This is a genomic window from Pseudomonas gebzensis, assembly GCF_034427815.1.
GTDB lineage: Bacteria > Pseudomonadota > Gammaproteobacteria > Pseudomonadales > Pseudomonadaceae > Aquipseudomonas.
In genome coordinates, this window is sequence record NZ_JAXQNS010000010.1 from 57,672 (window position 1) to 114,597 (window position 56,926).

Annotated in this window: 50 protein-coding genes and 1 tRNA gene (1 of these 51 running past the window's edge); 28 read left to right on the forward strand and 23 right to left on the reverse strand. The window is 63.7% G+C overall.

Annotated features, from left to right (window positions below):
- Positions 1-37: 37 nt before the first annotated feature.
- Positions 38-1,552, reverse strand: a complete 1,515-nt coding sequence (locus SJI00_RS18215) for a nucleobase:cation symporter-2 family protein (protein ID WP_322463074.1) — start codon at positions 1,550-1,552, stop codon at positions 38-40.
- A 262-nt stretch (positions 1,553-1,814) separates the two neighbouring features.
- Positions 1,815-2,180 (reverse strand): PilZ domain-containing protein, encoded by a 366-nt coding sequence (locus SJI00_RS18220; RefSeq protein ID WP_322463075.1) that lies wholly within the window; start codon positions 2,178-2,180, stop codon positions 1,815-1,817.
- Between the two features lie 168 nt (positions 2,181-2,348).
- Here SJI00_RS18220 and SJI00_RS18225 point away from each other — a divergent pair, with 168 nt between their 5' ends.
- The 3 genes from SJI00_RS18225 (at position 2,349) to yjiA (ending at position 5,748) form a co-directional block, all read left to right on the forward strand.
- Complete coding sequence (locus SJI00_RS18225) at positions 2,349-4,415, forward strand: carbon starvation CstA family protein (protein ID WP_322463076.1); 2,067 nt, start codon at positions 2,349-2,351, stop codon at positions 4,413-4,415.
- An 18-nt stretch (positions 4,416-4,433) separates the two neighbouring features.
- The gene (locus SJI00_RS18230; protein WP_296265425.1) at positions 4,434-4,631 is read left to right on the forward strand and encodes a YbdD/YjiX family protein; all 198 of its coding nucleotides are present in this window, start codon (positions 4,434-4,436) and stop codon (positions 4,629-4,631) included.
- Positions 4,632-4,761: 130 nt separating this feature from the next.
- Positions 4,762-5,748 (forward strand): GTPase, encoded by a 987-nt coding sequence (yjiA, locus tag SJI00_RS18235; RefSeq protein WP_322463077.1) that lies wholly within the window; start codon positions 4,762-4,764, stop codon positions 5,746-5,748.
- An 84-nt stretch (positions 5,749-5,832) separates the two neighbouring features.
- On the opposite strand, the gene glyA is transcribed toward yjiA, so the two are convergent.
- On the reverse strand, positions 5,833-7,086 hold the full coding sequence (gene glyA, locus SJI00_RS18240) for a serine hydroxymethyltransferase (RefSeq protein WP_322463078.1): 1,254 nt from the start codon (positions 7,084-7,086) through the stop codon (positions 5,833-5,835).
- Positions 7,087-7,220: 134 nt separating this feature from the next.
- Positions 7,221-11,048, reverse strand: coding sequence for a sensor domain-containing protein (locus tag SJI00_RS18245; protein ID WP_322463079.1), 3,828 nt, complete (start codon positions 11,046-11,048; stop codon positions 7,221-7,223).
- 309 nt (positions 11,049-11,357) lie between these two features.
- On the opposite strand from SJI00_RS18245, the gene SJI00_RS18250 reads away from it, so the two are divergent.
- The 3 genes from SJI00_RS18250 (at position 11,358) to gdhA (ending at position 15,162) form a co-directional block, all read left to right on the forward strand.
- Positions 11,358-11,753: a hypothetical protein gene (locus SJI00_RS18250; protein WP_322463080.1), complete on the forward strand. Its 396-nt coding sequence runs from the start codon at positions 11,358-11,360 to the stop codon at positions 11,751-11,753.
- Positions 11,754-11,911: 158 nt separating this feature from the next.
- On the forward strand, positions 11,912-13,579 hold the full coding sequence (ettA, locus tag SJI00_RS18255; protein WP_322463193.1) for an energy-dependent translational throttle protein EttA: 1,668 nt from the start codon (positions 11,912-11,914) through the stop codon (positions 13,577-13,579).
- 242 nt (positions 13,580-13,821) lie between these two features.
- The gene (gdhA, locus tag SJI00_RS18260) at positions 13,822-15,162 is read left to right on the forward strand and encodes an NADP-specific glutamate dehydrogenase (RefSeq protein ID WP_322463081.1); all 1,341 of its coding nucleotides are present in this window, start codon (positions 13,822-13,824) and stop codon (positions 15,160-15,162) included.
- Positions 15,163-15,534: 372 nt separating this feature from the next.
- Here gdhA and SJI00_RS18265 read toward each other — a convergent pair whose 3' ends face one another.
- From SJI00_RS18265 to SJI00_RS18280, 4 genes are all read right to left on the reverse strand, one after another.
- The gene (locus SJI00_RS18265; protein ID WP_322463082.1) at positions 15,535-16,026 is read right to left on the reverse strand and encodes a GreA/GreB family elongation factor; all 492 of its coding nucleotides are present in this window, start codon (positions 16,024-16,026) and stop codon (positions 15,535-15,537) included.
- A gap of 67 nt (positions 16,027-16,093) precedes the next feature.
- On the reverse strand, positions 16,094-16,450 hold the full coding sequence (locus SJI00_RS18270; RefSeq protein ID WP_322463083.1) for a hypothetical protein: 357 nt from the start codon (positions 16,448-16,450) through the stop codon (positions 16,094-16,096).
- A 214-nt stretch (positions 16,451-16,664) separates the two neighbouring features.
- The gene (locus tag SJI00_RS18275; protein WP_322463084.1) at positions 16,665-18,518 is read right to left on the reverse strand and encodes an Lnb N-terminal periplasmic domain-containing protein; all 1,854 of its coding nucleotides are present in this window, start codon (positions 18,516-18,518) and stop codon (positions 16,665-16,667) included.
- Between the two features lie 77 nt (positions 18,519-18,595).
- A complete protein-coding gene (locus SJI00_RS18280) occupies positions 18,596-19,084 on the reverse strand; it encodes a DUF3015 domain-containing protein (protein WP_312970075.1) in 489 nt (162 codons plus the stop codon).
- 239 nt (positions 19,085-19,323) lie between these two features.
- On the opposite strand from SJI00_RS18280, the gene SJI00_RS18285 reads away from it, so the two are divergent.
- The 5 genes from SJI00_RS18285 (at position 19,324) to bamJ (ending at position 23,996) form a co-directional block, all read left to right on the forward strand.
- Positions 19,324-21,762, forward strand: a complete 2,439-nt coding sequence (locus SJI00_RS18285) for a Lon protease family protein (protein WP_322463085.1) — start codon at positions 19,324-19,326, stop codon at positions 21,760-21,762.
- Between the two features lie 165 nt (positions 21,763-21,927).
- Positions 21,928-22,266: a PA4575 family protein gene (locus SJI00_RS18290; RefSeq protein WP_322463086.1), complete on the forward strand. Its 339-nt coding sequence runs from the start codon at positions 21,928-21,930 to the stop codon at positions 22,264-22,266.
- A gap of 126 nt (positions 22,267-22,392) precedes the next feature.
- Positions 22,393-22,881: a TIGR00645 family protein gene (locus SJI00_RS18295; RefSeq protein ID WP_312970067.1), complete on the forward strand. Its 489-nt coding sequence runs from the start codon at positions 22,393-22,395 to the stop codon at positions 22,879-22,881.
- A 104-nt stretch (positions 22,882-22,985) separates the two neighbouring features.
- Positions 22,986-23,291, forward strand: coding sequence for a DUF6482 family protein (locus SJI00_RS18300; protein WP_322463087.1), 306 nt, complete (start codon positions 22,986-22,988; stop codon positions 23,289-23,291).
- Between the two features lie 87 nt (positions 23,292-23,378).
- Positions 23,379-23,996, forward strand: a complete 618-nt coding sequence (gene bamJ, locus SJI00_RS18305) for a BamJ family beta-barrel-assembly machinery protein (RefSeq protein WP_322463088.1) — start codon at positions 23,379-23,381, stop codon at positions 23,994-23,996.
- Between the two features lie 46 nt (positions 23,997-24,042).
- Here bamJ and SJI00_RS18310 read toward each other — a convergent pair whose 3' ends face one another.
- From SJI00_RS18310 to SJI00_RS18320, 3 genes are all read right to left on the reverse strand, one after another.
- Positions 24,043-24,291, reverse strand: a complete 249-nt coding sequence (locus SJI00_RS18310; RefSeq protein WP_312970059.1) for a PA4570 family protein — start codon at positions 24,289-24,291, stop codon at positions 24,043-24,045.
- A 150-nt stretch (positions 24,292-24,441) separates the two neighbouring features.
- On the reverse strand, positions 24,442-24,783 hold the full coding sequence (locus tag SJI00_RS18315) for a zinc ribbon domain-containing protein YjdM (protein ID WP_322463089.1): 342 nt from the start codon (positions 24,781-24,783) through the stop codon (positions 24,442-24,444).
- A gap of 116 nt (positions 24,784-24,899) precedes the next feature.
- Entirely contained in the window at positions 24,900-25,868 is a 969-nt protein-coding gene (locus tag SJI00_RS18320; protein WP_322463090.1) for a polyprenyl synthetase family protein, read from the reverse strand.
- A 245-nt stretch (positions 25,869-26,113) separates the two neighbouring features.
- On the opposite strand from SJI00_RS18320, the gene rplU reads away from it, so the two are divergent.
- The 5 genes from rplU to SJI00_RS18345 all read left to right on the forward strand — a co-directional run bounded on the left by rplU (position 26,114) and on the right by SJI00_RS18345 (position 29,832).
- Positions 26,114-26,428 carry a 50S ribosomal protein L21 gene (rplU, locus tag SJI00_RS18325; RefSeq protein WP_322463091.1) on the forward strand — a complete coding sequence of 105 codons (315 nt, stop codon included), beginning with the start codon at positions 26,114-26,116 and terminating at the stop codon, positions 26,426-26,428.
- 38 nt (positions 26,429-26,466) lie between these two features.
- The gene (gene rpmA, locus SJI00_RS18330; protein ID WP_322463092.1) at positions 26,467-26,724 is read left to right on the forward strand and encodes a 50S ribosomal protein L27; all 258 of its coding nucleotides are present in this window, start codon (positions 26,467-26,469) and stop codon (positions 26,722-26,724) included.
- Positions 26,725-26,912: 188 nt separating this feature from the next.
- Positions 26,913-28,139, forward strand: coding sequence for an Obg family GTPase CgtA (gene cgtA, locus SJI00_RS18335; protein WP_322463093.1), 1,227 nt, complete (start codon positions 26,913-26,915; stop codon positions 28,137-28,139).
- A 108-nt stretch (positions 28,140-28,247) separates the two neighbouring features.
- The gene (proB, locus tag SJI00_RS18340; protein ID WP_322463094.1) at positions 28,248-29,366 is read left to right on the forward strand and encodes a glutamate 5-kinase; all 1,119 of its coding nucleotides are present in this window, start codon (positions 28,248-28,250) and stop codon (positions 29,364-29,366) included.
- A 22-nt stretch (positions 29,367-29,388) separates the two neighbouring features.
- Positions 29,389-29,832, forward strand: coding sequence for a CreA family protein (locus tag SJI00_RS18345; RefSeq protein ID WP_322463194.1), 444 nt, complete (start codon positions 29,389-29,391; stop codon positions 29,830-29,832).
- Positions 29,833-29,983: 151 nt separating this feature from the next.
- On the opposite strand, the gene mksF is transcribed toward SJI00_RS18345, so the two are convergent.
- Genes mksF through mksB form a run of 3 tightly spaced genes read right to left on the reverse strand, consistent with a single transcriptional unit; the run spans position 29,984 to position 34,723 of the window.
- On the reverse strand, positions 29,984-32,791 hold the full coding sequence (mksF, locus tag SJI00_RS18350; protein ID WP_322463095.1) for an Mks condensin complex protein MksF: 2,808 nt from the start codon (positions 32,789-32,791) through the stop codon (positions 29,984-29,986).
- Positions 32,788-33,456 (reverse strand): Mks condensin complex protein MksE, encoded by a 669-nt coding sequence (gene mksE / locus SJI00_RS18355; protein WP_322463096.1) that lies wholly within the window; start codon positions 33,454-33,456, stop codon positions 32,788-32,790. Before mksE ends, mksF begins: the two co-directional genes overlap by 4 nt.
- A complete protein-coding gene (mksB, locus tag SJI00_RS18360) occupies positions 33,446-34,723 on the reverse strand; it encodes an Mks condensin complex protein MksB (protein ID WP_322463097.1) in 1,278 nt (425 codons plus the stop codon). The genes mksE and mksB overlap by 11 nt, the downstream gene beginning before the upstream one ends.
- A 193-nt stretch (positions 34,724-34,916) precedes the next feature.
- Here mksB and SJI00_RS18365 point away from each other — a divergent pair, with 193 nt between their 5' ends.
- The 4 genes from SJI00_RS18365 (at position 34,917) to SJI00_RS18380 (ending at position 37,696) form a co-directional block, all read left to right on the forward strand.
- Positions 34,917-35,720, forward strand: coding sequence for an energy transducer TonB (locus tag SJI00_RS18365; RefSeq protein ID WP_322463098.1), 804 nt, complete (start codon positions 34,917-34,919; stop codon positions 35,718-35,720).
- The gene (rimI, locus tag SJI00_RS18370; RefSeq protein WP_322463099.1) at positions 35,717-36,172 is read left to right on the forward strand and encodes a ribosomal protein S18-alanine N-acetyltransferase; all 456 of its coding nucleotides are present in this window, start codon (positions 35,717-35,719) and stop codon (positions 36,170-36,172) included. Before SJI00_RS18365 ends, rimI begins: the two co-directional genes overlap by 4 nt.
- Positions 36,173-36,275: 103 nt before the next feature.
- On the forward strand, positions 36,276-36,977 hold the full coding sequence (locus tag SJI00_RS18375; protein WP_322463100.1) for a DUF3053 domain-containing protein: 702 nt from the start codon (positions 36,276-36,278) through the stop codon (positions 36,975-36,977).
- Between the two features lie 176 nt (positions 36,978-37,153).
- On the forward strand, positions 37,154-37,696 hold the full coding sequence (locus SJI00_RS18380) for a D-Ala-D-Ala carboxypeptidase family metallohydrolase (protein ID WP_322463101.1): 543 nt from the start codon (positions 37,154-37,156) through the stop codon (positions 37,694-37,696).
- Between the two features lie 262 nt (positions 37,697-37,958).
- On the opposite strand, the gene SJI00_RS18385 is transcribed toward SJI00_RS18380, so the two are convergent.
- From SJI00_RS18385 to SJI00_RS18395, 3 genes are all read right to left on the reverse strand, one after another.
- Positions 37,959-38,393, reverse strand: coding sequence for a DUF2628 domain-containing protein (locus SJI00_RS18385; RefSeq protein ID WP_322463102.1), 435 nt, complete (start codon positions 38,391-38,393; stop codon positions 37,959-37,961).
- A 765-nt stretch (positions 38,394-39,158) separates the two neighbouring features.
- Positions 39,159-39,235: transfer RNA gene (locus SJI00_RS18390), tRNA-Met, on the reverse strand.
- A gap of 94 nt (positions 39,236-39,329) precedes the next feature.
- A complete protein-coding gene (locus SJI00_RS18395; RefSeq protein WP_416221068.1) occupies positions 39,330-40,259 on the reverse strand; it encodes a FecR family protein in 930 nt (309 codons plus the stop codon).
- 195 nt (positions 40,260-40,454) lie between these two features.
- Here SJI00_RS18395 and SJI00_RS18400 point away from each other — a divergent pair, with 195 nt between their 5' ends.
- Positions 40,455-41,669, forward strand: a complete 1,215-nt coding sequence (locus tag SJI00_RS18400; RefSeq protein ID WP_322463104.1) for an MFS transporter — start codon at positions 40,455-40,457, stop codon at positions 41,667-41,669.
- 757 nt (positions 41,670-42,426) lie between these two features.
- The gene (locus SJI00_RS18405; RefSeq protein ID WP_322463105.1) at positions 42,427-43,584 is read left to right on the forward strand and encodes an MFS transporter; all 1,158 of its coding nucleotides are present in this window, start codon (positions 42,427-42,429) and stop codon (positions 43,582-43,584) included.
- A gap of 110 nt (positions 43,585-43,694) precedes the next feature.
- Here the strand turns inward: SJI00_RS18405 and SJI00_RS18410 are convergent, their stop codons facing one another.
- The 5 genes from SJI00_RS18410 to SJI00_RS18430 all read right to left on the reverse strand — a co-directional run bounded on the left by SJI00_RS18410 (position 43,695) and on the right by SJI00_RS18430 (position 50,261).
- Entirely contained in the window at positions 43,695-46,169 is a 2,475-nt protein-coding gene (locus SJI00_RS18410) for a TonB-dependent siderophore receptor (RefSeq protein ID WP_322463106.1), read from the reverse strand.
- Positions 46,170-46,262: 93 nt separating this feature from the next.
- Positions 46,263-47,225 carry a DUF4880 domain-containing protein gene (locus SJI00_RS18415; RefSeq protein WP_322463107.1) on the reverse strand — a complete coding sequence of 321 codons (963 nt, stop codon included), beginning with the start codon at positions 47,223-47,225 and terminating at the stop codon, positions 46,263-46,265.
- Positions 47,212-47,727 carry a sigma-70 family RNA polymerase sigma factor gene (locus SJI00_RS18420; RefSeq protein ID WP_322463108.1) on the reverse strand — a complete coding sequence of 172 codons (516 nt, stop codon included), beginning with the start codon at positions 47,725-47,727 and terminating at the stop codon, positions 47,212-47,214. Before SJI00_RS18420 ends, SJI00_RS18415 begins: the two co-directional genes overlap by 14 nt.
- Positions 47,728-47,902: 175 nt before the next feature.
- Positions 47,903-49,144 (reverse strand): TIGR03862 family flavoprotein, encoded by a 1,242-nt coding sequence (locus tag SJI00_RS18425; protein ID WP_322463109.1) that lies wholly within the window; start codon positions 49,142-49,144, stop codon positions 47,903-47,905.
- A 202-nt stretch (positions 49,145-49,346) separates the two neighbouring features.
- Positions 49,347-50,261: a histone deacetylase family protein gene (locus SJI00_RS18430; RefSeq protein ID WP_322463110.1), complete on the reverse strand. Its 915-nt coding sequence runs from the start codon at positions 50,259-50,261 to the stop codon at positions 49,347-49,349.
- Positions 50,262-50,385: 124 nt separating this feature from the next.
- On the opposite strand from SJI00_RS18430, the gene SJI00_RS18435 reads away from it, so the two are divergent.
- From SJI00_RS18435 to SJI00_RS18460, 6 genes are all read left to right on the forward strand, one after another.
- Positions 50,386-50,955 carry a GNAT family N-acetyltransferase gene (locus SJI00_RS18435; RefSeq protein ID WP_322463111.1) on the forward strand — a complete coding sequence of 190 codons (570 nt, stop codon included), beginning with the start codon at positions 50,386-50,388 and terminating at the stop codon, positions 50,953-50,955.
- Positions 50,956-51,045: 90 nt separating this feature from the next.
- Complete coding sequence (tesB, locus tag SJI00_RS18440) at positions 51,046-51,915, forward strand: acyl-CoA thioesterase II (RefSeq protein WP_322463112.1); 870 nt, start codon at positions 51,046-51,048, stop codon at positions 51,913-51,915.
- Complete coding sequence (locus SJI00_RS18445; protein WP_322463113.1) at positions 51,912-52,502, forward strand: HAD family hydrolase; 591 nt, start codon at positions 51,912-51,914, stop codon at positions 52,500-52,502. Before tesB ends, SJI00_RS18445 begins: the two co-directional genes overlap by 4 nt.
- Before the next feature lie 603 nt (positions 52,503-53,105).
- Positions 53,106-54,218: an ABC transporter substrate-binding protein gene (locus SJI00_RS18450; protein WP_322463114.1), complete on the forward strand. Its 1,113-nt coding sequence runs from the start codon at positions 53,106-53,108 to the stop codon at positions 54,216-54,218.
- Positions 54,215-55,276, forward strand: coding sequence for a FecCD family ABC transporter permease (locus SJI00_RS18455; RefSeq protein WP_322463115.1), 1,062 nt, complete (start codon positions 54,215-54,217; stop codon positions 55,274-55,276). Before SJI00_RS18450 ends, SJI00_RS18455 begins: the two co-directional genes overlap by 4 nt.
- Positions 55,273-56,034, forward strand: coding sequence for an ABC transporter ATP-binding protein (locus SJI00_RS18460; RefSeq protein WP_322463116.1), 762 nt, complete (start codon positions 55,273-55,275; stop codon positions 56,032-56,034). The genes SJI00_RS18455 and SJI00_RS18460 overlap by 4 nt, the downstream gene beginning before the upstream one ends.
- Positions 56,035-56,329: 295 nt before the next feature.
- Here the strand turns inward: SJI00_RS18460 and SJI00_RS18465 are convergent, their stop codons facing one another.
- A protein-coding gene (locus SJI00_RS18465; RefSeq protein WP_322463117.1) for a leucine-rich repeat domain-containing protein crosses the window boundary here: on the reverse strand, positions 56,330-56,926 show its 3' portion. The gene runs 429 nt beyond the window's last position; only the last 597 of its 1,026 coding nucleotides appear in the window; the start codon falls outside the window, past its right edge; it ends in the stop codon at positions 56,330-56,332.

A 56,926-nucleotide genomic window follows, 5' to 3' on the forward strand; every position in this document is an offset into this window, starting at 1 on the left:
ACGATGCGCGTCGGTGCCCCTGCACCTTCACGGTCAATCAATGCTCGGCCATGGCCTGACGCCGCCGTTTGGACGGCTCGTGGTCGTCCTCCTGCAACGGCACCTCATGCCCTTGGGCATCGTAAAGGTGCCCATCCTTGAAGTAGTCGCCATCACGCAGCGCCGAAATATCGGCGTAGTGAATGGTCCGCTCATAGCCCGCAGCAAACACGGAAGGGTGCTCGGGGTTGCCGGTCTTGAAGTGGTTGAACAGCAGGTTCAGCCCAATCGCCATGATCGCCGCCGAGCTGATCCCGGAGTGGAAAATGGTTTCGAACCAGCTGGGGAAGTGGTGATAGAAGGTCGGCGCGGCGATGGGGATCATGCCGAAGCCTAGCGAGGCGGCAACGATGATCAGGTTGACGTTGTGCTGGTAGCTGACCTTCGACAACGTGCGGATGCCGCTGGCCGCCACCGTGCCGAACAGTACGATGCCGGCGCCGCCCAGTACCGGGGTCGGCACGGCGGCGATCACACGGCCCATGACCGGCAGCAGGCCAAGCACCACCAGGATGACCCCGCCGGTGGCCACCACGTAGCGGCTTTTCACCCCGGTCACCGCCACCAGCCCGACGTTCTGGGCGAACGCGCTCTGCGTGAACGAGCCGAAGATGGGCGCCAGGATGCTCGACACCATGTCGGCCCGCAGGCCATTGCCCAGGCGCTTGGAGTCGACCTTGGTGCCGATGATGTCGCCTACGGCAAGGATGTCGGCCGAGGTTTCGACGAGTGTGACCATGATCACGATGCACATCGACAGGATGGCTGCGACGTGAAAGGTGGGCATGCCGAAGTGCAAGGGCGTCGGCATCGCCAGCAGCGGGCCCTGGCTGACCTGGCTGAAGTCAGCCATGCCCAGCGCCCAGGCAATCAGTGTGCCGATCACCATGGCCAGCAGGATCGACAGCCGCGACAGCGTGCCGCTGCCGATCTTGCTCAGCAGCAACACGATCGCGAAGGTCAGTGCGGCCAGACCGATGTTGGCGACGCTGCCAAAATCGGCGGCGGCGCTGTTGCCACCCATCACCCAACGCGCGGCAACCGGCATCAGGGTCAGGCCGATGGTGGTGATGACAATGCCGGTCACCAGTGGCGGAAAGAACTGGGTAATGCGCGAAAACACCGGGGTGATCAGCAAACCGATCAGCGACGCCGCCATCACCGCACCCAGCACCGCTGGCATGCCACCGCCGCCCTGCGTACCCAGGATCGCGCCCATGGTCGCCACGCCGGCGAACGAGACCCCTTGCACCAACGGCAACTGACAGCCGAAAAAGGGCAGGCCAAGGGTCTGCAGCAGGGTCGCCAGGCCGCCTGCGAACAGCGAGGCGGCGATCAACAGGCCGATGTCCGCTGGCGCCATGCCGGCAGCTTGGCCAAGGATCAACGGCACCGCGACGATGCCGCCGTACATGGTCAGCACGTGCTGTAGGCCGTAGGCCAGATTGGCGCCCAGGCCGAGGTTTTCATCCTCGGGCCGGGCGGATGAGGAGGTGCTAGGGGACATGGTCATGGAGCAGGCTCTCTCGAATTATTGTTGTGTGGCACTACCGGTATGAATCGTACCTAAGGAGTCATATCGATTGTATACAATAATTTTGATGTGAGCCGTTTAACCCGTGTTTAAGCCCCATTTGAGTGTGGATCGGCGCCTTGTAAAGCGCCTGTATAGCCGGTTCTAGAGCGGTGTATACAGTAATTCAGGAATTCTCAATAAACCTGTCTAATCAGACAGAAAACGTGCTTTGAATTTTTCCTTAGCGCGCAAATAGATCTTAAATATCGATCAATTCCCGCAGTTCGCGCTGCATTTCTGTCTCGTCCGCCAGATTCAATTGCATCAGGCGGTGCAGGTGGCTCAGCGATTCGAGGTCGGTGGTGGTCCAGCTGAAACCCAGGCGGTTGTCCTCTTCATGGCGCAGCTCCACGTGCAGACGCACCTGTGTGTGCGGATCCAGGTGCACGGTGGCTTCCAGCGGTTGCGCAAGATCGGCATCCCAGGACATGGGCCGCTCTACCAGCAATCCTTTGAGCGACAGGTCAAGCAGCGTAGCCGGCCAGGACCCTTGCCCTTGATGCAGTTCGGTCTTGGCATCGAACGGGATGCGTTGAAAGCGTCGGCGCGTGGGTGAACCGCTCATGATGAAATCCTCGGTAATACATCGGATGGAAGAGGCACACAGTGGCAGGTCGAAACCGGCCGATCGGGCTGCAGAGGCTCTAGACCAAAGCAGATGTGGCAATGCGCAAGCACTCGCCCTAGACTCGGTGAGCGGCGTTATTCCAATAATCCAGCTGGAAGTAAAACCATGAACAACAATAATAGCCTGCTCCGCCACGTCCCGTGGTTGGCACTGGCAGTGTTAGGAGCCTGTGCGCTGGGTGTGGTTGCCTTGCGTCGGGGCGAAGCAGTCAATGCCTTGTGGATCGTGGTCGCTGCGGTGGCCTTGTACCTGGTTGCCTACCGTTACTACAGCCTGTTCATCGCCACCAAGGTGATGCAGCTCGACCCGCGTCGCGCGACCCCCGCGGTGCTCAACAACGATGGTCTGGACTACGTGCCGACCAACAAGCACATCCTCTTCGGCCATCATTTTGCCGCCATTGCCGGCGCAGGGCCCCTGGTCGGTCCGGTACTGGCCGCGCAGATGGGGTACCTGCCCGGTACGCTCTGGCTGATCGCCGGCGTGGTGCTGGCCGGTGCGGTGCAGGACTTCATGGTGCTGTTCCTCTCGACCCGCCGTAACGGCCGCTCGCTGGGCGACATGGTCCGCGAGGAGATGGGCCGCATCCCCGGCACCATTGCGCTGTTCGGTTGCTTCCTGATCATGATCATCATCCTTGCGGTGCTGGCGCTGATCGTGGTCAAGGCCCTGGCCGAGAGCCCGTGGGGCATGTTCACGGTGATGGCGACCATCCCGATCGCGATGTTCATGGGCATCTACATGCGCTACATCCGCCCGGGCCGCATTGGCGAAATCTCGCTCATCGGCGTGGTGCTGTTGCTGCTGTCGATCTGGGTCGGTGGCCTGGTGGCGGCCGATCCGGTCTGGGGCCCGGCGTTCACCTTCACCGGCGTGCAGATCACCTGGATGCTGGTGGGCTACGGCTTCGTCGCTGCCGTACTGCCGGTCTGGCTGGTGCTGGCGCCACGCGATTACCTCTCCACCTTCCTCAAGATCGGCACCATTCTGGCCTTGGCCATCGGCATCCTGATCCTTGCGCCTGAGCTGAAAATGCCCGCGCTGACCCAGTTCACCGACGGTACCGGCCCGGTTTGGAAGGGCGCGCTGTTCCCCTTCCTGTTCATCACCATTGCTTGCGGCGCGGTGTCGGGCTTCCATGCGCTGATCTCCTCGGGCACCACGCCCAAGTTGCTGGATAACGAAGTCAACGCACGTTACATCGGCTACGGCGGCATGCTGATGGAATCGTTCGTGGCCATCATGGCCATGGTCGCTGCCTCGGTCATCGAACCCGGTGTGTACTTCGCCATGAACAGCCCGGCGGCGATCGTGGGCAGCGATGTGGTCTCGGTCGCGCAAACGGTCAGCAGCTGGGGCTTTCTGATCACCCCGGAGCAGCTCGAAGCCGTCGCTCGCGACATCGGCGAACACACCGTACTGGCACGTGCCGGCGGTGCGCCAACGCTGGCCGTCGGTATCGCGCAGATCCTGCACCAGGTGCTGCCAGGCGAAAACACCATGGCGTTCTGGTACCACTTCGCGATCCTGTTCGAAGCACTGTTCATCCTCACGGCAGTGGATGCTGGCACCCGTGCCGGGCGCTTCATGCTGCAAGACCTGCTCGGCAGCTTCGTACCCGCGCTCAAACGCACCGAGTCGTGGGTCGCCAACATGATCGCCACCGCAGGTTGCGTGGCGCTCTGGGGTTACCTGCTGTACCAGGGCGTGATCGACCCGCTGGGCGGCATCAACACCTTGTGGCCGCTGTTCGGCATATCCAACCAGATGCTGGCCGGTATTGCGCTGATGCTCGGTACCGTGGTGCTGGTGAAGATGAAGCGTCAGCAGTACGTGTGGGTCACGCTGCTGCCGGCGATCTGGCTGCTGATCTGCACCACCACCGCAAGCTTCATCAAACTGTTCGATGCCAACCCCGCGGTGGGCTTCCTGGCCTTGGCGAACAAGTACAGCGCCGCGCTCGAAGCCGGTCAGGTGCTGGCGCCGGCCAAGGACATCGGCCAGATGCAGCACGTGGTCTACAACGCCTACACCAACGCCGGCCTGACCGTGCTGTTCCTGGTCGTGGTGTTCAGCATCCTCTTCTTTGCCCTCAAGGTCGGTTATCGCGCCTGGAATCGCAAAGAGCGGACCGACAAGGAAACCCCGTTCCAGGCCTTGCCTGAAGCGTAACCAGAGAGGGCTGCGGCCATGTTCAACGACCTGGGACGCCTGGGTAAGTACCTGGGTCAGGCTGCCCGCCTGATGGTGGGCATGCCGGACTACGACAATTACGTCGAGCACATGCAACGCACCCACCCGGATCAGCCGGTGATGAGCTACGAGGCGTTCTTCCGCGAACGTCAGGAGGCTCGTTATGGTGGCAAGGCCGGGCCCAAATGCTGCTGAACCCGGCGTGCCGGTAAACATACAGCGCTGTCGAGCTGAACCGCGCCGTTGAAAGCGATAACGCATGAACCTGTGGGAGCCCGGACAACCGCGCTCCCACTTTCATTTCTGCTTCAAGGAGACCTTCTGCGTGCAACCGCCCATTCCCGTAACCGTGCTCACCGGCTTTCTCGGTGCCGGTAAAACGACCTTGCTCAAGCACATGCTCAAAGCCGAACACGGCCTGAAGATTGCCGTGATCGAGAACGAGTTCAGCGACGCCGGCATCGACAGCCAGCTGCTGGGCGAGGAGCCGGTTCAGGTCATGACCCTGGCCAATGGCTGCGTGTGCTGCACCATCCACACCGACCTGACCAAAGCCCTGTACCTGCTGCTCGAGCGTCTGGATGCCGGCGAGATCGCCTTTGATCGCCTGGTGATCGAGTGCACCGGCCTGGCGGACCCGGCGCCTGTGGCGCAAACCTTCTTCATCGACGAAGAACTGCGCGAGCGCTACATCCTCGATGGCATCATCACCCTGGTCGACGCTGTGCATGCCGACGTGCACCTGACCCAAAGCATCGCCCAGGCTCAGGTGGGCTTTGCCGACCGCCTGCTGCTGAGCAAGACCGACCTGGCCGACACCGCCACGGTCGACGCGCTGCGCGAGCGCCTGGCGCGGATCAATGGTCGAGCGGCCATTCGCGTGGTCGAGCAAGGGCGCATCGATCTGGCCGAGCTGCTCGATGTGCGGGGCTTCAACCTCAACTCGGACCTGGGCGCGAACCTGCGCCCCACGCTGCGTCCGGTGCTCAAGCCGGCGATTCCCGACCGTATCTCCACGCTGGTGCTGCGCAGCGACGTGGCGCTGGACATCGACCGGCTCAGCGACTTCATGAACGAGCTGCTGGAAACCCATGGCAAGCAACTGCTGCGCTACAAGGGCGTGTTGAACATCGCTGGCGACGACCGCCGTCTGGTGTTCCAAGGCGTGCTCAAGCTCTACGGTTTCGACTGGGACAGCGAATGGCCTGCCGAGCAGGCGCGGGAAAGTGTGATGGTGTTCATCGGTGATGACCTGCCGCAGGTCAAGATCCAGGCAGGCTTTGCGGCGCTTGGCCAACGCCTAGCCCAGTGAAGCCACAGGCATGAAAAAACCGATGCCGGTCGCCCGACATCGGTTTTTCAGGGGCTGACGGTCAGGCCGTCAGCGGTGCCTGGCTCAGTTGCCGTAGACCGGCAGCCGCTTGCAGATGGCCTTGACCTTCTCACGCACGGCATCGATCACCGCGTCGTTGTTCAGGTCGGCCAGGATGTCGCAGATCCAGCCGGCCAGCTCGCGGCACTCGGTTTCCTTGAAGCCACGGGTGGTCACGGCCGGGGTGCCGAAACGCAGGCCCGAGGTGACGAACGGGGAGCGTGGATCGTTCGGGACCGAGTTCTTGTTCACGGTGATGAACGCCTTGCCCAGCGCCGCGTCGGCGTCTTTGCCGGAAATGTCCTGCTTGATCAGCGAGAGCAGGAACAGGTGGTTCTCGGTACCGCCAGAAACCACGTCGAAGCCGCGCTCGATGAACACGCCGGCCATGGCCTGGGCGTTCTTCACCACTTGCTGCTGGTAGGTCTTGAACTCAGGCTGCAGCGCTTCCTTGAAGCAGATCGCCTTGGCCGCGATGACGTGCTCCAGCGGGCCGCCCTGGGCGCCTGGGAACACGGCCGAGTTGAGCTTCTTCTCGATGTCAGCGTTGGCACGGGCCAGGATCAGGCCGCCACGTGGACCGCGCAGGGTCTTGTGGGTGGTGGTGGTGACCACGTCGGCGAATGGCACCGGGTTCGGGTACACGCCTGCGGCAACCAGGCCAGCGACGTGGGCCATGTCGACGAACAGGTAGGCACCGACCTTGTCGGCGATGGCGCGAAAGCGCGGGAAGTCCAGAATCTGCGAGTAGGCCGAGAAACCGGCAACGATCATCTTCGGCTTGTGCTCGACGGCCAGGCGCTCGACTTCGTCGTAGTCGATCAGGCCATTACCGTCGATGCCGTATTGCACCGCGTTGTACAGTTTGCCCGAGGAGCTGACGCTGGCGCCGTGAGTGAGGTGGCCGCCGTGGGCCAGGCTCATGCCCAGGATGGTGTCACCGGCCGACAGCAGGGCCAGGTAGACCGCAGCGTTGGCCTGGGAGCCGGCATGCGGCTGGACGTTGGCGTAGTCGGCGCCGAACAGTTCCTTGGCACGGTCGATGGCCAGTTGCTCGACCACGTCGACGTACTCGCAGCCGCCGTAGTAACGCTTGCCTGGATACCCTTCGGCGTACTTGTTGGTCAGCACCGAACCTTGGGCTTGCATGACGGCGGGGCTGGTGTAGTTCTCCGAAGCGATCAGCTCGATGTGCTCTTCCTGGCGCAGCGCTTCCTGCTGCATGGCATCGAAGAGCTCTGCATCGTACTTGGCAATGGTCAAATCACGGCTGAACATGGCGGTCCTCAAGGATCGGGCTTAAAGGGGCCAGCATTCTACCTCATGGGGGGGAGAGAAGCTGCAAGTGGCGAGTGGCAAATCGGATCTGCAACAGCAAAGGCGGTTGAGCCGACGGGCCGGGTGCAGCGCTTTCACCCCAGCATGAACAGCGCTTCGTTGCTGAACTGCGCTTCAAACTGATGCGCCGGCATGGGTCGACCGAACAGATAGCCTTGTACCTCATCACAATCATGCTCGCGAAGGAATTCGAGCTGCTCGTGGGTTTCGACGCCTTCGGCGATCACCGCCAGGTTCAGGCTGTGGGCCATGGCGATGATGGCGCGGGCAATCTGCGCGTCTTGCTCACCGGTCGGCAGGCCATCGACGAAGGTGCGGTCGATCTTCAGCACATCGATGGGGAACTGCTTGAGGTAGTTGAGCGAGGAGTAGCCGGTACCGAAATCATCGACGGCAATGCTCAAGCCCAGTTGCTTGAGGCTGTCGAGAATCTGCAAGGCCTCGTTGACCTCGCGCATCAGGATGCTCTCGGTCAGTTCCAGTTCCAGGCAAGCCGGCGGCAGCCCGCTTTCGTTGAGGATGGTGGCGATGCGCGTGCCCAGTTGGCCGTCCGAGAACTGCCGCGCCGACAGATTCACCGACACCTTCGGCACCCGCACACGCGCCTTGCGCCAGGCCACCATTTGCCGGCTGGCTTCGCGCAGCACCCAGTCGCCGACGTCCACCACCAACCCCAGCTCTTCGAGCACCGGAATGAACTCGCCCGGCGGGATCAGCCCACGCCGCGGGTGGCGCCAGCGCAGCAGCGCTTCGGCGCCGGTCAGGCGCTTGCCATCGCCGCTGAACTGCGGTTGGTAATAGAGGATGAACTCGTTCTGCTCCAGCGCATGGCGTAGATCGCTTTCCAGCTCCAGGCGCTCCAGCGCGCTGGCGTTCATGTCGGCCTGGTAGAACTGGAAGTTGTTCTTGCCGCGTTCCTTGGCGTGGTACATGGCCGTGTCGGCGTTTTTCATCAACTGGCTGAGCTCGCTGCCATCCTGCGGGCTCAGGGCGATGCCGATGCTGGCGGTGACGAAGAACTCGCGGTTCTCCAGCACGAACGGTCGCACCAGGCTGGCGAGAATGTTCTCGGCCACATGGATGGCGCGGTTCAGCGAGGCTTCGCGGCTGGGCTTGGGTTGCAGCAGCAAGGTGAATTCGTCGCCGCCCATGCGCGCCACGGTGTCGTCGTCGTGCACACAGGCCAGCAGGCGTTCGGCCATGTCCTTGAGCATGCGATCGCCCGCGGCATGGCCGAGCGAATCGTTGATGGGCTTGAACCGGTCGAGGTCGAGGAACATCAGCACCACCCACGAGGTGTTGCGCTGCGCCTGCTGCAATGCGGTGTAGAGCCGGTCCTGGAACAGGGTACGGTTGGGCAGGTGGGTCAGGGCGTCGTAGTAGGCCAGCCGATGAATGCGCTGTTCGCTGGCCTTGCGCTCGCTGATGTCGGTGAAAAAGCACACGTAGCTGGCCAGGTCGCCTTCATCATCGAACACCGCTGTGATGCCGACCCAGGCCGGGTAATGTTCGCCACTGCGACGCTTGAGCCACACCTCACCCTCCCAACTGCCGCGCTGATGCAGTTGTTTGAGCACATAGCGCAGGTGGGCGTCCTGCTGGTTGTCGACCACCAGCAGGCTCGGTAACTGGTCCAGCACATCGCTGACGGCATAGCCGCTGACCCGGCTGAAGGCCTCGTTGGCCTGCACGATATAACCGGCGGGGTCGGTGATCAGGATGGCCGAGGTGGAGTGCTCGAACACCGTGGCGGCCATGCGCAGGTCTTTCTCGGCGCGGCGCTGTTGGCTGATGTCACGGCCCACACCGAGAATGCCTTCGAAGCCGCCGTGCTCGTCCCAGACCAGCACCACGCGCAGTTCGATGGGGATCTTGCGGCCATCGGCGCGCAGGCAGTCGAACAGAAACAACTGGGTGGGCAGCTCGCTACGCAGCCGATCCATCTGTGCGGGGTTGCCCAGGGCGTGGGTGACCTGTTCGAGCAGGCGCAGCACGCCGGTGAGTTGGGCGGGGTTGGCAATGGTCGATTGCCAGCCGTTGGCGAAGACCCACTCCACTTCATACCCCAGCACCACCTTCACCGACGGGCTGAGGTAATTGAGCTGCAATTGGCTGTCGGTGGAAAAGATCACGTCGCTGATGCTTTCGGCGAGCATGCGGTAGCGCTGTTCGCTGTCACGCAGCGACTCGCTGGCCTCGATCTGCACCGTGACGTCCTTGCCCACGCCGATGATGCGCGTCACCTGTCCGTCGCTGTCGTGGGTCAGGACCTGCTCGCGGATGTCGTAGCAGCGCCACGAGCCGTCCTGGTGGCGGAAGCGGGTCTGGTAATGGAGCGGTTGGTCCTTACCCGCCTCGCGACGGTGCCAACGCTGCGCGCGATACTGCTCGGCATCACTGGGGTGCATCAGCAGCTCCCAGAAACGGTCGCCCAGCTGGGTCAGTTCCGCGCGGGAGTAACCCAGGGTCTGGCCAAGGTGGCGGTTGCTGAAGATCATCCGCTGGCTCTGTACGTCCTGCACGTACAGCTGGTCAGGCACGGTACGGACCACATCCGACCAGAAGCTTTCGCGTTCGAGCACTGACAGCTCGACCTGTTTGCGGCCGGTGATGTCACTGATGCTGAGAATCACCGCCTGGTAATCGCGCGGCTCCGGCAGCCGGACCATCAGCCACAAATGCAGGTCGGTGGCACCTGGGGTGGGCAGGCGCACTTCCAGCTCAAGCTGCGAGCGCTGCTCAAGGACCGCATCGATCAGTTGCATGCCGACGCTGTCGCGGCCATCGCCGGCGCTTTCGATCAGGCGCTGCCAGGCGCGCGCATTGCAGTCGACGCCGAGCAGTTGCCGGGCGACCTGGTTGGTTTCGGTGATCTTCAGCTCTTGCAGCAATGAACGGCGCAGGTTCGGGTCCAGTGCCAGGCTGTGCTTGAGCGCGGCGCGGTTGCCCACGTGATGGCGCTGAAGCTGGCCGGGCAGGCTGGACAGGTCGAGTACACACAGCGCCACGCCAGTGCCTTCGAAGATGTCGTGGTAGCGCCGGCGGTCTTCCTGCAACGCGCGCTGGCGGCGGCGCAGGTTGAGCAAGGCCAAGGCGGGCAAGCATGCGCACAGCAGCACCAGCAGGCATTTGCCGATCAGCGCCGGAAGCAACTGGTTACGCGCCTGCTGGGCATCGAAAAAACCCTGCAACTGCCAGGTGCTGTGGCCGAGAAAGCCGAGCATCACACTCTCCAGCGCGCTGTCGGCGGGCAGCCCAGCATGGCCTGCCAGGACGTGCGCGCTGCGGCTGTTCTGCAGTAGCCACAGCGGGTGGCCAGCGCTTTGCAGGCGCTGGCTGAGGGTCTGGAGGTAGTCCGCCGAGAGGCGCACGAGCCAATAGCCGCTGGGCCTTTCAGGCGCGCCAGCGCCCTGCTGCAGTATCAGGTAGAGGGTCTGGCCGTCGGCGCTGTTGCTCCAGAAAAATGCCTGGCCCAGGCCGAGTCTGATGGCGGCGTTCAGCGCGTCGCTGGCACCTGTTGCGGGCAGGCTGTCGAGTCGTGTCTGGCCCGCCGCATCCAGCCAGGCCACGTTCTGCAGGGCCGGCAATTGCCGACGCCAGTTGTCGAGCAGCGCGGGCAGGTCGCTGGCCGCAGGGGGCTGGACATGGGGTTGCAGCAGAGTGATCGCCTGCTGGGCCTTGAGCGCCATGTTCAGCTCGAGGTGTTCGGCCAGCACTGCGGTGGCGCTCAGGCTTTGTTCGCGTTGCTCGCTCAGGGTCGCGCGAAACTGTGCGAGCAATTGCCAGATGAGCAAGCCCAGCAGCACCAGTACGATCAGCGCCAGGACGCCCTTGAGCGAGCCGCCAATGGCCTTGGCAGGTACGGAAGCGCTCGGTGCTGTGGGTGGGAGGTTGGTAGTCAAGCGCTCATCCTGCGAAAGGGCTGGCAATGGCAGGGAAAGGAAAGCCGTTGGACGGGCTGCCGGGGTACTCGTGGGGCCGCCGCACTATAGTCCGCGCCAGAGGTGGCGCCTAGGCTCTGCATGAAAAGCCTTGATACTTGTCATGCCGCGTTGGAAAGCGCCTTGGGACATGGGTGCAGAAATTGACGCGGGCGCCATTATGGCAAAGTGCTACTGATCTGTCCTGCCGTCCTGTCGGGTCGGCATGTGCAGCAGGGTGTGCGAGAATGCCGGCCGTTTCAATGCACGTGCTTTTCGGAGAAACCCGGTTTGGTTACCCACTATTCCACCAACGGCCTTGAGGCCGCCTGCGGGCGCACCGCGCAAACCCTGGTCAGCAGCGGCGTCAGCGATGAGGTGTCCTGCAAGTCATGCCAGCGCACGCTGCTCAAACCCGCGCCGGTCAGCGTTGCCAAGTCGCCGTCGCTGGCCGAGCTGCGCAAGCAGGCCAAGGCCGCTGCGGCACCGGCTGGCACAGTGGGTGTGCCCGCAGTGCGCGCCTCGGCACCGGCGCGCGCGCCGCTCGTCGATGCTGGCGTACCCACCGCCGCGCCTGTCGAACGTGCCGCAGGCTTCAGCGTCAAGGCTTCATGGGCGGCCAAGCTGGCCGCCGAGGGCGCCGGCAATCGCGCGCCGCGCGGCACGTTGCGCACGACCCGCGCCTGAGCCGACCCACGGCAATGCGCCACGCGCTGCGCTCGTCTGTGCAATGTCACAACTTGACGTAGAATGGCGCACTTTGTTTCACGACATCTTTCTTACCGTGAGCCGGCCCCGTGTTGCGCTTGCGTCGATGTCCTTACCTATATAGAGAGGGCTTGGTTTTGGCTCAATACGTCTACACCATGCATCGGCTGAGCAAGGTCGTGCCGCCGAAGCGCGAAATCCTGAAGAACATCTCGCTGTCGTTCTTCCCGGGCGCCAAGATTGGCGTGCTGGGCCTCAACGGCGCCGGTAAATCGACCCTGCTGCGGATCATGGCAGGCGTCGATAAGGAATTTGACGGCGAAGCCCGTCCGATGCCAGACATCAACGTCGGCTACCTGCCCCAGGAGCCGCAGCTCGATCCGAGCAAGACCGTGCGTGAAGTGGTCGAAGAAGCGGTCAGCGTGATCAAGGACGCCCAGGCCCGCCTGGACGAGGTCTACGCCGCCTACGCCGACCCGGATGCCGATTTCGACAAGCTGGCCGCTGAACAGGCCAAGCTCGAAGCCATCCTGCAAGCGGCCGACGGCCACAACCTCGAACGCCAGCTGGATGTCGCCGCCGACGCTCTGCGTCTGCCGGCCTGGGAGGCGAAAATCGAGCACCTGTCCGGCGGTGAAAAGCGTCGTGTGGCGCTGTGCCGCCTGCTGCTGTCGGCACCCGACATGCTGCTGCTCGACGAGCCGACCAACCACCTGGATGCCGATTCGGTGGCCTGGCTCGAGCGCTTCTTGCACGACTTCCCCGGCACCGTGGTGGCGATTACCCACGACCGTTACTTCCTCGACAACGTCGCCGGTTGGATTCTCGAACTCGACCGTGGCGCCGGTATTCCATACGAAGGCAACTACTCCGGCTGGCTGGAGGCGAAATCCGACCGCCTGGCGCAGGAATCCAAGCAGCAGAGCGCCCATGAAAAGGCCATGAAGGAAGAGCTGGAGTGGGTGCGCAAAGGCGCCAAGGCTCGCCAGTCGAAATCCAAGGCCCGTCTGCAACGCTTCGAAGAGCTGCAATCGCAGGAATTCCAGAAGCGCAGCGAGACCAACGAGATCTACATCCCGGCCGGCCCGCGCCTGGGCGACAAGGTCATCGAGTTCAAGAACGTGTCCAAGGGTTATGGCGATCGCGTACTGATCGACAACCTGTCGTTCGCCATGCCCAAAGGCGCCATCGTCGGCGTGATCGGCGGTAACGGTGCGGGTAAATCGACCCTGTTCCGCATGCTGATGGGCAAGGAACAGCCTGATTCGGGCAGCATCGAGATCGGCGACACCGTGCAACTGGCCTGTGTCGACCAGAGCCGCGAAGACCTCGACGGCAGCAAGACGGTGTTCCAGCAGGTGTCCGACGGCTCCGACCAGATCCGCATCGGCAGCTACGAGATCCCTTCGCGCACCTATGTGGGCCGCTTCAACTTCAAGGGTGGCGACCAGCAGAAGTTCGTCAAAGACCTCTCCGGTGGTGAGCGTGGCCGTTTGCACTTGGCCCTGACCCTGAAGGAGGGCGGTAACGTCTTGCTGCTCGACGAACCGTCCAACGACCTCGACGTCGAAACCCTGCGCTCCCTGGAGGAAGCCCTGCTGGACTTCCCAGGCGCCGCCATCGTGATTTCTCACGATCGCTGGTTCCTGGACCGCGTGGCAACGCACATCCTGGCGTACGAAGACGATTCCAACGTGGTCTTCTTCGAAGGCAACTACACCGAGTACGAAGCCGACCGTAAAAAACGCCTTGGTGATGCGGCGGCGCAACCGCACCGCGTCCGTCACAAGAAACTGGCGCAGTAACCCGCGTCACGCTGCACTGAAATGGGGCTCCAAGGAGCCCCATTTTTGTGCCTGGCAGAAAGGTTTGCAGGCGTCTGCAACGGGGAGTTATCCGTTCAGGTGGTTAATATCTTGTATACATTTATATAAAAGCACCATTAATTTTCATAAAAACGACATTTCGCACTGTTGTTGTGCGAGGGCTTCTTGCTAGAGTCGGGAAAAAACCTACAAGTCCAATCCCCTTTGGTGAGATGTCTAGCATGATCGAATCCGTTGACACCTTCCTGGCCCGCCTGCAACAGCGCGACCCTGGCCAGCCCGAATTCCATCAAGCGGTCGAAGAGGTGCTGCGCAGCCTCTGGCCCTTCCTCGAAGCCAATCCCCACTACCTGCAATCGGGCATTCTCGAACGCCTGTGCGAGCCAGAGCGGGCAGTGATGTTCCGTGTTTCGTGGGTCGATGACCAAGGCAGGGTGCAGGTCAATCGTGGCTTGCGCATCCAGATGAGCAGCGCCATCGGCCCCTATAAGGGCGGCCTGCGCTTCCACCCGTCGGTGAACCTCAGCGTGCTCAAGTTCCTCGCCTTCGAGCAGGTGCTGAAAAACTCGCTGACCTCCTTGCCGATGGGCGGCGGCAAAGGTGGTTCGGACTTCGATCCAAAGGGTAAGAGCGACGCCGAGGTGATGCGTTTCTGCCAGGCGTTCATGAGCGAGCTGTACCGCCACATCGGCGCCGATGTGGACGTGCCTGCCGGTGACATCGGCGTCGGTGGCCGTGAGATCGGCTTCATGTTCGGTCAGTACAAGCGCCTGGCCAACCAGTTCACCTCGGTGCTGACCGGCAAGGGCATGAACTACGGCGGCAGTCTGATTCGCCCGGAAGCCACCGGCTATGGCTGTGTGTATTTCGCCGAAGAAATGCTCAAGCGCAAGCACCTGCGCATCGACGGGCACCGGGTGGCGATTTCCGGCTCCGGCAACGTTGCCCAGTACGCCGCGCGCAAGGTCATGGACCTGGGCGGCAAGGTGATTTCGCTGTCCGATTCCGAAGGTACGCTGTACTGCGAAAGCGGTCTGGACGATGCTCAGTGGAACGCCGTGATGGAACTGAAGAACGTCAAGCGTGGGCGCCTCAGTGCGTTGGCTGCCGAGCTGGGCCTGGAGTTCCGCAAAGGCCAGTCGCCCTGGTCGCTGCCGTGTGACATCGCGTTGCCTTGTGCCACTCAGAACGAACTGAACGCCGACGACGCGCGCTTGCTGCTCGCCAACGGCTGCATCTGTGTGGCCGAAGGCGCGAACATGCCGACCACGCTGGATGCGGTCGACCTGTTCATCGAAGCGGGCACGCTGTTCGCGCCGGGCAAGGCGTCCAACGCCGGCGGCGTGGCCGTGTCGGGCCTGGAGATGTCGCAGAACGCCATGCGCCTGCTGTGGACCGCCGGGGAAGTGGACAGCAAGCTGCACGGGATCATGCAGTCGATCCACCATGCGTGCGTGCACTATGGCGAAGAGGCCGACGGCACGGTGAACTATGTGAAGGGCGCCAACATTGCCGGGTTCGTGAAGGTGGCCGATGCGATGTTGGCGCAAGGGGTGGTGTAAAGCGCAGTACAGGCTGAGCCGGCGTCCCGGGCAGCCGCGATGGTCTGCGCAGCCGATCCAACATTGCGATCACCCCGCAGCCTGGAGTGCGCAGTGCTGCCACCGTAATCCGTCGTTATTGCGCGGTGCTTGAACCGGGCCGGCTGCGCCGGCCATGGCGGCAATCCGGAGCGGCCGCGCCTACTCCGACCGTGCTCGCCCGAACACTCACGCTGGCGGGCACACCGCAGCCCCTGCAGGAGCGGCTACTGCCGCGATGGGCGGCGCAGCCGACCCAAGGCTGCCACCGCAATCCGCCGTCATTGCGCGATGCTGGAACCGGATCGGCTACGCAAAGTCGCCAACATTGGCGCAGCGCACGTTCCACGGGGGTTACCCGTTGATGGTAATCACCTCGATCACCAGGTCCCCCGCCGGTCGCCGCCACGTCACCTCATCTCCAGGCCCTGCGCCCAGCAGCGCCTGCCCCAGCGGTGAACCCCAGTTGATCAGGCCCTGCGCCGCATCGGCTTCGTCTTCACCGACCAATTGCACCTGCTGGTGCTGATCGTGCTCATCGGCGAAGGTTACATGGCTGCCGATCTGCACCTTTTCTGTGGACGTGGCGGCGGGTACCGGCTGCGCGCTCAGCACGCGCGCGTTGAAATAACGCAGGTCACTTTCGTTGTCAGCCAGCCGCTGTTTGTCGGCGCGATCACCCTGGGCTTGCAGCTCGCGCCGTTCGGCATTCAGGGCTTCCACGCGTGCCTGCAGTTGCGTCAGGCCGTTGGCGGTCACGTAATTGGGTTGATCGCTGATGCGCCGCTCCACAGGCTGGCTGGCCTGGGCTGCAGCGTTATCTTCATTGACGAATGCTCGGCTCATGCTTGGCCCTCCTTTGTCATGGGACATTCAGTGGGGAGGGGTCGTTTCAGCCGTCTTGGCTCGGCGCTCAGTTGTGCCGGAGGGCGCGAGCGGTATCGCGGGCGTTTTCCTGGTGCCACGCGCGGTCGCGCTCGCGCCAGTAACCGTCCTGGTAGTCACGCGATTCTTGGCTGGCCTGGGTGCTCTGGCATTGCCGAAAGCCATCGTCCCAGCCGGTTTCGTACTGACGCTCGGCAAGGTAGCGTGGCACGTTCTTGCGAAAATCCCCGACCCTCACATCGGCTGCTTCGCGGCCGCTGCTGCAGCCGTCCTGATAGCCATCGGCGTAGGCGGGCGGGTAGCCGGCTGCGCGCATCTGCTCATTGACTGATTGACAACCGCCCACTAGCAGCGCAATCCATAATCCGATGCTGTATCGCAACATATCCACACCCTCCACCCGATAAGCAGAGTCTAGGCGCTGATGTGTGCTGGCGATGTTAAAACAATGTCGCCATACCGTAGAGCACAGACCTGTTGGATGGCGCCGTCCTGCGCGCCGAGGCCGAATGGGGCTCAATTGGCCGGATTGCCACCTCGCTTGCCGCCCGACCTGAGCCGATCCAGCCCTCTTCTGCAGCCGTTCATACCCGATCGAATCAGTAGTGGTACCACTTCATTTCCAGCATCACCTCGTTCTGCGCCGAGGCCAAGTGGCTGAACTCGCGCTTGGCGCTCAGGCGCAGACCGAGGTTGCGCGACAGCTCCCACTGCTGATTCAGGCTCAGGCTGCGGCGCACTTCGCCATTGGTGAAGAAATCGCCCTTGGCTTCCAGGCTCAGGTTACCCAGGCCGTTGCGCCACAGCACGCCGCTGTTGAAACCGGCCGCTGGCGAGATGAACTCGGAAAAGTCGTTGTGATGCTCGACCCGCACCGTGCCCAAGGTAAAGCCCAGCAGGTCTTCGCCGAGCTGCCAGGTGCCGCCGGCGCCGCCGTTGACATGGCTGACCAGCACTTCATCGCCATGCTTGCCCGGCACCCGCTCAAGGCCACCGGCCACTTGCCACGACAGGGGCTTGAGCAGGGTACTGCGCGGGGTCAGCGAGCGGATGGTGGCGAGGTCAAGCTGCTGTACCTGCCACTCGTTGCCTTCGTACTGGCGCAGTTTGAGCTGCAGAATCTCGATCTGCGCGCCCAGCGGGAAGCCGTAGGCGTTGTCGTTGAGGTCGTGATAAGCCATGCGCAGGCCGTACTCGGCGTAAGCGCGGTCGTCGCGGCTGCCGACGCCCAGTTGCCAGGTGCGTGATTCGTGGCCTTCTTCAGGCAGGCCAGGTTTCTCGATTTCCAGCGGCGGCGGCGGATTGCCGTTGATCGCCCGCAGCAGTTCAAAACTGCGCGCGGCCCGCGCCGGGTCACGCTCCTGACCGTTGGCGCGGTAGCGCTCCAGGCGGTAGGCGGCGTCTTGCACCAGGGCCTGGCGCGCGCGGGGCAGGGCGGTGAAGGTCGGGCTCTGCAACTGCTGCGTGTCGGCGCTGACGGCCAGCACTTGCTGGGTTTCTTCGGCATCCAGCGGCTCGGCACGGGCCAGCAGCTCGCGCTCGCGGGAGGGGCGGTAGCGGGTGTCGGCCACCAGCCCGGCCTGTTTCACCGCCTTCACCGTGTCTGTGGGGATGGCGGTGAGCGGGAACTGTGAGGTCAGGTCAAGTGTGGGGCGTGCCACTTGCAGCAGTTCGAGCAGGCGGTAGGAGCAGTTCTCGTCGAAGAAAAAGTAGTCGAACTGCACATTCTTCAGTTCCCACACGTGCTCGACCATGCGCCCGGTTTCTTCCGGCGTCAGGTTCAGCTGGTATTCCCACAGGTCGCGGTTTTCCAGGCTACGGTATTCGGACAGCTTGGACTGGTAGGGCATCAGCGCGAACAGCCCCGGGTAGCCACCGGCCAGGCCTTTCCAGGCATAGAGGATGCTGTTGTCGCTGCCTTCGATGTAGGCACCGAAGTTGATCGCATAGCTGAGCAGCGAGGTTGCGTTGCTATGGGTGTCGGCCTGGTCGATGCGCAGCAAGGTATGGCCGAACATCGATGACGGGCTGTTCAGGTACGCGGCAGGGAAGATCAGCGCCGCACTGTGTGGCGCGACATCGTCGTACCAGGCGCGGTAATCGGTGCAGTCTGGCGTTGGCAGGTCGCGCAGCGACAGTTGCTCACTCAGCCAGCGGGTACGGGCCGGGAACACACATTGGGCATGCTGATTGCCCAGGCTCGCCGACGCATAGAGCGCATCCACGGTGGCGCTCAGTTCGCGCTCGGGGTGGTGCGCGCCGTCTTCGGCGAGAAAGAATTTGGGGTCGTCCACATAGCTGCGCCAACCGCCGAGCTTGCCGCTCTCATAGTGACCCAGCGCGACCCAGTAAGGCTGGGCGGCGAGCTGTTGGGCGCGGGCTTGATCGATGTGCGATGCGGCATGCAGCGGTGTACTGACGCTGAGCGCCAGCAGGGAGAGGCGTTTGAGCATGTCGGGCAACTAGGTCTGAATGATGCCGATAGAATGCACGAACCCGCCCTGTTGTGCAGGGCGGGTTTGCGCAGGACTCACGCCTCGGTAGCGTACTTGGCGAGTTGCGGGTCGTTTTTCAGGACCGCGAGGGTGTTGGTGTGAACGGTTTCAGCGTTGGCATCGGCGCTGCTGAAGATCTGCTGGAAGTGATCGTGGGTCACGGCAGCGAAGTGCGCGCGATCCTGTGGGGCTACGCCCAGCACCACGGCGTAGGTGGTCAGCGCTTCGCCCTGGCCTTGCGCCATGTCTTCGGACAGCTCGTTCATCATGCCATTCATGGCAAGCCAGGACTTGCCGCCGTAGGTCAGAGAAGCTTTGGTCGAGCAGCCGTTGGTGCCCGAGGTCATGCCGAAGGTGGCGTTACCGGAAGTACCGTTGGTGGTGGAGGCCAGGAAATGGGCCGGAGTACCGCGCTGGCCCTCGAACAGCATGTTGCCCCAACCGCAGTTAGGGCCGCCTGGCGCGTCAGCCATGGCGTTGAGCGATGCAGCAGCAAACAGCGTACCCAGAAGAATCCGTTTCATAGCTTTATTCTCTTTTTCGTAGACGTTCCAATGGTCAGGGTCTGGCAGCAGTGCGCCAGGTCGGGAAGGATTTCTATCCCCCCGCGCAGTTTGGAGTTTAGGCAGTAACCAAAGGTTGCGTAGTGCGGAGGGAAAAATTTGCTGCTGTACGGCTGCGACATAAAGTCCGAGCGAGCCTTGCCAGCTGCGCGCAGGCGGCCCCAGAATGGTCCATCGCCCTGCCGAAGTAAGGAAGCCCAATGCCCGATCCTGTTGCCTCGCGCCTGCGTGTTGCGCCGGAGGCGCTGACCCGGCGTTTCTCCGCTGAACAGTTTGCGTTTTCCACTACCGATGACCTGGAACCCTTTCGCGGCGTTCTCGGCCAGGAACGTGCTGTCGAGGCCCTGCAGTTTGGCGTGGCCATGCCCCGTCCGGGTTACAACGTGTTCGTCATGGGCGAACCGGGCACCGGTCGCTTCTCCTTCGTCAAGCGTTACCTCAAGGCCGAAGGCAAGCGCCAGGCAACGCCGGCTGACTGGGTCTACGTCAACAACTTCGACGACCCCCGCGAACCCCGCGCCCTGGAGCTGCCCTCCGGCACCGCGGGCGAATTCGTCAGCGACATGAATGGCCTGATCGACAACCTGCTGGCCACCTTTCCCGCCGTGTTCGAGCATCCCTCGTTCCAGCAGAAAAAGGGCGCCATCGACCGTACCTTCAACCAGCGCTACGACCAGGCCCTCGACATCATCGAGCGCGCGTCGCTGGAGAAAGACATCGCGTTGTACCGCGACAGCACCAACGTGGCCTTCACCCCCATGGCAGACGGCAAGGCCCTCGACGAAGCCGAATTCGCCCAGTTGCCCGAAGAGGCGCGTGAGCGCTTCCACCAGGACATCTCCGCCCTCGAAGAGCGTCTGAACGACGAGCTGTCGAGCCTGCCGCAGTGGAAGCGTGAGTCCAACAACCAACTGCGCCAGCTCAACGAAGAGACCATCACCCTGGCCTTGCAGCCCCTGCTGGCACCGCTGTCGGAAAAGTATTCGGAAAACGCCGGCGTCTGCGCCTATCTGCAATCGGTGCAGCTCAACCTGTTGCGCACCGTCATCGAACAACTGGTCGAAGACAGCAAGACCGACGCTGTGGCGCGCAAGCTGCTCGAAGAGCAATACGCGCCAAGCGTGGTCGCCTGCCACAGCGGTAACAGCGGCGCGCCCGTGGTGTTCGAGCCGCACCCGACCTACGACAACCTGTTCGGCCGCATCGAGTACAGCACCGATCAAGGCGCGCTCAATACCTCGTACCGGCAGTTGCGCCCAGGCGCGCTGCACAAGGCCAACGGCGGCTTCCTGATCCTCGAAGCGGAAAAGATGCTCAGCGAGCCGTTCGTCTGGGATGGCCTCAAGCGCGCATTGCAGTCGCGCAAGCTCAAGATGGAATCGCCGCTGGGCGAGCTGGGCCGGGTGGCAACCATCAGCCTGACGCCACAGATGATCCCACTCAGCGTCAAACTGGTGATCATCGGTTCGCGCCAGTTGTATTACGCGCTGCAGGACCACGATTCAGACTTCCAAGAGATGTTCCGCGTACTGGTCGACTTCGACGAAGACATGCCGATGGTCGACGAAAACCTGGAGCAGTTCGCCCAGCTGCTGCGCACCCGCACCAACGAAGAAGGCATGGCGCCGTTGACCAGCGACGCTGTGGCCCGGCTGGCCACCTACAGCGCGCGCCTGGCTGAAAACCAGTCGCGCTTGTCAGCACGCATCGGTGACCTCTTCCAGCTGGTCAGCGAGGCCGATTTCATTCGCCAGCTGGCCAGCGACGTGATGACGGACGCCGGCCACATCGAGCGTGCGTTACGCGCCAAGGCCACGCGCACCGGGCGGGTGTCGCAGCGAGTGCTCGACGACATGCTCGCCGGCATCATCCTGATCGACACCGACGGCGCCGCCATCGGCAAGTGCAACGGCCTGACCGTGCTGGAAGTGGGCGACTCGGCGTTCGGCATGCCGGCGCGGATTTCCGCCACGGTGTACCCGGGCGGCAGCGGCATTGTCGACATCGAGCGTGAGGTCAACCTGGGCCAGCCGATCCACTCCAAGGGCGTGATGATTCTTACCGGCTACCTTGGCAGCCGCTACGCCCAGGAATTCCCACTGGCGATTTCTGCGAGCATCGCCCTGGAGCAGTCCTATGGTTACGTCGACGGTGACAGCGCTTCGCTGGGCGAGGCTTGCACGCTGATTTCGGCACTGTCGCGCACGCCGCTCAAACAGTGCTTCGCCATCACCGGCTCGATCAACCAGTTCGGTGAAGTGCAGGCTGTGGGTGGGGTCAACGAGAAGATCGAAGGTTTCTTCCGCCTGTGTCAGGCGCGCGGCCTCACGGGTGAGCAGGGCGTGATCATTCCAAAGGCCAACGTCGCGACCTTGCTGCTCGATGAGCGCGTGCTGCAAGCCGTGGAAGCGGGGCAGTTTCATGTCTACGCCGTCAGCCAGGCCGACGAGGCGTTGAGTCTGCTGGTAGGCGAAGACGCCGGCACCCCTGACGAGAAGGGCGATTTTCCTGAAGGCAGCGTGAATGCGCGGGTGGTCGAGCGGTTGAGCTTCATCGCTGAAATGGTCAGCGAGGAAGACATCAAAGACGCGGAGAAGGAGCGGCTGGAAGACATGGTGGCTCAGGCCAAACCTGTCTGAGTCAATAAACCGGCGCTGAAGGCCATGTGCTACCGTTCGGCGCCGGTTTTTCAACCGAGGTGCGGCCTCAACTACGCTGTAAGTGAGCAACGGTTCCAGCATTCAGGATGAAAACAGTCTGGGCCGTTCGGTCAGAACCCGGTTTTCTCCAGTGGGGCCGCCGCCATGCGCAACCTCAGCCTTACCCGCCAGTGCCTCGGCCTGGTCACCCGTATCGAATGTTCGATCCGCCCGCTTGCCGGTGACACCGGCATGTGGACGCTGCTGTTTGCTGCCGGCATGGCAGGCGAACAGCCCTCGGCCATCAAGGCGCAGGGGCCGTTTCACGGGCCTGCTGTGGCTGAATCGGTGCTCGATGCGATTGTCGACAGCCTGACCCTGCACGGTTACCAACTGGCCGAAGACCCACCGATCTGGTGCCTGCACCTGCAAGGGCAACTGCGCAAGATCAATGGCGAGCGTTGCGGCAACCTGGGCGATTATCAGTTCCACCCCGAGACATAATTGGTTTCACAACTGCCTGGATTCGATGCCGTCTGCGCGCTTTGTTTGCCCTGGATCAGGCTTTTGCTGTCACAGGTGGCTAGCTATACTCGCGCACGCTTTTCCCACCTGACGAGTTGCTCCCCCATGGAACGTATGCTTGAAAACGCGATGTACGCCTCTCGCTGGCTGCTCGCGCCGATCTACTTTGGCTTGTCGTTGGGGCTGCTGGCCCTGGCCCTGAAGTTCTTCCAGGAAATCGTCCACGTCCTGCCCAACGTGTTCAGCATGGCCGAGGCCGACCTGGTGCTGGTGATCCTGTCGCTGATCGACATGTCGCTGGTGGGCGGTCTGCTGGTGATGGTGATGTTCTCCGGTTACGAGAACTTCGTCTCGCAGATGGACATCGACGAGGGCAAGGAAAAGCTCAGCTGGCTGGGCAAGATGGATTCCACCTCGCTGAAGATGAAAGTCGCAGCTTCCATCGTGGCGATTTCCTCGATTCACCTGCTGCGCGTGTTCATGGATGCGCAAAACATCGAGCCGCAGTACCTGATGTGGTACGTCATCATCCACATGACCTTCGTGGTCTCGGCGTTCGTCATGGGCTACCTCGACAAGCTCACCAAGCACTGACATCGCCAGGCCTGTCGGACAGGCGGCGCGTGGCGCCGCTTGTGCTTTTCGCCGGGCTGTACGAAAAATGGGCGCTCTGGTGTGATTCCTTTGGAGGCGCTCCCATGAATCTCAATCAACTCCACCTCGAAGCAGTCGCCGGTCGGATCGAAGAGCTCAACCTCATCGGCATCGAAGGCGGCGACTACTTGCTCGAAGCCTGTCTCGACGGCAAGCCCCATCCCATTGCAGATGCCAAGGGCGAGCGCTTGCGCGTACGTTCGGTGACCGAGGCGCGCGAGCTGCTGCAAGGGCTGCCCCTCGAATCGATGAACCTGGTGCATTGGTCGGTGCAGGACGAGATGTGCGGCATGGGCGTACACCCCGAAGAAGACCTCAAAGTGGCCATTTCCCCCCGTCCGACCTGGTAGCTGATTCGCGGTATGGGTGTGTGCTAGGCTGCTCGCCCTTTATCACCCCAGGGCGCGGCAGCTGTGCGCCCGCAGCGGAGCACATGCATGTCTGAACTCAATCTGTCCACCGACGAATCTCGCGTCAGCTACGGCATCGGCCGTCAGCTGGGTGGCCAACTGCGTGACAACCCGCCACCGGGCGTCAGCCTGGAAGCCATCGTTGCCGGCCTGACCGACGCTTTCAGCGGTGTCGACAGCCGCGTCAGCGAGGCTGACCTGTCGGCCAGTTTCAAGGTGATCCGCGACGTCATGCAGGCTGAAGCCGCTGCCAAGGCCGAAGCGGCCGCGGGCGCAGGCAAGGCATTCCTGGCCGAGAACGGCCAGCGTGAAGGTATCACCACCCTGGCCTCGGGCCTGCAGTATGAAGTCATCACCAGCGGTGATGGCGCGACCCCTGGCCGTGATGACACCGTGCGCACCCATTACCACGGCACCCTGATCGACGGCTCGGTTTTCGACAGCTCCTACGATCGTGGCCAGCCTGCGGAATTCCCGGTCGGCGGTGTGATCGCTGGCTGGACCGAGGCGCTGCAACTGATGAAAGCCGGCAGCAAATGGCGCCTGTACGTGCCAAGCGAACTGGCCTACGGCGCTCAAGGTGTGGGCAGCATCGCCCCGCACAGCGTGCTGATCTTCGACATCGAGCTGCTCGACGTTCTGTAAGCCGCTGGTTTCACGGGGCGCCCAGTGGCGCCCTGTGATTCCTCGTTCAATGCCCCCATTGCGCGCCGCTCGGGCGCAGCGCTCGCGCGTAGCAGAACAGAAACAGGTTCCTCACCAGCTCCTTCAGCACGATGGGCTCGCTGGAGTTCAGACCGCTCAGGTCGAGGTCACCCTGGTCACGCAGTTCGTCGATGGCTTCCTGCTCAAGCACGGCACAGACTTCACCGGTTTCCCGGTGCAGGATACGTAGGTACGGTTGTGGGCGATCAAGCCAGGCGTCGATGAGGTAGGTCATGGGGAAGATCTCCTTGGAAGTCATTTCCAATGAGAATAATTCTTATTATCAAAATAGCAAGCGCCTATTGGCGGATTCTTTCACGCTGGCGTAGCGACCCCATTGCGGAGCCGGCCAGGGCCACGGCGTGCGTAGCCCTGCAACGCAGGATCAGACCTTGCGCACGAACTCCGATTTCAGCTTCATGGCGCCGATACCGTCGATCTTGCAGTCGATGTCGTGATCACCGTCGCACAAGCGAATGTTCTTCACCTTGGTGCCGACCTTGACCACCAGGGACGAGCCTTTGACCTTGAGGTCCTTGATGACGGTGACGGTGTCGCCATCTTGCAGGACGTTACCGACCGAATCCTTTTTCACCACGTCATCGCTGGACGCTTCGGCATCGGCGTTGGCCGACCACTCATGCGCGCACTCGGGGCAGATCAGCTGGGCGCCGTCTTCGTAGGTGTATTCGGAATTGCATTGGGGGCAGGGCGGCAAAGAGCTCACGACGGTTCCTTAAGACGAGCGTTGAAAGGCGCACATTGTATAAGGTTTTGTCGGCAGGGGCAGGGGAGTTTTGCGCGCCCGTCTGCGGCGGGGCCGCGAACGGGCATCGGGAGGGGTCAGTGAGTGCGGGCGACAGCGAATTCGCTGAGTTCCACAAGCGCATCGCGGTAGACGCTGGCTGGCAGCACTTCCAGGCACTCGATGGCGCGGGCCACATAGTCGCGGGCCATTGTCGCGGTGTAGTCCAGGGCGCCACAGGCTTCGACGGCCACGCGGATCTGCTCGAGGTCTTCGATACCGCCTTTCTGGATGGCCTGGCGTACCAGTGCGGCCTGCTCGGCCGTGCCTTCGCGCATGGTGTAGATCAGCGGCAGGGTGGGCTTGCCTTCGGCCAGGTCGTCGCCGACGTTCTTGCCCAGGGTTTCGGAGTCGCCCTTGTAGTCGAGCAGGTCGTCTACCAGCTGGAAGGCCACGCCCAGGTGGTCACCGAAGGTGCGCAAGGCTTCGCGCTGGGCTTGATCGGCGCCGGCCAGGGCGGCGGCGCTGTGGGTGGACGCCTCGAAGAGCATGGCGGTCTTGCCGCGGATGACTTCCATGTAGACGTCTTCGCTGGTGCTGGCATCGCGAACCCGCGACAGCTGCAGCACTTCGCCCTCGGCGATGACGCGCGTGGCGCGCGACAGGATCTGCATGACCGACATCGAGCCCAGTTCGACCATCATTTCAAAGGAGCGCGAGTACAGGAAGTCGCCGACCAGCACGCTGGGTGCGTTGCCCCACAAGGCGTTGGCGGTGGAGCGGCCACGGCGCATGCCGGACATGTCGACCACGTCGTCGTGCAGCAGGGTGGCGGTATGCAGGAACTCGATGGTCGCGGCCAGCAGGCGCAGGTCGTCGCTTTCGCGGCCCAGGGCCTTGCCACAGAGCAGGACCAGCAGCGGGCGCAGGCGCTTGCCACCGGCAGAGGTGATGTAGTCGCCGATCTTCGATACCAGCGGTACGCGCGAGGTCAGCTGCTTCTTGATGATCTCGTCGACGGCGTGAAAGTCTTCAGCCACCGCGCGGTAGAAGGTCTGGGGTTGCATCGGCTGCTCCATTAGGGGTGCGCGGCATGCTAGGTCGCGGGTTCGGGTGTGTCAAGGTGCCCCCGGCGCCGGCGCTGGCAGCTACTTGCAAGGCCATCTTGGGTTGCGTACAATCGCGCACCCTACATTCCTGGGCAGCACCTGCCTTACGCAATTGCATCGGGCCTTTCCAGCCTTGTGCAGCCATGCCAGCCAATACTCTTCTTATAAAGCGCTGGGTGAGCAGGATTATCGGAGAAATACCCATGTCTTACGCAGTAATCGTTACCGGCGGCAAGCAGTACAAAGTCGCTGAAGGTGAATTCCTCAAGGTCGAGAAGCTGGAAGTCGCCACTGGCGAATCCATCACGTTCGACCGCGTTCTGCTGGTTGCCAACGGTGATGCAGTCACCATCGGCGCTCCAGTCGTCGCCGGCGCTACCGTTGTTGCCGAAGTCGTGTCGCAAGGCCGTCACGATAAGATCCGCATCATCAAGTTCCGTCGTCGTAAGCACCACATGAAGCGTATGGGCCACCGCCAGTGGTTCACCGAGATCAAAATCACCGGTATCCAGGCTTAATCGTCTCGGTCCCCTGAATTTATTTGGAGAATTGAACCATGGCTCACAAGAAGGCTGGTGGTAGTACCCGTAACGGTCGCGACTCAGAATCGAAACGCCTTGGCGTGAAGATGTATGGCAGCCAGGTCGTCAAGGCCGGCAACATCATCGTCCGTCAGCGCGGCACCCAGTTCCACGCCGGTTTCGGCGTTGGCATGGGTAAAGATCACACCCTGTTTGCAAAAATCCCAGGCGTGATCAAGTTCGAGAAGAAAGGCGAGTTCAACCGCCGTTACGTGAGCATCGTCGCCGCTTAATCGCGACGTCGCTCTCGAAGCCCCGTCATGCGACGGGGCTTTTTCATTTGTGGTGAGCCTCTTGCAAAGCTGTTCGTATGGGCTGCCGGCGTGGAGTTGTACCTTCGTACGGGGCCGCCGCGCTCAATTTTGCAAGAGCCTCAGGTTATTCAGTATTCAACTCGCCCACAGGCGAGAGGCGGTTTCTAATGAAGTTTGTTGACGAAGTATCCATCAAGGTCAAAGCCGGTGATGGCGGTAACGGTTGCATGAGCTTCCGCCGCGAGAAATTCATCGAGAACGGCGGCCCCAACGGCGGCGACGGTGGTGACGGTGGTTCGGTGTACATGGTCGCCGACGAAAACCTCAACACCCTGGTCGACTACCGCTACACCCGTCACCACGAGGCGCAGCGCGGCGCCAACGGTGGCAGCACCGACTGCACCGGCAAGAAGGGTGAAGACCTGTTCCTGCGTGTGCCGGTCGGCACCACGGTGATCGACGCCACGACCCAGGAGGTCATCGGTGACCTGATCAAGCCGGGTCAGAAACTGATGGTCGCCCAAGGTGGTTGGCACGGCCTGGGTAACACCCGTTTCAAATCCAGTACCAACCGCGCGCCGCGCCAGACCACGCCAGGCAAGCCGGGCGACCAGCGCGACCTGAAGATGGAAATGAAAGTGCTGGCCGATGTGGGCCTGCTGGGCTTGCCGAACGCTGGCAAGAGCACCTTCATCCGCTCGGTGTCGGCGGCCAAGCCGAAAGTCGCCGACTATCCCTTCACCACCCTGGTGCCGAACCTGGGCGTGGTCAGCGTCGACCGCTGGAAGAGCTTCGTCATCGCCGACATTCCCGGCCTGATCGAAGGTGCCTCCGATGGCGCAGGCCTGGGTATTCGCTTCCTCAAGCACTTGGCGCGGACGCGCGTGTTGCTGCACCTGGTGGACCTGGCGCCGCTCGACGAAAGCAGCCCGGCCGATGCCGCCGAAGTGATCGTCAACGAGCTGACCCGTTTCAGCCCGTCACTGGCCGAGCGCGAGCGCTGGCTGGTACTGAACAAGTCCGACATGATCATGGACGACGAGCGTGACGAGCGCGTCCAGGAAGTGGTCGAGCGCTTGCAGTGGGACGGCCCGGTCTATGTGATCTCGGCCATCTCCAAGCAAGGCACCGAGAAGCTCAGCCACGACCTGATGCGCTACCTCGAGGACCGCGCCGACCGCCTGGCCAACGACCCGGCCTTCGCCACCGAACTGGCCGATCTCGACCAGCGCATCGAAGACGAAGCCCGCGCCCAGTTGCAGGCCCTGGACGATGCGCGCACCTTGCGCCGTACCGGTGTGAAGAGCGTGCATGACATCGGCGACGATGAAGATGATTGGGACGACTTCGAAGACGACGAAGACGGCCCGGAAATCATTTACGTGCGCGACTGATGGGTTGCAGCAAGTTGCAGTACACTGAACGCCGCTCATTCGAGCGGCGTTTTAGTATCAAAAAGAACATCAACGCTATCTACCGATTCGACACAGGTTGGAAAAAAGATGCGAAGCAAGGTGACAGGTGCGCGGCGCTGGGTCGTGAAGATCGGCAGCGCGCTGCTGACGGCCGATGGCAAGGGGCTGGACCGCAGCGCCATGGCGGTATGGGTCGAGCAGATGGTGGCGTTGCGTAACGCCGGCGTCGAGCTGGTACTGGTGTCTTCCGGGGCGGTTGCGGCAGGCATGAGCCAGCTCGGCTGGACCACTCGACCGAGCGCCATGAACGAGCTGCAGGCTGCCGCCGCGTTGGGCCAGATGCGCCTGGTGCAAGCCTGGGAGTCGAGCTTCGGTGAGCACGGCAAGCACACTGCGCAGATTTTGCTGACCCACGACGACCTGTCCGACCGCAAACGCTACCTCAACGCGCGCAGCACCTTGCGCACCCTGGTCGAACTCGGCGTGGTGCCGGTGATCAACGAGAACGACACGGTGGTCACCGACGAAATCCGTTTCGGCGACAACGATACCCTGGCCGCGCTGGTCGCCAACCTGGTCGAAGCCGACCTGTTGGTGATCCTCACCGACCGCGATGGCATGTTCGACGCCGATCCGCGGCACAACCCCCATGCCTCGCTGATTCACGAAGCGCGCGCCGATGACCCGAGCCTGGACGCCGTGGCCGGCAGTACCGGCGGCGCCCTTGGCCGTGGCGGCATGCAGACCAAGCTGCGCGCGGCACGCCTGGCCGCGCGCTCTGGTGCGCACACCATGATCATCGGCGGGCGTATCGAGCGTGTGCTCGACCGGCTCAAGGCGGGCGAGCGCCTCGGCACCTTGCTCTCGCCCGAGCGCGGCATGCTGGCTGCGCGCAAGCAGTGGCTGGCCGGGCACCTGCAGACCCGCGGCACCCTGGTGCTCGATGCCGGCGCGGTACAGGCGTTGACGGCGGCGCACAAGAGCCTGCTGCCGGTAGGCGTGAAGACCGTGCAAGGCAGCTTCCGCCGTGGCGAGATGGTCGTGTGCGTCGATGCGCAAGGCCTGGAGGTCGCTCGCGGTCTGGCCAACTACAGCGCCTTGGAGGCGCAAAAGATCATCGGCCAGCCGTCCGACGCGATCCAGGGCATCCTGGGCTATAGCGCCGAACCTGAGCTGGTTCACCGCGACAACCTGGTTCTGGTCTGAGGAAATACCTGTGCTGAAAGGGATGATTGCTGCTGTTGCGCTGGCCATGCCGCTGCTGGCCGGTGCCGAAGAAATCGGTCAGGTGTCGACGGTGTTCAAGTTCGTCGGGCCGAACGACCGCATCGTCGTCGAGGCCTTCGATGACCCGAAGGTCGAGGGTGTGACCTGCTACCTGTCGCGCGCCAAGACCGGGGGCCTCAAGGGCGGCCTGGGCCTGGCCGAAGACCGCGCCGAGGCTTCCATCGCCTGCCGCCAGGTCGGATCGATCAACTTCAAGGGCGATCTGAAGGACGGCGAAAGCGTGTTCAAGGAGCGCACCTCGCTGGTGTTCAAGACCATGCAGGTAGTGCGTTTCTTCGACAAGAAGCGCAACACGCTGGTGTACCTGGTCTACAGCGACCGCGTGATCGAAGGCAGCCCGCAGAACGCGGTGACGGCGATTCCGATTTTACCGTGGGCCCAGTGATTCATCGACAGCCTGTGGCAGGCAGCGGTCTTCACTCAGGGCTGGAAACGGGCTAGAGATCAGCCTGCAGTCTTTGCAACCGCCCGGCGCGCCATACCTACTGCCCTATAAGGGACCAAGCGGTCTGCCTGACCGCCTGGCCCCTTACCGCTCAAGCCTCCAACGCCCCAGCTTCTTCCAAGCGACTGATCATTTTCCAGTCCGACTCATCGATGTAGATCCCGTTCGGCCCACTCCCGCCTTCCAGGTCGATCGCCACATGTGCCGACACCTGCGGCTTCACGCTGGCCAGGATGGGCACGAAGCCCAGTTGCTGACTGGTCTCGAGCAGGGCGGCCTGATTGCGCTCGTCGATATCGGCGGCCTCATCCAAGTAGTAGGGCAGGCGGATGCGACCGGCGAGGTCGCGGTCCATCAGGTGCAGCAACAAGTACATGTTGGTCAGCGCCTTGATGGTCATGGTGGTGCCGTTGGAGGCGGCGCCGTCGATGTCGGCATGGATCACTGGCTGGCCGTTGATCTTGGTGATCTCGAAGGCCAGCTCGAACAGCTCCTTGAGGCCCAGCTGGTTATGGTTGGCCGCCACCAGGCGCGCCAGGTATTCCTTGGCTTGCTCGTTCTTCTGGTCCTGCTCGACGCTGTGGCTGAGGTCGAACACCGAGAGCGTCTCGCCTTCTTCGTACTGGCCGGCGCTGTGGATGATCTGGTCGATGTGGCGCAGTGCTTCCTTGTTCGGTGCCAGCACTACGCGGAAGCTCTCGAGATTCGACACCTGGCGTTTGTTGATCTCGCGGTTGAACAGCGCCAATTGGTGTTCGAGGCTGTCGTAGTCGCTGCGGATGTTGCGCAAGGTCCGGGCGATGTCAGTCACTGCTGCGCGGCGCGCCTTGGCCAGGGTCAGGGCTTCTTCGCTGCGGTGCGAATAGGCGTTGATCAGCAGGTGCAAACGCCGCTCGATGTCTTCCTCGTTATCGAACTTGGCCACCCCTTTGAGGCGAATCTGCGCGTACAGCGCCTCGATCTGGTTATCGACCCGCTGCAGGGCCTGCCAGCTGTCCTGATAGTCGTTGAGCAGGGGCAGCAGGTTGTCCATCGAGTCGTCCACCACCTCCATGAACGGCGTGCCCGGGGGCAAGTCGCTGGGCAGCAACTGACGACGGCGCAGGGCGTCATCCAGGGTGCGCTGCTTGGCCTCCATGTCGGCCAGTTGCCGGCCGACCAGTTGCAGCTTGGCCGACAGTTGCTGAACACGCTCGGTGAAGGCATCGCTCGAGCGCTTGAGTTCGTCCTGGGCGGCTTCCAGCTGGGCCAGTTGCTCCAGCTTTTCCCCTTCCTCGACGCTCAGCGTCTGGCTGCGTCGGAACTCTTCCAGGGCTTTCTGCGCATCCAGCACCTGCTGATACAGCGCTTCGCTCTGCGCCTTGCTGGCGGTGCGGTCGAGTGCCACCGACTGCTGGGCCTTGAGCTGCTTGAGTTCCTTGTCCAGGCGGTCCTTCTGGTCACGCAGCGCGGCGCGGTCGGCCAGTGCTTGCAGGGCTGGCGGATCGATGTGCGACAGGTCGATGGACAGCCCCGGCGCCTCGAAACGCTCGCCTTTGAACTGCTCCAGCACCGTTTCGAGGGTCTTGACCCACTGCGCGCCGTCATCGAGCTCAATGCCGCGCTCGCCCAGCGGCAGGCTGAACAGCGCGCCGTTGAACAGGCGCATCAAACGATCGACGTCTGGCTGGGAGAATTCCTCGCGCAATCGGGCGTAGCTGTTGTTATCGGCATGATCGAGTTGCTGGCGCACGTTTTTGAGGCGCTGTTCCAGGTCGCGCAGGCGCTCATCGAGGTCTTCGCTGGAGAACTGCCGAGAATGGGCCAGCGCACCGGCCAGCTCATCGTGGGCATCCTTGGCGGCCAGCAACTGCTGTTCGAGCTGTTTCACATCGTCGACCAGGGCAAAGCGCTGCTTGAGCACCGACAGCTCGCCCAGCCAGCGCTGGCAGCCGGTGATTTCGCGCTCCAGGCGCATCAGTTCCTGAGTGCCGCTGCGCTGGGTGTTCTGCAGGTTGTCCTGCTCGCTGCGGTAGTGCTCGGCCTGGATCACCAGCTCTTCCTTGCGCGCCAGGGCGTAGTCCTGCCAGGTGCCCAGCAGGTTGTCGAGCAACGGGGAAATGCGCTGCAGCTTGCCGCGCAGCGCGTCACGCTGGGCCACACCGCCAGCCAGGGCTTCGATCAACGGGCCTGCGGTGACCAGTGCGTTGTAGTCCTGCTCCATGCGCCGCACGTCGCGGAAGGCCTCTTCACAGGCGGCGATGTAGTCGACGCTGCCCGAGCGCAGGCTGTGCTCGAAGGCGTCAAGGAACAGCTGCTTGAGCTTGGCGGCGGTGATTTCGCGCATGTGCAGGAGGTTGATGAACAGCGCGCGGAAGGTTTTCAGGCTGTGCTCGCTGGTGGAGCGCAGCGGAATCAGGGTCAGGTCCAGCGGCACTGACGTATGGCCGCCGACCAGCAGACGACGCAGCTCGTCGGGCTTGAGTTCGTACGCCTTCAGACCGTTGCGCTCAAGGTTGGCGAACAGCTCTTTCTGGCGCAGGCAGGTGTCGTTCTGCTGGTAGTGGGCCAAGTCGAGCTGGCCTTGGTAGGCGAAGAACTGGTGACCGAAGCCACCGCCCGGACCGCGCCCCACCACGCCGACCACATGCGGGCCGTGGGGCAGGTTCAGCTCGCAGAGGATGTAACTGGTGTCGCTGGCGAAGTAGAAGCGCCGCGACTGCTCCAGGCTGTACTTGCCAAAGCTCATGTCCGACATGCGCGCCAGGATCGGGAACTGCAGGGCGTTGATCGAGGCCGACTTACCCAGGTTGTTGGCGCCATACACCGACAGCGGGTGTTCCAGCGGGAACAGACCGAGGCTGTAGCCGGCGGTATTGAGCAGCGCGAAGCGGCGGATGCCGTAGCGTTCCTGGCTCATGCATCGTTCTCCTGTTCTTCGCGGATGGCCCGGGCCAGGGCGTCTTCTTCATCGTCCTCGACCCCTGCGTCCACCTCGCCCGGCTCGTCGGCCAGCACCGGCGTTGGCAGGGGCAGGGCACTGTGCAGGGTGGCGGCCAGATCCCGGTCCTGCTGCACCGACAGGCACACGTCCAGGAAGCGGTGCATCGGCGGCAGGAAGCGGTACACGCCCCCTTCTTCATGGGCAAAGCCCAACTGCGTCATGCGCCGCAGGATCTTTTCTTCCAGCTCTTCGACGCTTTGCACTTCGGCCTGTTGGAACAGGTCGCGGTACTTGTCCAGCAAGGAGGGCAGCTCGTCACGGCCAAGGCTGCCGCCATCGAGCACGGCCATCGGGTCGCGGCCCTGGTCGGCGAGGTGCTCGACGAGGATGAAGGTGAACAGCGACAGGCGCTGGGCGGTCTTGTTGACGTGCGCCGCTGCCTGCTCGGGCACGAAGTAATAGAAACCGCGGGTGTCGCACACCAGCTCGAAGCCCAGGGCCTTGAACAGCGTGCGGTACTGGTCCTGAAAGTTCGACAGCTGCGAGTACAGCTCCGGGTCGCGGCGGCTGACATGAAAGCCTTTGAACAGCTCGCGAAAGATCGGCGCCAGCTGGGACAGTTCGGAAAGATCAAGATGCATGGACGGGGCTCGCAGTGGTGTCAGGCGTGGCGGCGCGGCTATCGGTCAGGGCGAAGGAGTGCAAGCTGACCCGGTGTTCCTGGGTCAAGTAGTCACGCCGTTCGAGGCGCTGGCGGCTGAAGCGTTTTTCCCGCGACAGGCGCGAGAACCAGTACAGCAGTTCATCGGTGGCGCCGTCGGGCTCCTGCTCCAGCAGCCAGAGCATCAGGTCAGGCAGCGGCAGTGCGTCTTCGCAGCGCTGGAGCATTTCCTTGACCGTGCGCGGTGCTTTGCCAGCGGGGTCGCGTTCGCTGCGGTGGGCCTTGGGAAAGCGTGCAGGCTTGGGCTCGAAGCGGGCCAGGGCATACACATACGCCTCGACCTGGCTGGCGCTGCCGAGGAAGGTGCTTTGTGGGCGGGTGAACAACGCCAGTGCAGCATGGGGCAGGGCGTCGAGGCCCTTGCGCCGGACCACCGCCAGGGCCAGCGCCGCGCCACGCGTCACGGCGTTGTGCCGGCGCGCTTCTTCGCGCAGCGGCAGCAGCAGTTCGCGGGCATGGCGCAGGGTCAGCTGGGCGTTGGTCTGCATCTCCAGGATGCGTGCGTGGGTGCGCAGCAGCATGTCGTCGTCGACCAGATGGCCGAGCCGCGCCTGCTCGCCGAGCAGGTGCAGCAGCACCGTTTCGACCTGGCGCACGCCCCGCTCGAAGGCGCCGTCGGCGTTGACCAGCTGGATCATCGGCTCGACGTACTCGTCCCAGGTCGCCAATACCTCGGCGTAGCGCTGGCGCAGGGGAATCTGCCGGTTGCTGGTCTTGGCCCGCTCGGCCACCGCCACCAGGGCTTGCTCATCGTTGTCGAGCTTCTTCAGCACATCGCGCACGCGCATGTCGAGCAGGCGCAATTGGCGCGCCAGGTCATCGCTGTCGCGGTTGTCGAAGGCTTCCTGAATGTGCCCGGCCAGGCGCTCCAGGTGGCGCAGGTAGGCTTCGATTTCCAGGCACAGGCCGAGCCGGTGCTCGCGGCGCAGGTAGGCGAGAAAGTCGTGGATCTGCGCGTTCAGCTCGAAGCGGTTGGGGCTCTTGGCCACCGGCACCAGGATGTCGAGACGAATCCACTGGTCGAGCAACTGGGTGATGTCCTGTGGCGTGCTCTCGGGCTGATGCCGCGCCAGGTGCTGGCGCAGCTCGACCAGGCTCAGGGTGCCTTGGTCGAAGCGCTCGCACAGCGGTTCGATCAGGGCCCAGTGTTCGGCGAGAGCGCGCAGCACGCGCTTGGGTTCGATCATGGCGGGTCGACTCGTTGCCCGGGAAAAGGCGGCGATTGTACTGCATCCGAGGGGCAGGGTTTCCACCCCTGGTCTGCGTGAGGTCGGCAAGGGCCGGTGCCCGTGGGCTGGACAAGATTTACGTCTGGCCATTGCGGCAAATTGCCCTCAACAACGGTAGAATGCCCGCCTGTTTTCCCCCCGGATGCCCCTTGTGCTGACCGAGTCTCGCCGCCGCGCCTACCTTTCCGCCATGCAAGTGGTGCACTGGCTGCCGCGTGCCGAGCTGCCGTTCGCAGCGCCCTCGCGGCCCGAACTGCTCCTGCCGGTGGCGCCGCCCGTCGAGGTGCGGCACGCGCCTGCGGCGACGCCAGTCGCGGCCGCGCCTTCGCCGGCCGCGGCGCCCGCAGCGCGCAGCGTCGAGCGACCGAAGATCGAAGTGCCACGGCCCACCAGCCAGGCCAAGCCGGCGCTCAAGGCCGCCGTCAAAGGCGCCGAGGCCCAGAGCAAGGCCCCGGCCACGCGCCCCACGCGTGTGCCGCCGCCACGCTTTGCCTTGCAACTGCTGCGCGCGGGGCACTGCCTGCTGCTGGTCGAGCTGGCCACCGGCCAGCCATTCCAGAGCCGCGATCCTTCTTACCTGCTGCTCAAGGACATGCTGCGCGCTGCCGGCCTGCCCGACGCCCCGCAGATCATCGGTGAGCCGGTGCGCTGGCCGATGCTGGTGCGCGGCACCATGGACCAGGGCCCGGAGGCTGCGCGCGAGTTCGTGCAAGCCTTCGTCCAGGCGCGCCTGGAAGACGCCCCTTGCGGCTGTCTGTGGCTGGTCGGCCTGCCCGCCATACGCTTTGCCGGCGCGGCCGAGGAAGCGGCGTATTACCAACTGCTCGAGGTCGATGGCCTGGGCGATGCCTGGGCGCTGCCAGGTCTTGAATTGTTGATGGACGAGCCGCAGCGCAAGGCCGATGTCTGGACAGCCATGCGTCAGCTGATGGCGCGCTGGAAACCTGCTGAATGAGTGACCCGATCACGTTTCGCCGCATGACCGAGGCGGACCTCGACACCGTGCTCAAGATCGAATACGCCGCCTTCAGCCACCCTTGGACCCGCGGCATCTTCCAGGATGCGCTGAAGTCGTATGAGGTCTGGTTGATGTTCGATGGCCAGCAACCGGTAGGCCATGGCGTGATCAACGTGATCATCGACGAGGCCCACCTGCTCAACATTACCGTCAAGCCGGAAAACCAGGGCCGCGGCCTGGGCTTGCGTCTGCTCGAACACCTCATGGCCCGCGCCTGGCAGCTCAATGGCCGCGAGTGCTTCCTGGAAGTGCGCGCGAGCAACCAGTCGGCGTATCGATTGTATGAGCGCTATGGCTTCAACGAAGTGGGCCGGCGCCGGGATTACTACCCCATGGCGGGCGGGCGTGAAGATGCGCTGGTGATGGCGTGCACGTTGTTTGAGGACTGAGTGATGTGCGGTACTGCACAGTCTGCGAGCGGGGGGTAAAACTTCCCTGCGTTTGGCATGACTAACCCCGGTGACCATTCCTTCCTTCCGGAGATTCACCGACATGAACGTCTCATTCCGCCCGCATTGGCTACTCGCCGTCGCCCTGCCGTTAGTCCTCGCCGCGTGCGGCGACAGCGAACCCGATCAGCGTGCGGCCTTCAAGCAGTTCCTGCAGACCCGCATCCTCGACAAGCCTGGCGTTCATGTCCCCAAGCCGACAGCAGAAGAGTCCAAGGCCTTTGGCGACTACTCATCGCACTACGCGGTGATCACCGATTTCAACGGCAAGATGGATGAGAGCGTCAAGCCGCTGGGCAACCTCGTCAAAACCCTTTCGGTGCGTTCGCTGAACGATGTGATCGAGCATCGCAATGATCTGCAAGCCGCCAAGAATGGCTTGAACGAGATGGGTGAGCACCTCAAGCAGTACCAGGCAGAGGCCGATGCCGCACATGCCAAGCTCAAACAGCCGGATGATCTGAAACCGGTCTACGACAAGGCCTACGACCGCACCGTGAGCACGCCGACCAACGCCTTCATGGATGTGCTGCCGCAGATCGACACGGCGATGGACGCCATCTCGAAGGTGGGCGACTACGTCGAGGCCAACAAGGCGCAGATCCAGATCAACGGTTCGCAGATCACCGTGCAGGACCCCAAGGTGCTGGAAGAGCTGAATGCGCGCCTTCAGGCGGTCAACGCCCAGGGCAAGGCCGTGCAAGAAGCGCAATCGCGGATGCAGTCGGTGATGTTCGGGCGTTGATTACAGGCAGGCCCGTAGTGGTTGGGTAGAGCAGGTGACCTGGCGGTCTTCGTGGTGGGGCGACTCCGGCCCTGGCATTGCGCAGGGCCTCTGTGCTGTGTTCGTCAGCGCTGGCTTGCCGTCTGCCAAGGGTTGAACGCGCCTGATTACCGCAGGTTTTACAGGGGAGGGCCAGCATGCATCGAAAGGTAGTAGGCGTGTGTCTGGCACTGCTGAGCATCGGCCATGCCGGTGCTGCAAGCGATGAGCGCGACCTGCTCCAGTTTGCCCGCTGGGCCGGCGATCATCAGACGCGTCCGTTTCGCGACATGTTGGTCGAGGCGCGACTCTACACCGTGGTGCCGATCGATCAGTTGCTGCGTTCGGCTTCGGACTGGCGCCCCTGCCAGGCCGAGCCATACGCCGTTGCACCCACCGCACAGTGGCCTGCCGTGCGCGCCACGCTGAGCCTGCTCCAGCACCTGCGCCAGGCCGACATCCTGCCGCCCTTCGAGGTGGTGTCGGCCTACCGAGGGCCGGCGCTCAACGCCTGCGCCGGTGGCGCTGCGCAGAGTGCCCACTTACGCGCCTTTGCCGTTGACCTGTTGCTACCCCCAGGGACCGACCTGACACCCTTGCAGCGCTTCTGGCAAGACCACGGCGCCAGCTGGAGCATGGGATTGGGGCGCTATCGATCGGGGCGTATTCATATTGATACGGCGGGTTATCGAAGGTGGTGAGGGGGATTCGTGACCTCGTTAGGTTCTGTACGAAAAACCTCGATACTCGCCCATGCTGCGTTGAAAACGCCCTCGGAATGCTCATGTACTCCAGTACACTCCGCTTCCTCGGCCGTTTTCGCCTTGCCTGGCCTTCGTCTCAAGGCTTTTCGTACAGAACCTAACACGCCTACTGAATATTGCATGGCCAAGCAAAGTGGGCAGGCCGCTGGCATTCGATGATGAAGTAGCGCTGCTCAGTGAAAGACAAACAGAGGCCAGACTATGAAAACCAACGCATTCCCTCATACGGATTCCAGCTTTTCGATCCCTTGATGCGCGTCAGATAGCATCCATAATTGGTGCTCGTTGAAAAGACAATTGCATTGATGAGACCGATGCAGAGGATCAGTTCGAATATACCGGTAGGGCCCAGCGCCAGCTCCATGCACGCTACAATCAACGTCAACACAAAATTTATCGCAAGAATGCCGATAAACTTGCGCCACATGCCCAGTATGAGTAGATAAATCGGGCCGAAGAAAAATGCGCTGATATTGATTCGGATGAGCTGTTGCTTATTGCTTGGCAATTTGTCGAGTGCAGCTTTGAATTCTGGTGTTTGCGGGCTGCCATGCTGGTCGAAAAACGCAAAGCGCTCTATCCATTTCAAACTGTGAAAAACGTGAGTGGGTGCTTCGTTTTCGGTCGTGTTCACACGTCAAGCTCCTTTTGGGTGCCTAGGCTTTTACGGTGGTTTTGAGATGATTTTTGCGTGTGCCTGTCACGAGGTTTTGGCGGCTGGAATGATATCCCGCGGGGCATGATTGAATACGTCTGAAATTTCCTAATCTATACGTATGAATCGCGCGTTTGTAGTTGAGATAATTATTCAAGAAGTCCTATTTCTTTAATTTTTCAGGCTGGATGAGGCTCTGTAACAGTGGTATGCATTAGCGCATAGAAATTTCTGACAGGCTCATGTAAGAAATCCATGGGGTACGCGATTAAATGGTTGCGATATTTAATATTTTGAAAGTTTCAGTCTGGTCACCCGTTAGCGCTTGTTCCGATCACCGAAACTGGACCACTGCCGATGCATACAACAGCAAGACCTTCCAGCAGCGCGGCCCGGTGTGTGTACCTGCCGACCTTCCCAACAAAGTGCTGATCGAGAACGTCATGGCCTGGGCGGATCAGTCGATCACCGATCAACACAAGACCGAAAGCGCTACGTCATCAGCCTACGCATTCATGCGCTTGAGCTATCCCTGCCGATAGCGATCAGGGGCATGCTGGCAACCCTGGCGCGAGTGTCCGGGCCCGAGGGTGGGATCGATCGATTGAAACGGTAACCGGGCGAGGCGTTGGGCCTGGTCACTGAGAGAGGAGGGGTTCGAACATTAAATCGCAGACACAAAAAAGCCCGCACAAGGCGGGCTTCGTTGTTGCTTGGCGATGTGGACATCACTAAGCAGGTGTTTGGTGGCTACACAGGGACTTGAACCCCGGACCCCAGCATTATGAATGCTATGCTCTAACCAACTGAGCTATGTAGCCAACTGGCGCGCATTATTCTCTTCACCACGGCCTCTGTCAACACTCTCCTCAAAAAAAATCTGCACGCTTTCAAAAACTTAGCCAGATCCCTCGATCAACGCACCAGCAGCCAGTGGCCGAGCACGGTATTGAGCTGCAGGTGCTGTTCGCCAGCCAAGCGCTCAAGCGTGGCTGCACTGCGGTCCAGGTCGAAGTTTCCGCTGACCCGGCGGTGGGCCGTCTGCTCGTCCATCAGCCACAGCCGTTGGCCCTGGTAGCGGGCCAAGCGCTCCAGCATACGGCCGAGCGGCATGTCGTTGGCGATCAGTTGGCCCTGGCGCCAAGCCTCCGCCGTTTTGACGTCAGCTTTCTCGACGCTGTGCAGGCCGGTGTCATCGAAGGTGACTCGCTCGCCGGCCGACACCAGCCGTTGGTCGGTGCCTTGCTGAACCACGGCCCGGCCTTTCAAGACCACCAGTTCATCGTGCTCAGCGTGTCGCGCGATCAGCATCCGCGTACCGAACACCTGAATCCGCGTGCCACCCACTTTCACGTCCATCTCCCGCCCGTCGAGCTTCACCTCCAGCAGCACCTGGCCCTGGACCAGGTGCAAATGGCGCACGCGCCCACGCAGGTCGAGGTTCATGGCGCTCGCGCTATCGAGGTGCAGGATCGAGCCCTCGCTCAGGCGCACCATGCGCCGCTCGCCGACTTCGGTGTGCACCTGGCTGGCCAGGCGCTCGGCCCAGGGCCAGTAGAGGTAGGCGAGGGCGGCCAGAAACAGCACGAACAATGCGCCGAGGTAGACGCCGGCACGGCCGTTATGCACTGCCAGCAGACGCGGGCGCGGGCGGGGTCGGACCAGTGTGGGCTTCATTCGCAGCATGCGCGCCTGCACCGCAGCATAGGCCTGGGCATTGACGGGGTCGGTGCACCAGGTGACGAACGCTTGGCGAAGCGGCGCATCACAGCCGGGTTGCTGCAGCAGCGTGAACCACTCCAAGGCGTCCTGATCAGGATCCGGCGTGGGCTGCAAGGCGGGCATCGGGCTCATCGTTCGGTCGACTCTGAAAGGACGTGAGAAAGGCCAAAGAGGCGGAAAGGCAATGTGCCAGCGATGCTATTTATATTGAGAACCATTTGCAAGTACGCTGCGGATGGGCGGTAAAAAAGGTAGCTAAGTAACTAGTTGTTTCCGGATAATCGATCTTCATTCCCTACGCCCACGGATGATTCGGCCATGGCCAGCAGCAGTACGCAGACTTCCACCGTCCCCAGCCCGGCGAACCCAGCCAACACCCTGGTGATGTCGATCATCGGCTTCTGTGCGCTGGCGCACCTGATCAACGACCTGATCCAGGCGGTGCTGCCGGCCATCTATCCGATGCTCAAGGTCAACTATGACCTGAGCTTTACCCAGATCGGCCTGATTACCCTGACCTTCCAGGTCACCGCGTCCTTGCTGCAGCCCTGGGTCGGCTTCTTCACCGACCGTCGGCCCACGCCGAACCTGTTGCCGTTGGGCACGTTGTGTACGCTGGTGGGCATTCTCATGCTGGCGTTCGTCGGCAGCTTCGAGATGATCCTGTTGGCCTCGGCGCTGGTCGGTATCGGTTCATCGACCTTCCACCCGGAAACCTCGCGGATCGCTCGTCTGGCCTCTGGGGGGCGCTTCGGCCTGGCGCAGTCGACCTTTCAGGTCGGTGGCAACACCGGTTCGGCCTTCGGCCCGCTGCTGGCGGCGGCCATTGTCATCCCATTCGGCCAGACCCACGTGGCCTGGTTCGGTCTGGCGGCGCTGTTCTTCTTCTGCGTCACCCTGAAACTGCGTGGCTGGTACGCCGGGCACCTGAGCCAGGCCAAGGCGCGCAAGCTGGTGCCGGTTACCCATGGCCTGTCCCGCGGGCGGGTGGTCGCGGCGCTGGTGATCCTCGGTCTGCTGGTGTTTTCCAAGTACTTCTACATGGCCAGCTTCACCAGCTACTTCACCTTCTACCTGATCGAGAAATTCGACCTGTCGGTGGCCAGCTCGCAGTTGCACCTGTTCCTGTTCCTCGGCGCAGTGGCGGCGGGCACTTTTTTCGGTGGCCCGATCGGTGACCGTATCGGGCGCAAGGCGGTGATCTGGTTCTCGATCCTGGGCGTGGCGCCGTTCACCCTGGCGCTGCCCTACGCCGACCTGTTCTGGACCACGGTGCTCAGCGTGATCATCGGCTTCATCCTGGCCTCGGCGTTTTCCGCCATCGTGGTCTACGCCCAGGAACTGGTGCCCAACAGCGTGGGCATGATTGCCGGGATCTTCTTCGGCCTGATGTTTGGCTTCGGCGGTATCGGGGCGGCGCTGCTGGGCTATGTGGCCGATTTGCGTGGCATCGAATACGTGTACGGCGTGTGTTCGTATCTGCCACTGTTCGGCTTGTTGACGATATTCCTGCCCTCCACGCGCAAACGCTGAAGCAATGGTGAGGCGCTCCTGGAATCAAGCGTAACGTGTCGATTTGGAGGGCAGTCCATCCTGGAGCGGCCGGTCCGGCGCTCCGGATTACCGCGAGGGGCGGCAAAGCCGCCCCAAGGCTGCGACCCTTATCCATGCGTGATCGTGGGCGCCTGGATAAGGCCGGCTACGCCGGCCATCGCGGCAGTAGCCGCTCTACATGGACCGCGTTTCTTTCCGAGATGAGGCGCAGATAAGAGGCCGCATGAACCTGCCCTTACCGGCCTGCACACAAAAAACTGACACTCCCGCCCTGCGCGGTCGCACCCACAGAAAAACCAGTGCTCTGCGCGACAGCGCGGCGCCTTGCCGCGGGCTGGCTCCTACTGCGAATCACTTTCCCTTAACTGAATGGCAGTAAGGCATTAACCAATAACCCAAGACCCAAGACCCCATTACCCCGATTGACGGCGCAGGGCCGCTGGCCTAGAGTCGCGCCTCCTGTCATTTACCTACAGCCGACGTCATGCATCGCTTCCTCCCTTCCTCGCCAGCGTGCCCGCCTGCCCTTCAGGCCCGGCATTGCACCTGGCCGAGCGACACGGTGCTCAAGCGTCGGCGCAGCGTGCTGTTCGCCTTCACCTTTTCCCCGCATCTCCCACGCTCCTGATTCGCGCTGCCCGGCCACTGTCGGCACGGCGTCTGTGTGTCTGCGCGTGAAGCGCTGTGCGTTGGATGGATAGGTCGCGGCCGTGTGTAAGGCCGCTGAGGACGAGTGATGAACATGCGTTTGCTGGTGGGTTTGCTGTTTGCGGTCTCGGTGGTCGGCTTCAGCCTGGGGGCGACCCTGCCGCTGGTCTCCCTACGCTTGCAGGCTGCAGGCGCCAGCACCTTGCACATCGGCATCGTCTCGGCGATTCCAGCCGCGGGCATGATGCTCTCGGCTTTTCTGGTGGACGCCTGCTGCCGGCGCCTGACCCGCCGCGTCATCTACCTGCTCAGTTTCAGCCTGTGCACGGCCAGCATCGCCTTGCTCGACTGGGGCTTCGCCACGCTATGGCAACTGGCCGTGCTGCGTCTGGCACTGGGGTTGGGCATGGGGGTGGCGATCATTCTCGGTGAGTCGTGGGTCAACGAACTGTGCCCCGAGCACAACCGCGGCAAGATCATGGCGCTGTACGCCACCTGCTTCACCGGTTTTCAGGTGTTGGGCCCGGCGCTGCTGTCGTTGCTCGGCGCGCAGAGCCCGTGGCTGATCTGGCTGGTCACGGCCTGCTATGGCCTGGCGTTGCTGTGCATTGTGCTGACGGTGCCCAACGACCGGGTCGTGCACCACGAGGATGAGGCCGGCTTCGGCCTGGCCGGTTTCTTCCGCGTGGCGCCGGCGCTGTGCATGGGTGTGCTGTTCTTCTCTTTCTTCGATGCCGTGGTGCTGTCGCTGATGCCGATCTATGCCACCAGCCACGGCTTTGCCGTAGGCGTGGCAGCGTTGATGGTAACGGTAGTCTTTGCCGGCGACATGCTGTTCCAGTTGCCCTTGGGCTGGCTGGCCGACCGGGTCGAGCGCACCCGGTTGCACCTGGCGTGTGGCGGGGTGGCGATGCTGATCGGGATCGGCTTGCCATGGCTGTTGCAGGTCGATTGGCTGCTGTGGCCGATGCTGGTGCTGCTGGGCGCTGTGGCCGGCGGCATCTACACCCTGGCGCTGGTGTTGATCGGCCAGCAGTTCAGCGGCCGCGACCTGGTCATGGCCAATGCCAGTGTGGGTTTGCTGTGGGGCGTCGGCAGCCTGGTCGGACCCCTGGTCAGCGGCGCGGCCATGAGCGCCGCACCCCATGGGCTGCCGATGATGCTGGCGTTGATGGCCGGGTCGTTCGTGGTGTTTGCCTGGCGCGCCTCCCGGCAGGGCGCACGCCGCGCCGCGTTGACCGGCTAGGTGCAAGCGTTCGGCGTTCGGTTCATACCGCGTGTGGCTCGGCAGAGCACGGTTGCGGCCAACGACCGCAGCGTGTTCCGCCCCGGCGACGCGCTATCACCCCGCTTGAATCAGAACGTCCCGCGCAGCGTCACCGAGACATTGCGCGGATCACCCCAGTAGTAGCCGGTCGCCGTCGGTGCCACCTGACGGTAGTATTTGCGGTCGAACAGGTTGTTGGCGTTGAGCTGCAGCGAGTAGTGGTCGTCGAAGCGGTAGTTGACCAGCGCGTTGTATACCGCGTAGCCCGATTGCGACGCCTCTACCGTACCGCTGCGGTTGTAGATGCTGCTCTGCGCCTGCACGCCGCCGCCCACCGTCCAGTTGCTCAGCTCGCCCGGCAGGCGGTAACTGGTGAACAGGCGCAGCATGCGCTTGGGGTCGGTGGTGCGGATGGCGTTCCCGGTGTTGCTGGTGGTGTCTTTCAGGTACTCGGTGGTGTTGTAGGTGTAGCCGCCGCCCAGGTTCCAGTCCGGCAGCACCTCGCCGGAGATTTCCAGTTCGAAGCCCTGGCTGCGGTTCTTGCCGGCCGCGACCTTGCAGTAGCCCGTGGCGTAGTTGGGCAGGCACGGGTTGGGGCCGCTGATGTCATCCAGTGCGTTGCCCACTTGGTAGATGCGGAAGAACGCCAGCGAGGTGTTCAACCGGCCGTCGTAGAACTCGCCCTTGATTCCCGTCTCATAAGCCTCGCCCGTGACCGGCGCAAGCACCGAGCCACCGACGTCGGTCGCGGTCTGCGGGTTGAAGATCTCGGTGTAGCTGGCGTAGGCGCTGAAGTGCTCGTCGAGGTCGTAGATCAGCGCGGCATACGGCACCAGCTCGTTGTCGACGCTGAACGTGCCGTTGCTGCGCACGTTGTTTTCCTGTTCGTAGTCGTACCAGTTGGTGCGCGCGCCGACGATGGCGGTCAGCGAATCGGCAAGGGAAATGCGCCAGGTGGCGTAGGCGCCTTCCTGGGTGGTACGGGTTCGTACCGGGTGGTCGGTGACGGGGATCTTCGGGTTGGCCAGGCTGTGTTTCGGGTCCCAGTGGCGCAGGTCGAACAGGCCCGATTGGGTGTTGGCGGTGGCCGAGGCGTAGGAGTCATTGCGCGTACGCTCAACGCCGAGCATCAGCTCGTGGGTGCGACCGAACAGGTCGAACGGGCCGTTGAGGGTGGCGCTGAGGTTGTTCTGCAGGCTTTCCCCGCCATCGCCCTCGACCACCTGATAGCTCATCAGGTAGGGGTTTCTGGTCGGGTTGCTGTTACCGGCAGCGCGGGTGATGTAGGTCTGCTTGAAGCCGTCATCGGCCAGCTCGAAATGGGTGCGCTGGGCCATCAGCTTGAGCGACCAGTCGTTGTCGAAGCGGTGTTCCAGCTCGGCGAAGGTCTGCAGGTTGCTGCGGTTCCAGCGGTTCCACTCGGCACCCAGATAGGTGCTACGGCCAAACGGCAGGGGCTTGCCGTCGTAGTCGGCGGGCAGGTTGCCCCAGGCACCGGTGGCGTCGAGCTTGGTCCATTCCAGGCCGGTGGTCAGGGTGGTGCTGTCGTTCAGGTCGAAGGCCAGCACGCCGTAGAGCACGTCCTTGCGCTCGCTGCGCGATTGCTGAAAGTGATCGCGGTCGTCGTGCACGGCAATCATCCGCCCGCGCACGTTGCCGGTTTCGGTCAGCGGGCCGGAAATGTCGGCCACGTAACGCTGAGCGTTCCAGGTGCCGAGGGTGACGCTGCCTTCGCCCTGGAACTCAGCCGTGGGGCGCTTGCGCACCAGGTTGACCGTGCCGGACGGGTTGCCAGCGCCGCGCAGCATGCCAGTGGCCCCGCGGAGGATTTCCGCACGGTCGATGATCGCCGCATCGCTCTGCACGAACGAACCGCCGCCACTACCCTGCACCACGGTGGCGCCATCGTACTGGATCGCGTCGATGGCGTAGCCGCGCGAGTAGTACTGCACCCGCTCGCTGTCGAACAGGTTGACCACCACGCCTGGGGTCTGCTCGAGCAGGGTGGTGAGGTTGGTGATGTTCTGGTCCTTCAGGCGCTGGGTGGTGACCACCGTGACCGACTGCGGGGTGCGGCGCAGGCTTTGTGCGGTCTTGCCGATGGTCACTGCCCCGGTGGTGTAGGAACCGGTGTTTTCCGTGGTGGTGCCGAGGTGGTTGCTGGCGATGTCTATCGGCCCCAGTTCCAGCGCGCCGGCAGTGTCTGCAGCCGGGATCAGCAGGTAGTTGCTGTCGCTCTGTGGGTGGGCCTGCACATGACTGCCCTGCAGCAGGATCGACAGGGCTTCGGCGTTGCTGTGGCGGCCCTGTACGCCAGGGCTGTTTTTGCCCTGCAGGCTGGCGGCGTCGAACGACAGGTTCAAGCCGCCTTGACGCGCCAGCTGGTCGAGGGCTGCGGCCAAGGGGCCAGGGGCGATGCGCCAGTCACGTGACTGGGCCTGGTTGGCCGGGGCGGCGTGGGCCAGTAGCGGCAGGCCGCTGGTGCTGGCCAGGGTCATACCGAGCAAAGCGGCGCGCACGGCGCTACGCAGACGATCGTGGCGGGGAGAGGCGGGGTGGATCATGCAACGCTCCTGAAGGTTGGGGCCACTGTTGGGGCTTTATTCCTTCAGGCCGTACGAGAATGAGATTCCACCTCATTTATTTTCACGTTTTTTTCACACTTGCCCGACGCTGACCCAATAGCGGGTCCGGTAGTAGACCTGAATGGGCAGGCTGCGGCTGAGCAACTGCAGGATCTGGTCGGTGTCGGCCAACTGGTACGTACCGGACACGTTCAGCTCGGCAACCTGATCCGCGCAGCGCAGATAGCCTGGGCGGTAACGTGACAGCTCATCGAGAAACGCGCGCAGCGGCATCTGCTGCACGCTGAGCACGCCCTCGGTCCAGCCCCACGGGTCGACGTTCAGGTGGGCCGCGTGCAACTGACCGCTGCGATCGAGTTGCCAGACCTGCCCGGCCGTCAGCGGGCTCAGGGCGCTGCCTGCGACCGTCACCTGACCGCGCTTGACGGCCACCAGCAAGCCGCCGAGGTTTTCGCGCAGCAGTACCTGGCCGTCGAGGGTTTCCAGCTGGCCGACGCGGGTGCTGATGTGGAAGGGGCGAAAGTCCCTGGTGTTGCTGTCGAGGCTGACTTCCCCGTGCAGCAAGGTCAGCTGACGCAGGTCGGGGCTGAAGCGCAGGTCGATGGCGCTGTCGGTGTTGAGCTGGAGGCGGCTGCCATCGCTGCCGAGCAGCTTGCGCCGCTCGCCGGTGGCCGTACGGCTGTCGGCCAGCCACTGTTCAAGCCCCAGCGGCTCGCGGTTGATCCAGCCCAGGCCACCGGCCATGGCCAGCACGCCGAGCAGCTTGAGTTGATCGCGGCGCGTGATGCGCTGGCGCTGAGCGTTGTCCAGGGTGCTGCGGCTGATCGCGCTGGGCAATCCGGCCAGCTCGTCGCCCAGGCTGCTGACCCGCTGCCAGGCCTGTGGGTTGTGCGGGTGGCTGGCCAACCACTGCTGGAACTGTTGCTCGGTGCGTGGGCTGGGGCGGTCATAGCGCAGCCGTACCAGCCATTCGATGGCTTGCTCGACCTGGGCTTGACCCGGTGCGGTAGACGCGCCGTGGTCAGGCATCGGCATAGCGCAACCGGTAGCAGATGCCCAGGGCGCGGGCGAGATCGCGTTCTACCGTGGCACGCGAGGCCTGCAGATGCGCGGCGATCTGGGCAATGCTCAAGCCGTCGAGCTGTGCCAGCAGAAACGCCTGGCGGGCGCGCGGTTTGAGTTGGTGCAGGGCGCGGTCGAGACGCTCAAGGGTATCGAGGATGACCCGCCGCGCCTCTTCGCTCGGCACCTCGCCTTCGGGCAGGTGCGCCAGGCTGTCGGCGTAGGCACGCTCCAGCGCGCGGCGGCGCAGCTGGTCGATCATCAGGCCGCGGGCGATGCTGCTGAGGTAGGCGCGAGGTTGCTTGAGCGGACCGCTCTGGCGGGCGCGCAACAGGCGCACGAAGGTGTCTTGCGCCAGATCGGCGGCGTTCTCGCGACAGCCCACCCGCGCCCATAGCCAGCCACGCAGCCAGGCGTGATGGGTTTGGTAGAGCAGATCGACCTCGGCCGTTTGCAGCGTGTGATTGACCTGCATGACGATGGCAACCCGAACTGGAATGGAGGAATGATTGTTAATCGTTCTCAATTCTATGCGTGCGGGTGCGGGTGGGCAATGGCATACCAGGGAAATGTTGCCGGGTTGACGGGGGCGGTCGGATGAGTGGTGGCGGGGTGGAACGCTGGCCTGCCAGGGCGGGCACCCTCAGCATTCACCCAATGGGCCGATCGAGCCACGCCAGCACGCCCCGCCCGGCCCGTACCCCGCTGGCGAAACAGGCGGTCAGCAGATACCCGCCGGTGGGCGCTTCCCAGTCGAGCATCTCCCCCGCGCAGAAGACCCCAGGCATCGCCTTGAGCATCAAGCCGTTATCCAGCGCTTCGAATCGCACACCGCCAGCACTGCTGATGGCCTCGTCGAGCGGGCGGGTGCGCAGCAGGGTGATGGGCAAGGCTTTGATCGCCTCCGCCAGCCGCGTCATGTCACTGAACGTGGCCGCATCCGTCAGCTCGCGCAGCAGCCCGGCCTTGACCCCACCGAGCCCCAACTGGCCCTGCAGGTGTTTGGCCATCGACCGCGAGCCCCGAGGTTTTGCCAGGGCCTGGACGATCGTGTCCACAGGTTTGTCAGGCAACAGGTCGAGCAGCAGCCGGGCGCTGCCGTCGCGCTCGAGGGCGGCGCGCAGCGGCGCCGACCAGGCGTACACCAGGCTGCCTTCAACGCCTTGGGCGGTGAGGATGAATTCGCCTTTGCGCGGCGCCGCACCTGGCACTGAAAGCGCAATGTTCTTCACCGGCGCGCCCGCGTACTTGCTCACCAGCAACTCGCTCCAGGCATCGACCTCGAAGCCGCAGTTGCTCGGCCGTAGGGGCGAGATATCCACAGCCTGTGCCTGCAGCCACGGGACCCAGGCCCCGTCGGAGCCCAAACGCGCCCAGCTGCCGCCGCCCAATGCCAGTACCACGGCGCTGGGCTGCACACCTCGCTCGCCCTCAGGGCTGGTGATGCGCAGGCTGGCGTCGCTGTTCCAACCCTGCCAGCGGTGGCGGTTGTGGATAACCACGCCGGCTTCACGCAACCGTTTGAGCCAGGCGCGCAGTAAGGGCGCAGCTTTCATGTCGGTCGGAAACACGCGCCCCGAGGTGCCGACGAAAGTGTCGATGCCCAGGCCATGAATCCAGGCCCGCAAGGCTGTGGCATCGAAATCCTGCAGCAGTGGGTCGAGCGCGTGCTGACGCTCGGCATAGCGCGCGACGAAGGCTGGGTAGGGCTCGGAGTGGGTGATATTCATGCCGCCGACCCCGGCCAGCAGAAACTTGCGGCCCACCGACGGCATGGCATCGAACACCTCGACCGCCACCCCGGCACTGGCCAGAACTTCAGCCGCCATCAGGCCGGCAGGGCCGGCGCCGATCACGGCAACAAGGGGAGGGCGGGGCGTAGCGTCGGTCATGGTCGGCGGCAGGCTGTGGAAAACGGGCGGGCATTCTACCCCAGCGAGCCGATCCCGCGCGTTAACCCGGCGAACCGCCTGCACAATCCCCTTTTACCGACCCACCGAGAAAGCTGTACGAAAAATGCACAGCTCGCTGCAGCGTAGGCCCGGCGTGGCCTGTAGGGGCTTTCGCTCAGGTTATCCACAGGCGGTTCCACAGTCATTGTGGGTAATTGAGCACCCTCGCGGCGCTGTGATGCAGGATGCCGTGGCGTCGCGCCAGGGCTTGGCGGTCCTTGCTGTAGCCACCACCGATCACGGCCATCACTGGAATGTCGCGGCCCAGGCAGCGGCGCAGCACGCATTCGTCCCGCGCCGCGACCCCGGCATCGCTCAGTTTCAGGTAGCCCAGGGCATCGTCCTGATGCACGTCGACCCCGGCGTCGTACAGCACCAGGTCGGGCTGGTACAGCGGCAACAGGTAGTCGAGCGCCTGCTCCACCACCTGCAGGTAGGCGGCGTCATGCATGCCGCGCGGCAGGGGAATGTCCCAGTCACTGTGGGCCTTGCGCGCGGGGAAATTCTGCTCGCAGTGCAGCGACACGGTGATCGCCTCCGGGGTGTCCTGCAGGATGCGCGCGGTCCCGTCGCCCTGGTGCACGTCGCAGTCGAAGATCAGCACCCGCTGCACGCGACCGGCTTCGAGCAGGTAGCGGCTGATCACCGCCAGGTCATTGAAGATGCAGAAGCCGGCCGGATAGTCGTAATGGGCGTGGTGGGTGCCGCCGGCCAGATGGCAGGCGATGCCGTGCTGCAGGGCCAGTTCGGCGGTCAGCAAGGAGCCGCCGACGGCGCGGATGGTGCGCTGGGCCAGCGCCTCGCTCCAGGGCAGGCCCAGGCGTCGCTGGTCCTCGCGTGACAGCTCGCCACTCAGGTAGCGGTCGATGTAGGCCGGGTCGTGGGCCAGGGCAAGGACGTCGCGCGGGCACAGTTCAGGGCGGATCAGGTCTTTATCGCGGGTCAGGCCGCTGGCCACCAGGTGGTCGCGCAGCAAGCGAAACTTGTCCATCGGAAAGCGGTGCTCGGCGGGGAAGTCCGGGCTGTAGTCGTCGTGGTAGATCAGCGGCAGCGGCATGGTCAGCTCAAGGTCGGGCCAGCGGTGATCTTGCCAGTTGCAGGCCGGCGGCGGCCAGTGACTCGCGCAGGCTTGGCCAGCGCGCGTACGCTATAGACTGCATCGCCACCTACTGGAGCCACGCATGACCCTGATTGCCACCCTGGAAAGCCCGCGCCTGATCCTGCGCCAGTGGCAGGACGACGACCTCGTCGAATTCGCCGCGCTGTGCGCCGATCCGCAGGTGATGCGCTACTTTCCCGCACCCCTGACACGCCTGGAAGCCGCCGCGCTGGTGGGCCGCTTGCGCGGGCATTTCAATGAATACGGCTTTGGTCTGTGGGCGCTGGAGCGCAAGGACAGCGGCGCCTTCATCGGCATGACCGGTCTGCTCAACGTCAGCTTCGAAGCGCCGTTCAGCCCGGCGGTGGAAATCGGCTGGCGCCTGGCCCGGCGACACTGGGGCTTGGGCCTGGCCAGCGAGGCGGCGTGGGCGTGTCTGCGCTGCGCCTTCAGCCAGTTGCACCTCGATGAAGTGGTGGCCTTCACCACGCAAAGCAACCTGGCGTCGCAGAAGGTGATGCAGGCCATCGGCATGCAGCCCGACCTCGACGGTGCATTCGACCATCCCCGGCTGCCGTCCGATCACCCGCTGCGCGCACACGTGCTGTACCGCATCGACCGTGAGCAGTGGCTGCAAACCGTACGCGGCTAGCGGGATCGCCTGGGGGTGACAGTGACAAACCCTGTATCATCTTCGCCCATCGAACGCCGTAGTGCGCACGCCTTGCCTGGAGAAAGACCGATGAGTGATGTGCTGGACGACCTGGTCGACCTGCTGAGCCTTGAAGCAATCGAAGAAAACCTGTTCCGCGGCCGTAGCCAGGACCTGGGCTTCCGCCAGCTGTACGGCGGTCAGGTGCTTGGCCAATCGCTGTCGGCGGCCAGCCAGACGGTCGAAGATGCCCGCCATGTGCATTCGCTGCACGGCTATTTCCTGCGCCCGGGCGATGCCAGCATGCCGGTGGTGTACTCGGTTGACCGCGTGCGCGACGGCGGCAGCTTCAGCACGCGCCGGGTCACAGCGATCCAGAAAGGCCAGCCGATCTTTACCTGCAGCGCCTCGTTCCAGTACGACGAAGAAGGCTTCCTGCACCAGGCGGCCATGCCTCAGGTGGTCGGGCCGGAGAACTTGCCCAGTGAACTGGAGCTGGCCAGCACCCTGGCGACCCACTTGCCCGAGCGTTTGCGGGAAAAGGTGCTGCGCCCCAAGCCTATCGAGATCCGTCCGGTGACCGAGCGCGACCCGTTCAATCCCAAGCCCGATGATCCGGTCAAATACGTGTGGTTCCGCGCCGACGGCAGCCTGCCCGACGTCCCGGCGCTGCACAAATACCTGCTGGCCTACGCCTCGGACTTCGGCCTGCTGACCACCTCCTTGCTGCCCCATGGCAAGTCGGTGTGGAACAACGACATGCAGATCGCCAGCCTTGATCACTCGCTGTGGTTCCACGCCAACCTGCGCGCCGATGAATGGCTGCTGTACGCCACCGATAGCCCGTGGGCGGGTAATGCCCGCGGTTTCAATCGTGGCAGCATCTATAACCGTGCCGGCCAACTGGTGGCCTCGTCCAGCCAGGAAGGGCTGATCCGCCACCGCAAGGACTGGGCATGACGCTCGACCAGATTCGCCACTGGGTATTCGACATGGACGGCACCCTGACAGTGGCCGTGCATGATTTCGCGGCCATTCGCGTGGCCCTGGACATTCCGCCGGCGGACGACATCCTCGGCCACCTGGCGGCGCTGCCGGCCGATGAAGCCGCCGCCAAGCATGCCTGGCTGCTGGAGCACGAACGTGATTTGGCCCTGGGCTCGCGCCCGGCGCCGGGGGCGGTGGCGCTGGTGCGCGCGCTGGCCGCGCGCGGCTGCCGTCTCGGCGTGCTGACCCGCAATGCGCGCGAGCTGGCCCATGTCACGCTGCAAGCCATCGGCATCGCCGACTGCTTTGAACGCTCACAGGTGCTAGGGCGCGATGAGGCTGAGCCCAAACCCAGCCCCGAAGGGCTTCTGAAGATCGCCCAGGCCTGGGGCGTAGCGCCGGCCGAGATGGTGATGGTCGGTGACTACCGCATCGACCTGGACAGCGGCCGTGCGGCGGGCACCCGCACCGTGCTGGTGAACGTGCCGGACAACCCTTGGCCGGAGCTGACCGACTGGCATGCGGCGGACTGCCAGGCGTTGCACAAGCTGCTGGGGTGAGACGCCAGCGTTTCAAGGGGTACTGCACGGGCCTGTCAACGTCGCATGGCAGCGATTGGCGCCGCTTCGCGTCCGATCGCGACTAAAGCCGTTTGTTTTGTCCATCGCGAGCTCGCTCGCGAACAACGCCCAGGCACCGCGTTTGGCCAGGCGTTCGCGTCATCGTTGACGTCCATCGCGAGCAAGCTCGCCCCTACAGTGGGCTGAGCCGCAGTCCAGACCCAGCAGACAGCTCCGGTGCAACCAGCCCCGCAGACGGCTTCGATGTAATGGCGTGTAATGGCGCCGCCAGCAGTGGCAGACCATTACATTCCCGCACAGCCGTGATCGATGGCGAGTCTTTAGACTATTGCCGCTCGAATGGGATGCATTCGCTATGCCGCGCAGTGCATCGCGTTGCGCAAGGTCTGCACGCAGCCAGCGCTAGGCGAGGGCACACGTACGCGCTGTGTCGCGCCGGCAATCGTGCTGCGCCCCTCTGCAACGCGTGGGCCGATCCTCGATCCTGGTTCCCGCCAAGGGCCTGCCAATCCCTTCGTACTGCGCCTGCGGCACCGCCGCGTTCGCCGCTTCCTGTCCATCGACTTCCCTGGAGCCCTGCCCATGAACCGCTTGCCCACCTGGCGGCGTCTGCTGCCGTTGTTCGCCATTGCCTGCTGCTGCCTGGGTTTGCCTACGCCTGCAGGTGCCGCGCAGGTGACCGATGTCCTCGGCCGTACCGTCAGCGTCGACCACGCGCCGCAACGCATCGTGCTGGGTGAAGGTCGGCTGTTCTTCGCCCTGGCGCTGCTGGACCGCGATAACCCGTTCCAGCGCGTGGTCGGTTGGCAGAACGACATGCGCCTGCTCGACCCGCATACCTATGAGGTCTACGCCAAACAGTACCCACAGATCAGCCAGCTGCCGCTGATCGGCCAAGCCTCCGAGCAAAGCGTCAGCGCCGAACAGATCCTGGCCCTGAAACCGGACCTGGCCATCTTCAGCATCGCCGGCGAAGGCCCTACCCAGCACAGCCCGGTGGCTGACCTACTGGCCAAAGCCGGGGTGCCGGTGCTGTTCATCGATTTCCGCGTGCACCCGATCCGCAACACCCGGGTCAGCCTCCAAGCCCTGGGCACCTTGCTTGACCGCCAAGAGCAGGCGCAGCACTTCCTCAGTCTGTACGAGCGCCACCTGCAGCAGGTCGAGCAACGTGTCGCGGGTATCAAGGACAGCGAGCGGCCCAAGGTCTTTCTCGAACTGCTGCCCGGCGTGTGGCAGGCCCCGGGGCACACCACCGGCAAGAGCGGCCTGGGCAGCGTGGTCACCGCCGTGGGTGGGCACAACATCGCCGCCGACGTGGTGCCCGGTGCGCTGGGCGATGTCAGCGTCGAGTACGTGCTGCAGCAGGACCCGGACGTGTACATCGCCACCGGCAACCGCGCCCCGGGCGTGTTGCTCGGGGCTGGCGTCGCGCAAAACACCGCCCGCGAAAGCCTGGCGCGTATCACCGCACGCCCCGAGTTCGCCCCGCTGCGGCCGATCCAGCAAGGCCAGGCCCACGCCCTGTGGCACGACTTCTACAACTCGCCGTTCAACATTCTCGCCATCGAAGCCATGGCCCGCTGGATCCACCCTGAGCGGTTCAAAGACCTCGACCCGCAAGCGACCCTGGCCGAGATCAACCAACTGCTCAAGGTCGACCTTCAAGGCAGTTACTGGATCGATGCGAAATGACCGCGCAGCCCTCCACCGGTGCGTTGCACGCAGTGGCGCGCTATCGCCATCTGTTGTGGCGACGTACCTGGCTGGTCATTGCATTGGCGCTGTTGCTGGTGCTGGCCGTGCTCGCAGATCTGGCCAGCGGTGCATCGGGCATGGGCCTGTGGCAACTGATCCACGGCGTGTTCGACCCGGCCAGCCTCAGCGCCACCGAGCGGGTGATCATCTGGAACGTGCGCCTGCCCTATGCGCTGATGGCGGTGCTGGTGGGTGCTGCGTTGTCGCTGGCCGGTGCCGAGATGCAGGCGATCCTGGATAACCCGCTGGCGAGCCCGTTCACCTTGGGCGTGTCGTCCTCGGCGGCGCTGGGCGCGTCGCTGGCGATCGCCTACCCGTTGAGTGCGGCCTGGCTGGCGCCCAGTGTGCAGGTGCCGTTGATGGCGTTCGTCTTCGCCTGCCTGTCGGTGCTGCTGCTGCAAGTGATGTCACGCCTGCGCGGTGCCGGGGTGCAGAGCCTGGTGCTGTTCGGCATCGCCCTGGTGTTCAGCTGCAACGCGCTGGTGTCGCTGCTGCAGATGCTGGCCACCGAAGATGTACTGCAACAGTTGGTGTTCTGGACCCTCGGCAGCCTGGCGCGGGCCAACTGGGACTCGCTCACGCTCCTGGCGATCGTGCTGGCCGTGGTGATGCCGTTCTCGCTGCGCGCAGCACCGGCAATGACCTTGCTGCGCATGGGCGAGGACCGCGCACGCAGCTTCGGGGTCGATACCCGGCGCCTGCGCCACGCCTCCTTGCTGCGCATCAGCCTGCTGGCGGCCACCGCGGTGGCATTCGTCGGCACCATCGGGTTCATCGGCCTGGTCGGGCCACACATCGCCCGCCTGCTGGTGGGTGAGGACCAACGTTTCCTGCTGCCGGCCAGTGCGCTGGTGGGGGCCTTGCTGCTGGCGCTGTCGTCGGTGGCGAGCAAACTGATTCTGCCGGGCATGATCGTGCCGGTGGGCATCGTCACCGCATTGGTCGGGGTGCCGGTGTTCGTGGTGCTGGTGTTCCGCCGGGGGAGAAACCTGTGAGCCTGTCGATCAACGCGCTGTGCGTCTGCTACGGTTCGCGCCCGGTTATCCACAACCTGAGCCTGCCGCCGCTGCCCAGCGGCAGCCTGGTGGCGCTGGTCGGCCCGAACGGTGCCGGCAAGTCCACCTTGCTGCGGGCGCTGGCTGGCCTGGAGCCGATGAAGGGTGGGCTGAGCCTCGATGGGGTCGAGGTTACCCGGCTGAGTTTCGCCGAGCGCGCCCGCCGCCTGAGCTACATGCCCCAGCAACTGCCACCCGACATTGCCTTGGGGGTGCTGGAAAGCATCATCGTCGGCCTGCGCGTCAGCGGCGCCGACAATCCGCCGGCGATCGCCTTCGAGGCATTGCGCCAATTGGGCATCGAGCACCTGGCCGAGCGCGGGCTGGATGCGCTGTCGGGCGGGCAGAAACAGCTGGTCGCGCTGGCCCAGCTCCTGGCCCGCAATCCCCAGGTGCTGTTGCTCGACGAACCCACCAGCGCCCTGGACCTGCACTATCAACTGCGGGTGATGGACGCCGTGCGCCAGCGCGTGCAGGCCCAGCGCCTGCTGGCCATCGCCGTGCTGCACGACATCAACCTCGCGGCCAGGCATGCCGACACCCTGGTGATGCTCAGCCAGGGCCGCGTGGTGGCCTGCGGCACCCCGCAGGAGGTACTGCAACCGGCGCTGCTGGCTGAGGTGTACGGGGTCCATGCGCGGGTCGAGCGGTGTTCGCAGGACCGGTTGCAGGTGTTGGTCGACCGCGCGGTGTTGTAAGCGCGGCGTGGCCGACGTCATGCGGCCTGAACGGCAACGCGTGATTGCGCGCCGCTGAGCGGCAGCGGTTCGCCGTGCGGGGCTGGGCGTTTCAACCTCGTCATGCGCGCTGCTGCGGGGTGCCTGCAGGAGCGCGGCGGGGGCGCTATGACGCCCCACCGGCCACAGGCGAGGTATCCTCGGCGGGCGGGGTTGGCGCCGGGCGAGGTCAGGCGCCGCGCCCCCTCTGCGCCGGCGCGATCATCCCTGCCAGCGCCGCTGAATCGGCGCGCCAAGCGCTGTGGGTCCGCCAGGCTCAGGCGAACAGGCCGTCGATTCCAGCCAGGCCAAGCGCTATGCGCCGAGCATCGAGCGGCCGGTCAAGGCCGCGCTTGCCGCTGATCAGGCGCACGGCCTGCAGGCTCGGCGGTGGCGGATCGAGCAGGGCCAGCAGGTCCAGGGCCGGCGTCTTGTAGATCGACAGTTTGCGCAGTGCCACCTCATGCGTGCCAGCGAGCTGGGCCAGCGTCTTGAGGTTTTCCAGGCGCAGCGCGTGCAGATCCTTGCAAGGGGTCAGGTCCAGACTGGCAATGTGCGGCTGGTCTTCGATCTGCAGCACTTCCAAGCTTGGAAACTGCGCCAGGTCCAGGCCTTGTAACCCGCGCGCACGGCACAGGTGCAGGTGCGTGGTGCTCTGGCTGCTCAGCTCAGGCATGCCCTCGCGGCTGCCGAAACCGATGGCCAGATCACGCAAGCCGGGGAGGGTGGCGATCACTTCCAACGTGGTGCTGGCCGGCTGGCGGTAGAGGCTCAAGGCAGTCAGGCCCTGGAGCGCCTGTAGCGGTGCCAGCCCGGTGGTTTTGGCGTTCACGTGCAAGGCTTGCAGGTGGGGCAGCTGGCTCACCGGGTGCAG

Coding starts and splice junctions, on each gene's coding strand:
- SJI00_RS18225 (WP_322463076.1), top strand. CDS start 2,349: ATGAACAACAATAATAGCCTGCTCCGCCACGTCCCGTGGTTGGCACTG.
- SJI00_RS18280 (WP_312970075.1), bottom strand. CDS start 19,084: ATGAAACGGATTCTTCTGGGTACGCTGTTTGCTGCTGCATCGCTCAAC.
- mksF (WP_322463095.1), bottom strand. CDS start 32,791: ATGAGCCAGGAACGCTACGGCATCCGCCGCTTCGCGCTGCTCAATACC.
- SJI00_RS18285 (WP_322463085.1), top strand. CDS start 19,324: ATGCCCGATCCTGTTGCCTCGCGCCTGCGTGTTGCGCCGGAGGCGCTG.
- SJI00_RS18290 (WP_322463086.1), top strand. CDS start 21,928: ATGCGCAACCTCAGCCTTACCCGCCAGTGCCTCGGCCTGGTCACCCGT.
- SJI00_RS18295 (WP_312970067.1), top strand. CDS start 22,393: ATGGAACGTATGCTTGAAAACGCGATGTACGCCTCTCGCTGGCTGCTC.
- glyA (WP_322463078.1), bottom strand. CDS start 7,086: ATGTTCAGCCGTGATTTGACCATTGCCAAGTACGATGCAGAGCTCTTC.
- SJI00_RS18415 (WP_322463107.1), bottom strand. CDS start 47,225: ATGCCGATGCCTGACCACGGCGCGTCTACCGCACCGGGTCAAGCCCAG.
- bamJ (WP_322463088.1), top strand. CDS start 23,379: ATGTCTGAACTCAATCTGTCCACCGACGAATCTCGCGTCAGCTACGGC.
- gdhA (WP_322463081.1), top strand. CDS start 13,822: ATGATCGAATCCGTTGACACCTTCCTGGCCCGCCTGCAACAGCGCGAC.
- mksB (WP_322463097.1), bottom strand. CDS start 34,723: ATGATCGAACCCAAGCGCGTGCTGCGCGCTCTCGCCGAACACTGGGCC.
- SJI00_RS18375 (WP_322463100.1), top strand. CDS start 36,276: ATGAACGTCTCATTCCGCCCGCATTGGCTACTCGCCGTCGCCCTGCCG.
- SJI00_RS18435 (WP_322463111.1), top strand. CDS start 50,386: ATGACCCTGATTGCCACCCTGGAAAGCCCGCGCCTGATCCTGCGCCAG.
- SJI00_RS18345 (WP_322463194.1), top strand. CDS start 29,389: ATGATTGCTGCTGTTGCGCTGGCCATGCCGCTGCTGGCCGGTGCCGAA.
- rplU (WP_322463091.1), top strand. CDS start 26,114: ATGTCTTACGCAGTAATCGTTACCGGCGGCAAGCAGTACAAAGTCGCT.
- SJI00_RS18450 (WP_322463114.1), top strand. CDS start 53,106: ATGAACCGCTTGCCCACCTGGCGGCGTCTGCTGCCGTTGTTCGCCATT.
- SJI00_RS18400 (WP_322463104.1), top strand. CDS start 40,455: ATGGCCAGCAGCAGTACGCAGACTTCCACCGTCCCCAGCCCGGCGAAC.
- SJI00_RS18410 (WP_322463106.1), bottom strand. CDS start 46,169: ATGATCCACCCCGCCTCTCCCCGCCACGATCGTCTGCGTAGCGCCGTG.
- proB (WP_322463094.1), top strand. CDS start 28,248: ATGCGAAGCAAGGTGACAGGTGCGCGGCGCTGGGTCGTGAAGATCGGC.
- SJI00_RS18265 (WP_322463082.1), bottom strand. CDS start 16,026: ATGAGCCGAGCATTCGTCAATGAAGATAACGCTGCAGCCCAGGCCAGC.
- tesB (WP_322463112.1), top strand. CDS start 51,046: ATGAGTGATGTGCTGGACGACCTGGTCGACCTGCTGAGCCTTGAAGCA.
- SJI00_RS18425 (WP_322463109.1), bottom strand. CDS start 49,144: ATGACCGACGCTACGCCCCGCCCTCCCCTTGTTGCCGTGATCGGCGCC.
- SJI00_RS18380 (WP_322463101.1), top strand. CDS start 37,154: ATGCATCGAAAGGTAGTAGGCGTGTGTCTGGCACTGCTGAGCATCGGC.
- SJI00_RS18215 (WP_322463074.1), bottom strand. CDS start 1,552: ATGACCATGTCCCCTAGCACCTCCTCATCCGCCCGGCCCGAGGATGAA.
- rpmA (WP_322463092.1), top strand. CDS start 26,467: ATGGCTCACAAGAAGGCTGGTGGTAGTACCCGTAACGGTCGCGACTCA.
- SJI00_RS18405 (WP_322463105.1), top strand. CDS start 42,427: ATGAACATGCGTTTGCTGGTGGGTTTGCTGTTTGCGGTCTCGGTGGTC.
- SJI00_RS18420 (WP_322463108.1), bottom strand. CDS start 47,727: ATGCAGGTCAATCACACGCTGCAAACGGCCGAGGTCGATCTGCTCTAC.
- SJI00_RS18300 (WP_322463087.1), top strand. CDS start 22,986: ATGAATCTCAATCAACTCCACCTCGAAGCAGTCGCCGGTCGGATCGAA.
- SJI00_RS18275 (WP_322463084.1), bottom strand. CDS start 18,518: ATGCTCAAACGCCTCTCCCTGCTGGCGCTCAGCGTCAGTACACCGCTG.
- SJI00_RS18430 (WP_322463110.1), bottom strand. CDS start 50,261: ATGCCGCTGCCGCTGATCTACCACGACGACTACAGCCCGGACTTCCCC.
- SJI00_RS18455 (WP_322463115.1), top strand. CDS start 54,215: ATGACCGCGCAGCCCTCCACCGGTGCGTTGCACGCAGTGGCGCGCTAT.
- rimI (WP_322463099.1), top strand. CDS start 35,717: ATGAGTGACCCGATCACGTTTCGCCGCATGACCGAGGCGGACCTCGAC.
- SJI00_RS18230 (WP_296265425.1), top strand. CDS start 4,434: ATGTTCAACGACCTGGGACGCCTGGGTAAGTACCTGGGTCAGGCTGCC.
- SJI00_RS18310 (WP_312970059.1), bottom strand. CDS start 24,291: ATGACCTACCTCATCGACGCCTGGCTTGATCGCCCACAACCGTACCTA.
- mksE (WP_322463096.1), bottom strand. CDS start 33,456: ATGCATCTTGATCTTTCCGAACTGTCCCAGCTGGCGCCGATCTTTCGC.
- SJI00_RS18220 (WP_322463075.1), bottom strand. CDS start 2,180: ATGAGCGGTTCACCCACGCGCCGACGCTTTCAACGCATCCCGTTCGAT.
- SJI00_RS18320 (WP_322463090.1), bottom strand. CDS start 25,868: ATGCAACCCCAGACCTTCTACCGCGCGGTGGCTGAAGACTTTCACGCC.
- cgtA (WP_322463093.1), top strand. CDS start 26,913: ATGAAGTTTGTTGACGAAGTATCCATCAAGGTCAAAGCCGGTGATGGC.
- SJI00_RS18445 (WP_322463113.1), top strand. CDS start 51,912: ATGACGCTCGACCAGATTCGCCACTGGGTATTCGACATGGACGGCACC.
- SJI00_RS18395 (WP_416221068.1), bottom strand. CDS start 40,259: ATGCCCGCCTTGCAGCCCACGCCGGATCCTGATCAGGACGCCTTGGAG.
- SJI00_RS18270 (WP_322463083.1), bottom strand. CDS start 16,450: ATGTTGCGATACAGCATCGGATTATGGATTGCGCTGCTAGTGGGCGGT.